A 53,324-nucleotide genomic window follows, 5' to 3' on the forward strand; every position below is an offset into this window, starting at 1 on the left:
CTGCGGTCAGTCCGCCACCCTGCGCGTACCGCATACCACCGGGATACCGCAGGGATCAGCACACGTCACCCGACAACAACCCGAAGAGATCAGTAACTGCGCTGCTTCGCCACCACGGGTGGGCACGCGTTTCACCAGACCTGCTCTGGCCTCGGTCGAGGATTCCCAGCGCAGGGTGAACGGAGTGGCGGCGCCCCAGCCGCCCCGCAGGCAGTCGTCCAGAGCGTCAAGGTTCCAGCCGAAGTATCCGCCGGGCCCGTTGACGGCTTCACCGATCGCGCAGTAGAAGCTGTCGATGTCGACCACATGCCGGCCGTCCACCGTGAACTCCTGACCTGCAGGCGCGTCGGACTTCCCCTGGCGGTGGTACTCCCGGGACCACAGCGCCACCGACAGCCACGCCTTTCGGTCCTCGGGGGTGACGCCGTGCCACAGGCCGGTGCGGTTCAGCCGTCCCGTGCGAAGCAGGTCCCACACTTCGTCCGATCCGGGCAGGGCGTTCTCGCACCACAGCGTCGTCGTGAGGTCGACGCGGCCGGGGCCGTGAGCGGAGGGCTGGACGTCGATGACGACGAGGTCGTTGACGAAGTAGGAGCCCATCGTGGCACCGGCGGTGTCGAGGACGTGGAGCCAGGCGTTCCCTGCCATGGCGCGACGGGTGCCGATGTGGTCGAGGCTCTTCAGCAGGCCACCGCGCGGGAGGCAACCCGCCAGGTGCACTCGGCGTGCTCCCTCCTCCTCGGGCAGCGGCGTGAACAACCCCTCGGCCTCGTGAGCGAAGCCCCAGAAATCCGCGTCGTCCTCGTCGGAGGCCAGAGCGTACTTGTGCCCTTCGCCGCCCGGCCCTGATATGCGCATCGCTCTCCCCATGAGAGCGCTGATCGTACTGGCGCCCCGCGCCGCCGGGCCCTCCGCCGACCATTCGGCCATCCGCGACGGCCGGCAGTCCCCTAAGCGTCGCGTGAGCAGGACGAGCACGGCCGCCCACGACGCGACGGCGCAATGATGGCCGCATGTTCTACGAAGATCTCAGCCCTTATGCCTACGGGGACGAAGGTGATGCATTCAGCGATCTCACCGACGGAATGCGCTTCGTCAGCTTCCAGCCGGACTACGAACGACTCAACATCGGCTGGCTGGAAAGCGGCCGCCCCTGGACGAGCGGCCCCGCTCCCGAGGGTTTCATCGGCAGGCTCCTGGCCATCGTCGACGCCCAGCAGGTGAACGCCACACTGGGCCTGCACGAGTGCGACCTGTGCCCTGCACCCCTGCCGGACTCACACCCCTGGTACGTCCCCCGGGCCGGGAACCTGCGTACGAGCGCCGGGAGCGGCGAAATACGCGTCCCCGGCCCCCACGGCACCGCCTTCGCGGCGCCGCACCTCATCGGCCACTACGTCGCTGACCACGGCTACCTACCTCCCCAGCCCTTCATCGACGCGGTCTTCGCCTTCGATCCGCACGGCCTCTGGCCGGCGAAGTTCCCGGGAGTGAGATTCCCCTGGATTCCCGGCGACGCCGCTCTCCGGCACATCGACGAGGAGTGACTCTCCCTGTCGGCTCCATGGCTCGACGTCGTCACCGGACGCGGGTCGTCAGTGTTGCGGCCGGGTCATGCGGGTCACGGGAGCGGGAGGGCGACCTTCACGGCGTACACCGCCACCAGGCCGTACCCCACGCGGAACGTCCAGACCCGCGCCCGCTCGCCGATGCGCGAACCCGCGAGTCCGCTCACGGCGACGAGCGCCTGCTGCCATACGAGCGACGCGACGAACACCCCCGCCACGAAGACCACCCCCGCCGCACCCCCGCTGAGGGCGGCACCTTGGGCGGTGGTGAGGGCCGCGAAGTACAGCGCGGTGGTGGGGTTCACGAGGGTCAGCGCCGCGAACCGGGTGAAGGTCCGCACGGCCCCGCCGCCGGGCTCGGGCGACGTCCCCACCACCGTGGTCGCGCCGGTGTCGACCGGCCGGGTCGAAGCCCACAGCCCCCGAAGCGCGATCACCATCAGCACGGCCGCCGCGACCAGCCGCACCCAGGCCTCCACGCCCGACAGCACGGACGCGACCAGCGGACCGAACGCCGTCGCCACCGCCGCGTAGGCCAGGTCGACGACCGCGACCGCGGCGGCTGCGGCGACGGCGCGACGACGCTCGCGCATCGCCTCCTGGACCAGCAGGACCCCCATCGCACCCAGCGGCATCGCCACACCCAGGCCGGCAACCGCACCGGCGACCGCAATCGTCCACATCTCGTTCATGGCGCATACGATCGGGTCCTTCCCGCGACTCGTGCGGCCGGATTCCGGTCCGCACTGCGACAATCGCAGCATGGACGACCTCGACAGTGAAATCCTCGGCGTGCTGCAGGAGGATGCGCGGATCTCGTACCGCGATCTCGGTGTGCGAGTCGGGCTGAGCGCCAACGCGGCGGCCGACCGGGTGCGGCGGATGCGCCGCGAGGGCGTCATCCGCGGCTTCACGACCTTGATCGACCCGGCGGCGGCAGGAGCCCGTCAGGGCCTCGTCGTCTTCATCGACATCACGTTGCGCCTGGACACGACGAACGAGGAGTTCGAAGACGCGGTGCGCCGCTTCCCCGGCATCACCGAGGTCGTCCACGTCACCGGCGCCCACGACTACCTCGTCCGCGCCCACGCCGCCGACCCCGCCGCACTGGACACCCTTCTCCGCCGCCTCAAACGCGAGGCGGGCGTGGCCCAGTCCAGCACCCGCATCGCGCTCCGCACGGCCCGCTAGGGAGCCGTGGAAAAGCCGACGAGCCGACGGCCCCGAGCACTCCTCGCCCCGCCCCGGCCCGGCACGACGCGCAATCCGCCGAGCGCTGCTGACGCCCGGCGGGCCGCCGCCCTGGTGCCGGACCGAGGCAGGACCTGACGAGGACCGGGTCAGGCGGGAGTTCTCGTCACCCTCAGGTCGTAGGCGAACGCGTCCCCGCAGATCAGTGGCACCGTCTCACCGAGCAGTGTGACGCTGACCTCCGAGTCGAGTCGCTGGTTCACCCCGGTCGCGATGACGTTCCAGCCCGGTTCCCGGTACAGCTCATGGACGCGGGTCGGCTCGCCCACGGGGGCGTAACTGCCGACGATCACGGCCGTGCCGGCGGCGCCGCCCTCTCCGTCGAGCCGCTCGATCGGCAGCTCAGCGGAGACCGTCCCGTCGTCGAACAGCGCCGGAGGGTTCGTGCCGCCTCCGTACTGCCCGTCCGGTCCCTCGACGGACACCGAGACGACATTGCCGTGAGCGGAATTGGCGTACAGCTCGACGCCGACGAACCGCTCTCCCGCCTGTCCCTGGCAAGCCAGTACGTATCCGGCCTCGACGCTGTTCACCGCGCCGGAATGCTCGGCGGACGCCGCCTGCGCCTGCGGTGCGGAGAGGCCGACGCCCCATACCGCGCAACCCGCGATGGCGACCGCCGTGCGTTTCAGATGTCTCAACGTGTCTCCTCAGCTTCGGTCTGATCATCCGTGATCGACGTGCCTGCTGATTGAACGCGGAAGGGGGAGGCCCTGTGGCAGTAATCGGTACTCAAGTCGGAGTAGGCGTTACTCAAAAGCGGCTGAGCCCACGCGGACCTTGCGTCCAGGACGGAACCGACTGGCTACGTTCCTGTCGCACACCGTGCCTACGGAGGGACGCGAGTTGGGCATCGAGGAAAGTCTTCCCAGTGGTTACGCGCTCACCACAGTCGAACTCATGGCGGGCTGGGCCCGGAAATCGTCGATGTTCCCGGCCGTTTTCGGGCTGGCCTGCTGCGCCATGGAGGTCATGGCGACAGGTGGAGCCACCCACGATCTCGCCCGGTGGGGAATGGAGTACTGGCGAGGTCCACGACAGGCCGATCTCATGATTGTCTCCGGTCGGGTCAGCCAGAAGATGGCGCCGGTACTGCGTCGCGTCCATGACCAGATGCCCGATCCCAAATGGGTCATCTCGATGGGCGTGTGCGCGTCGTCGGGAGGCATGTTCAACAACTACGCCGTCGTCCAGGGTGTCGACCACATCGTCCCCGTCGACATCTACCTCCCGGGCTGCCCACCGCGCCCCGAGATGCTCATCGACGCCGTCGTCAAACTGCACGAGCAGGTGCGGGGGCAACGCCTCGGCGTGCATCGTGCGCGGGCCGCACGCATCGCGGAGGAAGAAGCCCTCCGGGCGCGCCCGCTCTCCGCGCTGGATCCGGAAGGTCCGAGTGAGGGCGTGCAACCATCCAAGTAGTGAGAAAAGAGAGCACGATGCGTCATCGCCTCCGTACCGCCGTTCTCGCCGTCGCGAGTATCGGCGCCATGCCGGCCGTCTCCACCACGTCGATCGCCTCGGCCGAGAACCCGGCCGTCCTCGTCGATGACAGCGCCGCGCTGGTCGCCGCGGAGCACGAGATCATCGATCAGCTCAACGCGATCGGATGGCCGGCCGAGGACGCGGACAACTTCTATCCCGGCGCGGCCGGACATCCCGACAGCGCGACCGGAACGGTCACCTGGGGAACGGCTGGCGACCCCAGGAGCTACCAGGTCGAGGCGAAGTGCGCCGCGTTCCTCACCGCCTCACTCAAGCACGCCTACACCTGGGCGACGGACAGCTGCTTCACCCGCAGTTTCGGCTCGGCCGGCCCCACGGCCGAGACGTACTACGAGACCTTCCTCGCCGACTCCCCGTCTCTCTCGCCCCGCTTCCAGCCCACCGGCCAGGGACGGGTCACCGACCTGCACATCGGCAGCATCATCGCGGTCAAGTACCACAACGGGGTCCAGGGCGGCGCGAGCGGCCACGTCATGGTCGTCAGCGCGCCCCCTCGCCTCGTCGCCGACCGCCGCAACACGGACACCAACTCCTCCGTGTACGCGGTCCGGGTCATGGACAGCACCGGCAACCCGCCCGGCGTGGCCACCACGTCGTCCACTTCTCTTCACTGGCTCCACGAGGACAGCCGCGTGGAGGGCGCCCCCGGTGGGACGTACGTCAAGGAGTGGAGCGGCGCCGGGGAAGGCACGGTCTTCATCCGTGCCGACGACACCACCGGCCGACCCAACGGCTACTGGTGGGGGGCGAACGAGGGCGCCCTCAACACCACCGCCGACCGCCCGATGACCTTCATGGACGTCACCCGCGTCCAGTGAGCCGCCGCCCACCTTCGCCGCTTCGGGTCGCTACGCCTCGCGCCATGGATCGACGGCGTGTTCGCCACTGGCCCGCCCCGCTTCGACTTGCCGCAACACGGCCGGGCCGTCGGCCACGGGGTGCACCTGGAAGGTGCCCGTGTGTCGGCACGGGCGGGGCGGATGATCAGCGGTCCGGGCGAGTCGTCAGTGGCCCGGACGCTGGTAGCGGAACCGGAGTTCGAAGGTGCCTTCGAGCGAGCCCGTCGCCGGATCGAAACGCCGCAGGTTCGCGATCTCGATGCCGCTTCCACGGATGCCCGCGAACTCTCCCGTGCCGCCGAGGATGACGCCCTTGCCGTCCGCCCTCGGCCCTGCCGTGGTCACCGCGTTGAGCGTGCCGGTCCACGGCTCGCCGCTCTCGAGGGCGGGCTTGAAGACCTTGGTGGCGACCTCGGAGGAGTTCTCGATCTGGTCGAGGACGATGGTGCCGCGGCCGGGGAAGAACAGCGTCCACACGGTGTGCGTGAGGAGTTTCCCGCTCTCGAAGTCGGTCTCCGGGAGCACCTCCTCGATCTCGGTCGAGAATCCGACGACCTCGCCGTTCTTGTCACGCAGCTTCCCGCCCAGCGCGAAGGCCTTCTGCAGGCGGGGCTCGGTGAACTTCGCGATCCCCTCGGGGAAGACCGCCAGCGGCAGGTCTCCGCGATGCGTCTCGAAGACGCCGTCCTTGGGGACTTCGGCGAAGAACGACTCCTCCACCCAGCCCCGCCCCTCTTTCCGCTGCCCGGTGTCCCGGTCAGAGGCGCCGGGCCCGTCCGGACCGGCCGCGTGGGTCAGGGCCGGCACCAGCAGTGTCACCAGCCCGGCACCCACGACGCCTGCGATCAGGCGGCGCCCGCGGCGCCCACGCCTGCTGAACCGGCCGCGCATCTCAGTCATGACAACTCTTTTCGCCATTTTCCCGTAGTACTTCCGCAGAATGCGTCGCCAGCGTCTCCGACACGGCAGCCGGCTCACGAGAGCAAGCGCTACTCAACGCCACGAGAGGCGGCACACGGGCGGGCTCGGGGTCGTCACGCGGCCGGGAGTCCGGCGGCGGCCAACTGGCTCCGGTGGCTGACTCCCAGCTTGCGGTAGACGGCGGACAGGTGCACTTCAACCGTTTTCGTCGTCACGAACAGCCGCTGGGCGATCTGCCGGTTGGTCAGTCCCTCGGCCGCCAGCCGGGCGACCCGCGCCTCGCTGGGTGTCAGCGCCTCGGGGCCGGTCTGCCGGGGCGTACGGGGGCGGGCGCCGGCGGTGCGCAGTTCTGTCCGGGCGTGTTCGACAAGGAGCCGGGCACCGCACCGGTGCGCCAGTTCCATCGCCTCGGTGAGCAGCGTTCGGGCCTGTGCGCGCTGGTTGGACCGGCGGACGGCCGCCCCGAGGGCCACCAGCGTCTTGGCGTGCTCCAGGCGCGCGGAGGACGGGCTCAGCACCTGTTCCGCCTGTCGCAGCAGGGCGATTCCGTCGCTGCCCGGGGTGAGGAGACCGACCGTGCGCAGGGCCCGGCCCTCGGCGCCCGGTGCGGCCCATCGGCGTGCCTGGGCGAGCTCCTGCTCCGCGAGGTCGAGGCCCTCCGCGGTACGTCCGAGGCAGTGCAGGCAGGAGGCGGCCAGGGAGCGCCACGGCAGGATCGCCGGATTGTCGCCGCCGCTGTCGCGGAAGTCCGCTCCGGCGGCGAGCGCGGCGGTGAGCGCCGCCTCGTCCTGTCCGGCGGCCCGGAGGACCAACGCCTGGGCGTGGAGCAGGAAGCCGTAGGCCTGCTTCTCGCTGCGGGCGGTGCCCGCCACCGCCTGTTCCAGGACGGACTCGGCCTGAGCGGCGCGCCCCTGTTCGAGCAGGGTCTCGACGAGCCACGCGGTCAGGGCGTCCCGCTGGACCCGAGTGTGTGTCGTGGTGGCCAGGTGCACGGCGTCGCTCAGGTCGTCGGCGGCCTCGGCGAGGTCTCCGCGTTGCAGCCACGCCATGCCCCGGAATCCCCTGAGCGCGCACAACGACAGCAGCGAGCCCGTAACGCGTGCGTCCGCGATGAGCGCCTCGCATACGGCCAGCCCCTCGTCCGGATCGTGCACGATCAACGGGAAGCACGCGTTCATGAACAGGAAGGCGCCTGCGGCCGTCGCCTGCCGTACCCGGGGGTCGGCGACGACACGGCGGGAGCGTTCCAGGCAGCCCGGATCACCGGCATAGCAGTCGCACAGTCCGATCAGGCCGTCGAGCGCCGCGGATCCCATGCTCGTGGTCAGGGGCAGGGCCCGCAGCCGGGGCAGCCGGTCCAGCAGCTTCGTCCAGCCCGGTGCCACCAGGGGCACGGCCAGCAGGATCGCCTCCAGGGTCCTGCGCAGGTCGTCGTCCTCGGCGGGCAGGCGGTCCAGGATCTCGCCGACGCCCGCGACGGTGTGGTCGGGGTCGTGCATGCCGACCAGGTAGACGAGCTCGCGGATGGTGGCCAGCCGCCCGCGCGTTTCGGGATCCTCGGCGAGTTCCGCGGCTTCGTCCAGGTAGCGCTTGGCGGTGGGCAGGTCGGTGAGGAACGCGGCCGTGCCCGCCTCGGTCAGCACGGTGATGCGCTCGTGCGGCGGCGGGGGCTCCGCCAGGGCGCGGCGCAGGTAGGTGAGGGCGGCTTCGGCGGCGCCGGCGCCGAGCGCGTGCTGGGCCGCGCTGCGCAGGGTGGTGACGGTGTCCGCGTCGTGTGCGGGAGGGACGTGCAGCAGGTGCTCGGCGGCCTGTTCGGGCCGGGCCCCGGCCTCGGTGAGCAGGGCGGCCGCCCGCGCGTGGAGGTCGGCGCGGTGTGCGGGCGGTGTCGTGCGGTAGACGGTGGCGCGGACGAGGGGGTGCACGAAGTCCAGGTGCGCGGCGGGCTCGGTGGGCGGCGGCGGGGACAGCAGGTGCGCTGTGTGCAGGTCGGCCAAGTGTCCGCCGAGGAGCGCCGGGTCGAGGCCGGCGAGCCGCGCCGCCTGCGCCGGGTGTGCCCGGGGACCGAGCACGGCCACGGCCTGAGCGAGGCGCACGGCGTCGGGCTGGAGGCGACCGAGTTCCCGGGTCACCCGGCGCTGCAGCGCCCGGGAGCCCAGATGCTCGACGTGCGGCACGGTGCCCGCCACGGGTGGCAGTCCCTCGGCGATCAGCGCGCGGGAGAGTTCGGCGAGCAGCAGCGGGTTGCCGCCGGTGGCCTCGTGGCAGGCGCCAGCAAATGCCCCGTCCGGTTCCTGGCCGAACCAGGCCGTCAAGGCCCGGGCGGTGGCCTGTGCGCTCAGGGGCGTGGGTTGCAGCAGGGTGCACTCCTGGTCGGACAGCAGCAGGTCGATCAGGTGCTGGGCGGTGCCGGCTCCGTCGGGCCGCAGTGCGGTCACGAGCAGGAGTCTCAGGTCGGCCAGGCGTGGCAGCAGATAGGCCAGGAAGCGGAGGGAGGCCTCGTCGCCCCAGTGCAGGTCGTCCACGATCAGGGCGACCGGGCCGTCCTGGCAGAGGTTGGAGGTGAGCCAGAACAGTCCGTGCAGTACGGCGAACTCGCCCAGGGCCGCGGTGTCGTCGTCCCCGGCCGCTCCGAGGAGGGCGCCGGCCGGTGCGGCGGCGTCGGCCAGCCACCGTTGCCGGTCGGGTGGGGCACCGGAGTGCAGCAGCGGCTCGTAGAGCTGTCGTACGAGCCCCAGGGGGTACTCGCGTTCGAGTTCCGCTCCCCTGGCCGACAGCACGCGCAGTCCCGCCTCGCGGGCCAGTGTCCCGGCCTCCTTCAACAGCCGTGTCTTGCCCATCCCCGCCGGTGCCGAGATCGCGAGGAAACTGTGTGCGCCCGCCAGTGCGTCGGTCACGCCCTGCCGCAGCAGTGCCACGTCCTCGTCCCTGTCCAGCAGGACACCCGCCATGCGCCCATTATGGGCCGTGCCGTGGGCGACGGCCGGGACGGCGGCCCGCCCAGCGGGTGCCTGACCCCGACGCCTTCGTGGGCGTCCATGTGGCCCGTGCGCGGGGACGGCCGGACCGCCGTACGTCACCACGGTTGCCTCCTTCGCCGCCGCGCCCGACCCGCGGGCGCTCCGGTCCGCCCGGCCGTCGGGGCAGCCCGGTCCTGCCGGCCCCGCCTCTCGTGCCGGGAAGAGGCCCGCCATGGCACCGTCCCGTGCCCGGACGGAAGCCCGACGGCCGTGCGGTTGAGTAACAGTTGCTGATGGGCCGGTGCTCCCCCGCTCCTACGTTGGAGGCGTCGGTCGGCGGTGCGCGGTCCCGGAGTCTTCCGGGTCACGCGCTCGCCACCGTCGGCAGATCCGCGGTCCCACAGGAGCAACCCGATGGCCACACCCCCCTCGGCATGGCAGAGCATCCCCCTGCCCCAACGGCACGCGTGGAGCCGTCGGCAGATGTGGCTCACCGCCGCCACCGCCGCGCAGCTCCCCTCCCTGGACGGCATGCGGCTCGCGGCATCGGTCCACCTCGACGTCAAGGCCGCGGTCTTCCTGGAGGCCTTCGCCGCGGCCGGGGCACAGGTCGCGGTCGTGCCCGCGAACCCGGCGACCACCGGCGCCGACGTCGCCGAGCACCTCGCGCACCGCATGCTCGTCTTCGGAGCGGACCACGGCGGCGTGCCGGTGGCCGAGGCCTGCCTCGACTGGGCCCCCACCCACACCCTGGAGATGGGCGCCGACATCACCTCGGCGGCGGTGGCGCGCGGCTACGGCGGTCTCGTCGCCGGCATCGAGGTGACCCGCACCGGCATCACCCGCCTGCGCGGGGTGGCGCTGGACCATCCGGTCTTCGACCTGGACCGCGTCCCGCTCAAGAACAACGTCCACAACCGGTACGCCGTGGGCATCAGCACCTGGCACGCCTTCATGAGCCGCACCAACCTCACCCTGCACGGCAGCGTGGTGGTGGTCGTCGGCTACGGCGAGGTCGGGTCCGGCCTCGCACGTGCCGCCACCTCCCTGGGGGCCCGCGTGCTGGTCGCGGAGGAGTCCGTCGACCGGCGCCTGATCGCCGAGTACGAGGGATACGAGACCGGCACGCTCAGCGCGCTGGCGGCCCGGGCGGACATCCTGGTCACCGCCACTGGCCGGGAGCGGGTCGTCTCCGAGAGCGTGCTTCCGCTCCTGACGGGCGGCTGTTTCGTGCTCAACGCGGGCCACTCCCCGGCCGAGATCGCGCTGGACGTGCTCGGCCCGGGCACCGAGGTGCTGCCCCATGTCACCAGCCACCGGCCCTTCGGCGGCGAGATCCTCCTCGTCGCCGGAGGCCATCTCGCCAACCTCACGGCCGGCGACGGCGACAGCCTCAACTCCTTCGACCTGACGGCGGCGTTGATGGTCGCGGCCGTCGGCTGGATGCACGGCGAGGGCGATGCCCACCCGCCCGGAGTCCACGCCCTGCCGCCGGCCGCGTGGGTGCCTTCGATCGAGAACTACTGACCTCGGCGGTCGTCGCGCGGGCCGCGTGCTGTGGCCGTGTGCTTCGGCCCGTGTGCTGCGGCCCGTGTGCTGCGGGTGCGTGCTGTCGGACGTGTGCTGCGGGCGCGTGCTGCGCACCGCCCATCGGATCGGCTCAGCCGGTCGCGGCTGCTCGACGGGCATGGCCGGTCGCGGGCCGGTCATCGGTCCGGGCGTGGTGTGACGTCGGCATTCCGCCCTGGCGCCCGGAGTCATCCGGCCCGGAGCCACGGACGGCGGCCGACGCCCCCCTTTCCGACCGCCCGGCCCGCCCTCGCGGCACCCGCTGCCCCCTCTCACTCCCACCCCTCCGCTCAGCGGAGACCGCCCTACTCCCTGGAGAAACCGTGTCCCCCTCTTCGCCCCTCTCGACCGACGACGGCGCCCTCGCGCCGGAAGGCGGAACTCCCGCCGGCAACGCGAGCGGCAGCGCCACACCGCCAGACGGGCACGGCCCGTTCGGCCTGAAGCTCGCCGTCGTCCTCGCCGCCGCCCTCGCGGTCGTCCAGCTCGTCGTCGTCATCGCCTTCGCCTGGCCCAACGCCCGTACGGCGCCCCATGACGTCCCGGTCGTCCTCGCCGGCCCGAGCCAGACCGTGGCGGCCGTCGAGGAACACCTGGAGAAGGCCAGGCCGGGCGCGTTCGACACGACCACGCTGAAGGACGAGGCCGCGGCGCGCGAGGCCATCCTCGACCGTGACGCCTACGCCGCCATCGTCGCCGACCCCTCGGGCCCCAAGGTGCTCGTCTCCTCGGCGGCGAGCGCGGCGGTGACCGCCGCCTTCACGCAGATGGCCGGTGAGATCGAGAAGCAGAGCGGCAAAGCGGTCACCGTCGACGACGTCCGAGCCGCCCCCGAGCAGGACCCCCGCGGCGCGGCCTTCGCCTCCTCGCTGCTGCCGCTGGTCCTCACCGGCATGCTCGGCGGAATCCTCATCGCGCTGAAGGTCACCGGGCTGCGTGACCGCCTGGTGGCGGCCGCCGCGTTCGCCGTGGCGGCGGGCCTGTGCACCACGGGCGTCGTCCACGGCTGGATCGGTGCGCTGGACGGCGACTACCTCGCCGAGGCGTCCGCGGTCGGCCTGATCGTGTTCACCATCAGCGTCACGATGGCCGGACTGGGCGCGGCACTCAGCCATCAGGGACTCGGGCTCGGTGTTCTCACCATGCTGCTGCTCGGCAACCCGCTGTCCGGCGTGTCGACGGCACCGGAGATGCTGCCCGAACCCTGGGGAGCGCTGGGCCAGTTGCTGCCCCCGGGTTCCGGTGCCTCGCTGCTGCGGTCGACGAGCTTCTTCGACGGCGCGGGATCGACCGGTCCCCTGGCGGTGCTGCTGACGTGGGCCGCCCTCGGAGTCACCCTGCTCTGCGTGGCCGCGGCCAGGGCGGGACGGGCCAAGCGCCCGGCCCACGCCAACTGACCGCCGTCACCGTGCCTTGTGTGCCCGCGTCCCGGACGGACGCGGGCACACCCGCTCGGGGACCCATCGGGTGACCGGCACGGATGCCCCGTCTTGCTTCGCACATCCCCCATCACCCCTGACCGTACGCCCATCACTCGCAGCGGTCCGCCACCACGCACCACGCAAGGAGAAGTCCATGACCGAACGCAAGGCAACCGTCGTCGGGGGCGGTATCGGCGGGCTCGCCACCGCTCTCGCGCTGCTGCGGCGCGGATGGCGCGTCGAGGTCCTGGAACGCGCTCCGCACCTGGGCGACGTCGGAGCCGGACTGTCCCTGTGGCCCAACGCGATGCGCGCCCTGGCGGCACTGGGCCTGGACGACCACGTACGCGCACGGGGACTCGACCCGTCCGGGACCGCGATCCGCGACCGCTCCGGCCGTCGGCTGTCGAGCATGGAACCGTCGGCACGGGACAGCGTCCACGGCACGGGCGTCATGATCCACCGGGCGGACCTGGTGTCCACGCTCGCCGCAGCGCTTCCCGCCGAGGCGCTCCGCACGGGCGTCGAGGTCACCTACGTCACCCCGGAGGGACGGATCACCCACTCCGCGGGGTCGTCCACGGCCGACCTGGTCGTCGGCGCGGACGGTATCCACAGCGTCGTACGCCGCGCCGTGTGGCCGAACGCACCGGCCCCCCGCTACGCCGGATACGCGACCTGCCGCATGATCACGAGCCCGGTCGCCGTCGCCGGCGGCGGCGAGTCCTGGGGGCGCGGAGAGCGGTTCGGGTACGCCTCCCTCCGCGGCGGGCGGGTCTACTGCTTCGCCACCGTCTCCGCCGCCGAGGACAGCCCCCGTCCAGGCCTGGAGGAGCTGCGGCGGCGCTTCGGGCGGTGGCACGACCCGATCCCGGAACTGCTGGACGCGACGTCCGAGGAAGCCGTTCTGTACCACGACATCCACGAGCTTCCGCCCCTGCCGACGTACGTCAGCGGCCGGGTCGCCCTCGTCGGCGACGCGGCACACGCCATGACCCCCAACCTGGGTCAGGGCGCCTGCCAGGCGCTGGAGGACGCCGTGGTGCTGGCGGACTGCGCCGGCACGGCGAACGGGCTGCTGGTCTACGACGCACAGCGCCGGCCACGCACCCAGCGCGTCGCACGGCAGTCCCGGCAGATCGGCAAGGTGGCCCAGCAGTCGTCGCGGGCCGGGGTCGCGGTACGCGACGCGCTGCTGCGCGCGGCCCCGGCCGGCGCGTTCCGGAGGTCCCTGGATCCGGTCCTCTCCTGGTGTCCGCCGCCGAGCCGACTGCGTTGACCCGCTCCCTGCGGTCCCGGTCCCGGTCCCCGTCCCAGTGGCCGGGGCCGGTACCGCGTCCGCCGGACCGGCCCCGGCCTCGGACGACGCATTCCTCGGACGACGCGGACGCGACAGCCCCGCAAGACGGGCGGTCGCGGACGAGCCGGTCGGCTGCCGCCGCACATGCTTCACGGCGCTGCTGACGAGCTCCTCGGCCCCCGACGCCGGCCAGCCCGGCGGTGGTGTCCTCGACCTGCCACAGGCCCAGCAGGCGTTCCACCGCGCGCCAACGACCACCGCTACCGCCACCGCGATCATCAGGCCGCCCCGCAACCCGGCGCCGAACCGCCACCCATCGCACCATCCGCACGGGCCTGACCGGCGTGAAATGGACGCCACCCCGCACGCGGACGACGCCGTGCGGGGTGGTGCCGGGGAGTAGCCGGGTGCGGGCGGACGGGGTCAGGTCTCGGCGACAGCCGGCTCGTCCCTGGAATCCGTGGCCCTCGGGGCGGCGGCCGGCCTGCGAGCCGCGCGTCGACGCCCGGCCAGAGCGCATCCGACACAGTCGCCGTGCCGGGTCATCGTGTCCTTGACGCGCCAGTCCCACTCCGCGCGGGGGCGGGGCCCACTGGGCTTGCCCCAGCCCGTGAGGTGCAGCACCCAGGTGGTGAGCACCGCGAGCACGGCGATGCCCGCTCCCCCCGCCATGGTGACCGCCGAGTCCAGGCACAGACCGACGCCGACGACGGCACTGCCCAGCACCCCGATCGCCGTGCCGGTCCATCCCGCGACGGTGTGACCCATATCGACATCGCCGTGCGCACTCATGTTCCTCAGTTCTCCGGTTGGTTTCGCGTACTCGTCGACGACCGTTCCACGCGGGCTCGGGCGGCACATGAGTAATCGGTGCTCGAGGTGCTCGAAGTGATGGCACCCCCGCCCGAGACCGGGGTGGGGGTGCGGGGACACGCCCGGGGGGTTGCGGGTCCCTCGCCGTACGGCCGTATCCGTGGCCTCGCCGTCGGCCTGGCCAGTCTTCCGGCCGCCAAGGCGCCGACGATGAGTAGTTGCTGCTTCCCTCCTGTCATCGGGAGGGCCGGGCAGCCACGGCGGTGGTGACGCGCCGGGGTCTCGCGGGTCGGTCGCTCGCCTCAGGTCGGCCGTGGGTCCGGCACAGTGGGAGGTGGGAGTCAGGGGCATCACCGAGGCGCCGCTGGACGCTTCCTTCGACAACGGTGGTCAGAGAGAGGAACAGCCCGAATGAACCACCTGAAGGTCCGCGACCTGATGAGTGACGCCGTCGTGCGCGTGCGGGGCGGTACGCCGTTCAAGGAGATCGCCCATCTGCTGCAGGAGTACGACATCACCGCGGTGCCCGTGGTGGACGACGAGGATCGTCCGGTGGGCGTGGTCTCGGAGGCGGACCTGCTGCACAAGATGTGGGGCGGACAGGACGACGACGCGGCGGCACGCAACATTCGCCTGCGGCCGGCCAAAGCCCTGGCCACCGACGCGGCGGGTCTGATGACGTCACCCGCCATCTGCGCACGTGAGAACTGGAGTGTCGTCGACGCCGCGCGGGTGATGGCCCAGCACGGCATCAAGCGGCTGCTGGTGCTCGACGACGAGCAGCGGCTGGTCGGCGTGGTGAGCCGGAGCGATCTGCTGCGGGTCTTCCTGCGCAAGGACCAGGCGATCCGTACGGAGATCGTCGAGGAGGTCCTGGTCAAGGCACTGGGTCAGGCTCCCTCGGCGGTCCAGGTGGACGTGACGCACGGACACGTCGTCCTTAGCGGACGGCTCTCCTCCCGGCTCGCGGTCCCGGTCCTGGAGGAGCTGTGCCGGAACGTCGACGGCGTCGTGGCCGTGGAGTTCAGACCGGTACGCGAGTCCGACGCCGACGAAGCGGCCCACCTGACTCCCTGAAGCGCCGCCCCGTGCCACGGCGCGGGCACGGCACCAGGCACCGGTCAGAACCGCGACCTGCGCACCGCGGCACCGACGGGCCAATCGGTCCGCCTGACCGCCCTGACAGCCACGTGCGACTGTCCGGCCGCCGCATCGGTTCCGTCAGCCTCTGAGCACCGGTTCCGGCTCCGGCTCCGGCCGACCACCGAGCCGCCGCCGGACCTCCCCCGGCTCACCTGGCTCGAACTGATCACCACCCACCCGAACCGGCCCAGCACACACCCACCGATTCACTCCCCCTTATCCCGAGGGGAAACCCGCCTGTGGCCCGGCCTGCCTTTCCCGCACGCTGTCGAAGCCGGAGCGGCGACCACGCGGCGTGTCCGAAGTCGTTCGCCGGGGCACGGGTCGGCATCTCATGACCGGCCGTGCCGCAGCCCTCCGTGACCGGACGCCACCGTCCGGGGTCCGACAGCCCCTCCGGGGCGCCGGACGTACCCCACTCGCGGATCGACGACGATCCCCGCCCAGGAGGTTGACCGTGCGCAGGTCCCTGATTTCCGCCACCGCCGTGGCCGCCCTTGCCCTGACGATGACGGCATGCGCCGACGAAGGGGCCGGTTCGAGCGCCGCCGAGGACACCGGCTCCCGTCCCGACGGCAAGGCCCTCCGAGTCGGCTGGGTCAACCTCGAGGGCAGCACGGTGTCCATACCCGAGTCCCGCCTTGGCGCCGAAGCCGGTGTCGCGTACGTCAACAAGCACCTGAACGGTGTCGGGGGCCGACCCCTGGAGCTGGTCCGCTGCGACGTGGACGGCTCTCCGGAGAAGTCGGTGGACTGCGCCAACAAGATGGCCGAGGAGAAGGTCGCCTTCGTGATCAGCGGCATAGACCCGAGCGGCGACGCGATGCTCCCGGTCCTCGGCTCGGCGGGCATCCCCGTCGTGGGCCACGGCCCGGACGGGCCGGCGATGCAGACGGAGAAGAACGCCATGTTCTTCGGCGCCGCCGCGCCCGCCGGACTCGCCGCCCCCCTCACGTTCTTCGCGAGCCAGGACGTCGGGGCCTTTACCTTCCTGATGCCCGACGTGAAGTGGAGCAAGACGATCACCGAGAAGGTGCTCGAGCCCACGGCGCGGAGCCTGGGCATGCGCCAGAAGACCCTCCACTACGACATCGCCAACCCCGACTGGAGCTCGCTGGCGGCGTCGGCCGCCGCCGGGAAGCCCGATCTGGTGGGCGGCCCGATCTTCACCGACGACCAGTGTGTGGCCCTGCTGGGCGCGCTGCGCGCCGGCAGCTACACCGGAAAGGTCTTCGGAGGCGCGTGCTCCGGCGCGGTCGCCGAGGCCCTCGGCAACGAGAACGCCGCGGGGCTGGTGACCTACACCGACATGTGGCGCGTCGACGCCCGGGACGACGCACCGCCCGCGAAGCAGAAGGAGATCGACACTTACGTCTCCGCGATGAAGGAGGCCGGGCACCAGGACAAGGCCGAAAACGTCTTCGCGCAGGCCGGCTTCACGGACGTCGTCAACCTCGCGCGCATCCTCGGGAAGGACCCCGAGCGCGCGGAGGGCAAGGACGCCCTCGCGGCCATCAAGAGGACCGTCCGCTTCGACTCCTTCATGGGACCGACGCTCGACTGCGACGGCAGCGCCTGGCCCGGCCAGAGCAACTGCGGCAACTCCGTCCTGCTGTACGAGAACCAGCCCGACGGCAGCGTGAAGCTGGTCTCGGACGGATTCGTCGGCGTGGACCCGAGCAGCGCCGGCTCCGCCCGCTAGCCCGGCCCGCGCCAGGGACCTCACCCATGAACGCCTACCTCAGCATGCTCGTCGTCGGCCTCGGCGTCGGCACGGCGTACGCCGCCCTGGCGACCGGACTGGTCGCCGTCCACAAGGGCACCGGCATCCTCAACTTCGCGCAGGGCGCGATGGCCATGTGGGGCGTGTACGTCTACGACGAGATCCGCAAGTCGGGACGGCTCGTGCTGCCCGTCGGCTCGGTGCCCGTCGACGACGGGCTCGCCACCGCCGCCACCGCGGGCCTGCTCACCTCGACGGCTCTCGGTGTCACCGCCCACTTCCTCGTCTTCAGACCGCTGCGCACGGCACCGCAGCTGGCCAAGGTCGTCGCCACGATCGGCATCATGCTGGCGACGCAGGCCCTCGTGGTGCTCCGTTTCACTTCCCAGCCGAGGACCGTGGCCCCGATCCTGCCCAACACGGCGGTGACGTGGGGCGACATCACCTTCTCCCGTGACCGCCTGTTCCTCGCGGCCATCGCCGTGCTGGCCGCCGCCGTCCTGTGGGCGTACTTCCGGTTCACCCGGGCCGGCCTGGCGACCCGCGCCGCGTCCGAGAACGAGACCGCGGCCTCGCTATTCGGCTACTCGCCGGACCTGCTGGCGGCCGTGACCTGGGGCCTGGTCGGCGCGGTCACGGGCGTGGTGACGATTCTCGCGGCACCGGTCACAGGACTGAACCCCGTCAACTACACGCTCTACGTCGTTCCTGCCCTGGCCGTCGCCCTCGTCGCCCGGCTCCGCTCCCTCGGCACCGCCTGCGCGGCCGGTCTGCTGCTCGGCGCGTTCCAGTCCGGGATCACCTTCCTGAGCACGAAGGAGTGGTGGCCGTCGTGGGCGGGTGCGGGCGCCGCGGACGCCGTGCCGTTCGTGGTGATCGTGGTCAGCCTGTTCCTGCTGGGCCGCCGCCTGCCCGGGCGGGGCGGCACCGACGGCGCCGCCCTTCCCCCGGTCCGCGTACCCCGCATGCGCACCGGGTCCGTCCTGGTGTGGACGGTGCTGGGCCTCGCCCTGGTGGCGACGACCAGCGGCAGTTACCGGTTCGGCGTCGTCAGTTCGATGATCATGGCGATCGTCGCCCTGTCGCTGGTGGTGCTCACCGGACTGATCGGTCAGATCTCCCTGGCCCAGGCCGCGTTCGCCGGTGCCGCCGGGTTCGCGCTGGCCAAGTTCTCCACGGCTTGGGGCCTTCCCTTCCCGCTGTCCCTGCTGGCCGCCGGTGCCGTGGCCGCGCTCCTCGGGGTGCTGGTGGGCGTCCCGGCCCTGCGGATCCGCGGGGCGCAACTGGCACTGGTCACGCTGGCGGGCGCGGTCACCATCGAGCGCCTGCTCTTCCGCAATCCGCACCTGTCGGCTCCCGGCGGTGAACTGATCGCGGACGCCTCACTGTTCGGGTTCGATCTCGGGGTCCGTGAGGGCACCGAGCTGGTGCGTCTGCCGTTCGCCGTGATGGTGCTGACGACTCTGGTGCTCGCCGCCGTCGCGGTCGGCAACCTGGCCCGCAGCGCCACCGGCCGTGCCTTCCTCGCCGTGCGGTCCAACGAGCGTGCCGCCGCCGCGGCCGGGATCGACGTCGCGTCCGCCAAGCTGCTGGCGTTCGCGCTGGCGTCGTTCCTGGCGGGCATGGGCGGCTGTCTGATCGGCTACAGCCGGGGCCAGCTGTCCGCCGACTCCTTCAGCGTGCTGGCCGGGCTGTCCTTCCTCGCCTTCGCCTATCTGGGCGGCATCACCAGCGTCGCGGGCGCGCTGGTGGCCGGCCTGCTGGCCCCCTCGGGCCTCGCGTACGTCTTCTTCGACCGCAGCGTCGACTTGGGCGAGTACTACGTGCTGGTTTCCGGCGTCGGCCTCGTCCTGACCGCCGTGCTGAACCCCGACGGGATCGCCGCCAAGGTCGCCGCGGACACGGCGGCCGTCGCGCGCCGGCTCGACCGGCGCTTCAGGAACGGCCCGTCCGCGGACCGCCCCGCGTCCACCCCCGTACGGCACCAGGCCGTGCCATCCGCTCAGGAGGAAACCCGTGCCCGGTGAGGACGTCGTGCTCGCCACCGAGAACCTGACCGTCCGCTACGGCGGTGTCCTGGCGGTCGACGACGTGAGCCTGCGGGTTCCGCGCGGCCGTGTCGTCGGTCTGATCGGCCCCAACGGAGCCGGAAAGACCAGCTTCGTCGACGCCGTCACCGGTTTCACGCCGAGCGACGGGCGTCTGCTGCTGGCCGGCGCACGGGCCGACGGCTGGCCGGCGCACCGCCGGGCCCGCGCGGGCCTGGCGCGCACGTGGCAGTCGATGGAGCTGTTCGCCGACCTGACGGCCCGTGAGAACGTGCAGGTCGCCGCCGCACGGCTCACCGTCGCCTCGGTGCTGTTGGACATGGTGCGCCCCGGCCGCGCCGCGCTCGACGGCAGGGTGAGCGTCGCCCTCGAACGCGCCGGGATCCGTGACGCCGCCGACGCCTACCCGCACGAACTGTCTCTGGGTCAGCGCAAGTTGCTGGGAGTCGCCCGAGCGCTCGCCCCGGATCCGACGGTGCTCCTCATGGACGAACCGGCCGCCGGGCTCGACACCGACGAGAGCAGGGCGCTCGGGCTCCGCATCCGTGACATCGCCGCCGACGGGACCGGCGTGCTGCTGATCGACCACGACATGGGGCTGGTGCTGGACGTGTGCGACGAGATCTACGTGCTGGAGTTCGGGAAGGTCATCGCCCACGGCACACCGGAGGAGATGCGCAGGGACGACAGAGTGGTGGCCGCCTATCTGGGCGCGACCGCCGGGACGGAGGACCGGACATGACGGACCCGAACGTGACCGGCCGGGGATGCTCCGCGGCCGGCCCCGGCGTGATCGAGACGTCCGGACTGGCCGCGGGGCACGCCGGGCTGCCGGTGGTCCGCAACCTGGACCTGCGGGTGCGGCGCGGGGAGATCGTGGCGCTGCTCGGCCCCAACGGGGCGGGCAAGACGACCACCCTCATGACCCTCGCGGGACTCCTCCCTCCGATCCGGGGCCAGGTGCGCGTCCTGGGCTGCGCGCCCGGACGCCACCCCCACCGGCTGGCGCGCCGGGGTGTGGCCCTGGTGCCGGAGGACCGGGGGCTGTTTCCCGGACTGACGGTGGCCGAGCATCTCCGGCTCGCCCGCGGCCGAGAGGCGGCCAACCGTGCGGGTGGCCGCCGGCGCGTGGTCGCCGTGGTCGACGAGCACTTCCCCGAGCTGCGCCGGCTGATGAACCAACCCTGCGGGCTGCTGTCCGGAGGCGAGCAGCAGATGCTCGCCGTGTGCCGCGCCCTCGCCACGGATCCGGTGCTGCTCATGGTGGACGAGATGAGCCTGGGCCTGGCGCCCAAGGTCGCGCACCGGCTGCTGTCGGTGTTGAGGCGGGTCGCCGTGGAGCGGGAGATGGCGGTGCTGCTCGTGGAGCAGCATGTGCACCTGGCGCTGGAGGTGGCGGACCGCGGATACGTCCTCAGTCACGGGGAGGTGGTGATGCAGGGGCAGGCGAGTTACCTGAGGGACAACCGTGGCCTGCTGGCGAGCGCCTACCTGGGAGGCACCGCGCTGACCTGAGCGGGGCCGTCCGGCACGAAGAGGACTGGCGGAGCAGCCGAGCTGCTCCGCCAGTCCTCTTGTCGTCCTCTTGTCGTCCGGGCCCGGACCGCCTACAGGCCGAGGGACTTGGAGACGATCATCTTCATGACCTCGCTGGTGCCCCCGTAGATGCGCGACACCCGTATGTCCGTGTAGTAGTCGGCGATCGGGTATTCCCTCATGAAGCCGTAACCGCCGTGCAGCTGCAGGCACTTGTCGATGATCCGGCTCGCGGTCTCGGTGCAGAAGAGCTTCACCTTGGCGGCGTCGGCGGCGCCGAGTTCGCGGGCGTCGTGCAGGTCCACCGCGCGATCCACCATGACCTGCATGGCCTCCAGTTCCGTGGCGCACTCGGCGAGCACGAACTTGGTGTTCTGGTAGGACGCCACGGGCCGGCCGAACACGGTGCGGCCCTGGACGTAGTCCACGGCCTGGCGCAGGGCGCCGGCGGCCAGGGCGTAGGAGTCGATGGCGATGGTCAGCCGCTCCTGCGGCAGGTTGTGCGTCAGGTACGCGAAGGCCCTGCCCTCCTCGCCGAGCCGGTTCTCGACGGGAACCCTGACGTCGGTGAAGGACAGTTCCGCGGTGTCGGAGGTCCTCAGCCCCATCTTCTCCAGCGTGCGTCCGACGGCGTAGCCCTCGCTGCTCGCCTCGACGCACAGGATGGTCAGGCCGCCGCGGCGGTCGTCGTCCCCCGCGGCCGACGTGCGGCACACGACCAGCACCAGGTCGGCCAGGACCCCGCCGGTGATGAACGTCTTGGCGCCGTTGAGGACGTAGTGGGTGCCGTCCTCGGAGAGCCGGGCCGTGGTCGTGATGCCCGCCAGGTCCGAGCCAGTGCCCGGTTCGGTCATGGCGATGGCCGTCATCATCTCGCCGGTGGCGAAGGCGGGCAGCCAGCGCTTCTTCTGCTCGTCGGTGCAGTAGGCCAGCAGGTAGGGCAGGATGAGGTTGGTGTGCAGGGGTGCGTTGCCGAAGCTGACGGCCGCTCTGGTCAGTTCCTCGCTGATGACCATCGAGTACTTCAGGCTCGTCTCGCCGGCTCCGCCGTACTCCTGGGGGACCTGGATGCCGAGCACGCCCAGTTCGCCGAGACGCCGGTAGAAGTCCCTGGGCGGGTGGCCCTGCTTGGTCCACTCGGGGAACACGGGCGCCACCTCCTGCTGCATGAAGTCGCGCATGACGGACCGGAACGCTTCGTGATCGTCGGTGAACACCGAACGGCGCACGGGAATCTCCTCTTCTCTCACGGGTTTTCTCACGGGGTCGACCGACGTCCGGCGGCCGGGCCGGTGACACGGCGCCGCGAGGCACCGGGCCGTCAGCGCTCGCGGGTGCCCTCGTACATCGCGTCGATGACATCGGCGAAGGAGGCCTCGATCTCCTTGCGCCGTACCTTCAGGCTGGGGGTGACCTCGCCGCGCTCCAGGGAGAAGTCGCGGGGCAGCACGGCGAACTTCTTGATCGTCTGCCAGCGCTGGAGCCCGGCGTTGACCTGCTCCACGTATCCGCCGATGAGCCGCTCGGTGGCGGCGGCGGTGCACACCTCGGCGTAGGACAGGCCGGCCAGCCCGTGGTGCTCGGCCCATCCCATGACCGCCTGCGGGTCGAGGGTGATGAGGGCGGAGCAGAAGTTGCGGTTGTCGCCGACCACCACGATGTTGCTGACGTACGGGCAGGCGCCCTTGAAGCGGCTCTCGATCTCGACGGGGGCCACGTACTTGCCGCCCGAGGTCTTGATGAGTTCCTTGATGCGGCCGGTGATGCGCAGATAGCCGTCGTCGGTCAGCTCGCCGAGATCGCCGGTGTGGAACCAGCCGTCCGGTTCGAGGACCTCGGCGGTCCGCTCGGGCAGGTTGTGGTAGCCGCGCATGATGTGCGGGCCCCTCAGGAGCACCTCGCCGCTGTCGAGGATGCGTACCTCGGTGCCGGGGAGAGGGACGCCGACGGTGCCGATGCGGTACTCCAGCGCGGCGAACGACGTTCCCGCGGCGCTCTCCGTGAGCCCGTAGCCTTCGAGGATCGGCACCCCCGCGCCGCTGAAGAACTGGCTGATGTCGGGGGCGAGCGGCGCGCCTCCGGACGTGCAGGCGCGCAGGCGTCCGCCGAAGGCTTGCCGGACCCGGGCGAGGACGAGCCGGTCGGCGATCGCGTGCCGGGCGCGCAAGCGCAGCGGAACCAGGGCCCGGCCGGTCTCCATCCCGGCGCCGCACGCGGCGCCGAGCGCCTGGGCCGTCGTCGCGTAGTCGCGGGCGACCGAGGCGGCCCACCGAAAGGCCCGCGCGCTGAGCCGGCCGCGGGACCGGGCGTCGGCCACCAGGGCGCTGTAGATCTTCTCGAACACCCTCGGCACCGCGGCCATCACTGTGGGCCGCAGGACGCGGAGGTTGTCGGTGATGCGGTCGAGCCGCCCGTCCACGGCCAGCGGGTGGCCCACGGCGAGCTGGGCGCACAGCAGGCTCTTGCCGAAGGCGTGCGCCAGCGGGAGCCAGACGTAGTCGAGGTCGTCCGTCGTGAGCAGGCCCGAGTCGGCGGAGACGGCGGCCTGGAAGGCCCAGCAGTCGTGGACGAGCCGTACGCCCTTGGGGCGGCCGGTCGTGCCGGAGGTGTAGATGAGGGTGGCCAGGTGTTCGCGGTCGATGGCCGCCACCGCCCGCTCCACGCAGTCCAGGGCGCCGAGCAGGTGCTTCTCGCCGCGTTCCTCCAGTTCGGCCAGGGTCAGCACCTCCCGGCCGAGGGCGCCGGCGTGGTCGCGGTCCGCGGGCGGGTCGTCGAGGACGACGACGGCGACGAGGTCGTGCAGGCGGTCGCGCTGCTCGGCCAGCTTGGCGAGCTGCCCGGCGTCCTCGGCGAAGACGACGCGGCTGCCGGAGTCGGCGACGATGTACGCCATCTCGTCCGCGTCCGTCGTGGGATAGACGGTGGTGGTCGCGGCGCCGGCGCACATGATGCCGATGTCGGCGAGGAACCACTCCACCCGGGTGCCCGAGACGATCGCGACGCGGTCCTCGGCGCGCACCCCCAGCGACATCAGACCGGCGGAAATCCGCCGCGTCCGGGCACCGGCCTGTGCCCAGGTCAGCGAGGACCAGCGCGGCGGCCCGGCGTCCGGCAGGGGGAACAGGTACGCGGTGCCGTCGGGCGTCTCCCGCACCCTGGACAGGAACAGCTGCGCGAGGGTTGGCGGGCGGGTGTCCGGGGTGTGCTCCTCGGTCACGGTGAACCTCCGGTCTGTCGGAACGGGCAGGGGCGCCGCGGCGGCGGCGTCGGAACGCGCCCGTGCCGCGGCGGGGTGCGCCGCGGCACGAGGGATGGCTGGAGAGGGGAAGCGGAAGGCCGGGGCACCGGCCGGGCGCCGCGCGCCCCGGGGCCGGAACGTCACGGGGCGCGCGGCCGACGCGGCGGCCCGACGGCCGGGCTCAGGCCTGCGGGCCGCCCGACACGTAGACGACCTGACCCGACACATAACCGGCCTGCTCGCTCACGAGGAAGGACACGACGTGCGCGATGTCCTCGGGCACGCCCACTCTGCGGACCGGTATCCGCTCGGCCATCTCCTGCTCGAGGGTCTCGAAGGGGACGCCCATCCGCTGGGCCGTCGCCCGGGTCATCTCGGTGACGACGAAGCCGGGGCCGACGGCGTTGGCCGTCACCCCGAACTTGCCGAGTTCGACGGCGAGGGTCTTGGTGAAGCCCTGCAGACCGGCTTTGGCGGCCGAGTAGTTGACCTGGCCGCGGTTGCCGAGCGCGGAGATCGAGGACAGGTTCACGATGCGCCCCCAGTGCTCCTGCGTCATATACGCCTGGACCGCCCGGGTCATCAGGAAGGCGCCCCGCAGGTGCACGTCCATGACGGTGTCCCAGTCGTCGTCGGACATCTTGAACAGCAGGTTGTCGCGGAGCACTCCGGCGTTGTTCACCAGCACGGTGGGCGGGCCGAGTTCGGCGGCGACCCGGGCGACCGCCGAGGCGACCCGGTCGGCGTCGGAGACGTCGCAGGCGACGGCGAGCGCCCTGCCCCCGGCCGCCTCGACGGCCTCGACCACCGGCAGGCAGGCCTTGTCGTCGAGGTCCAGGACGGCCACGGCCATGCCGTCGGACGCGAGTCGGACGGCGGTCGCCGCGCCGATTCCGCGGGCTGCGCCCGTGACCACGGCGACGCGACCGGCAGATGGGGACATGGGAAACCTCCTGGAACGGCGGCCGGACGGGGGGCGCTGCCGCGCCGGCCCTCCGGACTCATTGCGTAAGGTGAATTAAGATTCACGTCTGTGCCGGTGGTACCGCCGTCACCCGGGCGGCACCGCCGACGCTTGGGTCATCCAACGGCGCGGTCCGGTCCGGCCGCATCCGTAGGAGTACTGGTCCACCGCCCGCCCGGGCGCGCTTCCCGGCGCGCCACGGGGCGACCGTCGCACGGCCGAGAGGACACGACGTGGCTGAGGAGAGCACCGGCGGCACGCCGGGGACCGGCGCGGGAACGCCCTCCGACAGGTCGCGTGGCGGCGGACGGCCGCCGATCGAGACCCTGCTCGCCCAGGGCCGCAAGCACGGGGTCCGCAAGCAGGTGATCCTGCGGCAGGCCGCCCGGCTGTTCAGGGAACGCGGGTACGCCAGAACCGCGATCAACGACATCGGGGAGGCGGCGGGCATCACGGGCCCGGCCGTCTACCGGCACTTCTCCGGCAAGCAGGCGATCCTCTCCGCGCTGGTCGGCCTGTCCCTCGAACAGCTCCAGCGCGAGTTCGAGCAGGTCGTGGAGGGCTCGTTCGCCTCCCCCACGCAGGCGCTGGAGGCCGCCGTCGACTGCTACCTGGACTTCGCGCTGGGCAACCGGGACCTCGCCGTGGTGGTCGACAGGGAGCTGACAAAGGTGCCCGCCGAGGGCCGGCGCAGGTTCACCCGGATCAACCGGCTGCTGCGCGAGGACTGGGTGCACCTGCTCACCGAGGTGCGGCCGGACCTGTCCGACGCAGCCGCCCGTGTCGCGGTGACCTCCGTCATGGGCATGGTGCTGGCCGTCGTCCCGCAGTGCGTCGGCCTCGCCGACGAGCCGCTGCGCGCGCAGCTCCGGGCCCAGGCGCTGGCCGTCCTGCTGGCTCCGGCTCCGCCCGCCGATCCGGGCGTGTGACCGCCGACACGCAGAGCCGGCGCTGGACACAAACGCTAATCGGCGATAACACTTTGCGCAGCGGCGCCCCATGACCGGGCGGTCACCCACCGCGGAGTCCTCACCGTCGTTGCCCCAGCGCGCGACCGTGCCGACGGCTCCAGGTCGCGACACGGTCGCGGGTGGGACAGGACCCCCGCGTTTCCTCACAGCCGTTTCTCACACGTAACTCCCACGCCGTCGGTCTTCCGTGCCCGGACACCGGGGCGAGCGCCGCCGCGCTGTCATCCCGTGCGTGCCGGCGCCCGACACGGCGGCGTGCGGACAAGGAGGCGAAGAAGCATGGGCCCGTTGTCAGGTCTGAAGGTGGTCGAGATCGGCGCGCAGGGGCCGGGGCCGTTCTGTGCCACGGTCCTGGCCGACCTGGGCGCCCGGGTCGTCCGCGTCGACCGGCCCTCGGACGTGGGGCAGCCCTTCCACGACGTCGCACTGCGCCGCAGCCGGCGGTCGGTGGCCGTCGACCTGAAGTCCCCCGAGGGCGCGTCCGTGGTGCTGCGCCTCGTCGAGGACGCGGACGTCCTGATCGAGGGTTTCCGGCCCGGCGTCATGGAGCGGCTGGGGCTCGGGCCCGAGGAGTGTCACGCCCGCAACCCGCGGCTGGTCTATGGCCGCATGACCGGCTGGGGGCAAGACGGCCCGTGGGCGCAGGTCGCCGGCCACGACATCAACTACACGGCGCTGTCCGGGGCGCTGGCCGCGATCGGCCGCCCCGGTGGCGGCCCGGTCGTGCCGCTCAACCTCGTCGCGGACTTCGGCGGCGGAGGCATGCTGCTCGCCGTGGGCGTCCTCGCGGCGCTCCTCGCGCGGGGCACCACCGGACGCGGCCAGGTCGTGGACGCGGCGATGATCGACGGTGCCGCCCAGCTGATGGGCATCTTCTACGGCATGCGGCAGCAGGGCCTGTGGTCGGTGGGCCCCGGGACCAACTGGCTCGACGGCGGAGCGGACTTCTACGACACCTACGAGACCGCCGACGGACGGTACATCGCGCTGGGCGCCATCGAGCACCCGTTCCGGCACGCCCTGTACGCGACGCTGGGCCTGGACGCCGACGCCCTGATGCAGGACGTCCGTGTCGACACCTGGCCCGAGCGCAAGAAGCTCGTCGCCGACGCCGTCCGGCGCCGTACCCGCGACGAGTGGTGCGAGCTGTTCGAGGGCGTCGACGCCTGTTTCGCCCCCGTGCTGACGGTGGACGAGGCGCCGCACCACCCGCAGTACGCGCAGCGCGGCAGTTTCGTCGAATCCGACGGCGTCCTGCAGCCCGCGCCCGCGCCCCGCTTCCAGGACACCCCCTGCGCTCCGCCGACCCGGGCCGCCCGGCCCGGCGAGGACTCCCAGGCCGTGCTGACGGAGGCCGGCTACTCGGCCGACGACGTCGAAGCCCTGCTGACCGCCGGGGTCGTGGCCACGGCCGTACCTGCTCCGGCCGGGCGGGACTGACAGCCCCTCAGTAACACCCTGCGGGCCGGCCCTCCCCGGCCCTGGTTCGCCCTGCCCACCCACCACTTCCCAGCGAAGGACACACCCGTGACCACCGAGGCATTCATCTACGACGCGATCCGCACGCCACGCGGACGCGGCAAGCACACCGGAGCACTGCACGGCACGAAGCCCATCACCCTGCTCACCGAACTGCTGGACGAACTGCGCCGACGCCACCCGGACCTCGAACCCGCCGCCATCGACGACATCGTCCTCGGCTCCGTGATGCCGCTCGGCGACCAGGGCGGCAACCTCGGCAAGACGGCGGCGCTCGCCGCCGGGCTGCCCGACACCGTCTGCGGCATGCAGCTCAACCGCTACTGCTCGTCGGGGCTGGAAGCGGTCAACACCGCCGCCGCGCGCCTGCGTTCGGGCTGGGACCACCTGATCGTGGCCGGCGGCGTCGAGTCCATGTCCCGGGTGCCCATGGGGTCCGACGGCGGTCCCATCGCCTTCGACCCCGAGACCACCACAGCCTTGCGGACGGTGCCGCAGGGCATCGGTGCCGACCTCATCGCCACGGTCGAGGGGTTCACCCGCGACGACGTGGACGCCTACGCGCTGATGTCCCAGGAACGTGCCGCCGCGGCCTGGGCGGGAGGGTACTTCGCCAAATCCGTGGTCCCCGTTGTCGACCATGGCGTCCCGGTGCTCGACCACGACGAGCTCGTCCGCCCCACCACCATGGAGAGCCTCGCCAAGCTGCCGCCGTCGTTCGCCTCGATGGGCACGCTCTTCGACGGGATCGCCCTGCAGAAGTACCACTGGGTGGAGCGGATCGAGCACGTGCACACCGCGGGCAACTCCTCCGGCATCGTCGACGGCGCCGCCCTGGTGCTCCTGGGCAGCGAGGAGATCGGCGCCCGCTACGGCCTCACCCCGCGGGCGCGCGTGGTCGCCGCCGCCCTGACCGGCGCCGAGCCGGTGATCATGCTCACCGGGCCGGCGCCGGCCGCCCGCAAGGTGCTGGACATGGCGGGGCTGACCACCGACGACATCGACATCTTCGAGCTCAACGAGGCGTTCGCCTCGGTGGTGCTGAAGTTCATCAAGGAACTCGACCTGCCGATGGAGAAGGTCAACGTCAACGGCGGGGCGATCGCCATGGGACACCCCATGGGCGCGACCGGCGCCATGCTCGTCGGCACCGTCCTGGACGAACTCGAACGCCGCCAGGCCCGGCGCGCCCTGGTCACGTTGTGCATCGGCGGCGGCATGGGCATCGCCACCGTCATCGAGCGGCTGTGACCGGCGCGCCGCCCGCTTCCTTCCCAGTGCCCCGCAACCGAACAGGACTGACCGCATGACAGAGAACATGATCCGCTGGGAGCAGGACGACGACCGCGTCGTCGTCCTGACCATGGACGACCCCGCCGGTTCCGCGAACATCATGAACGACACGTTCCGGGACTCGCTGGCCGCGACCGTCGACCGACTGGAGGCCGAACGCGACCGCATCGCGGGCGTCGTCCTCACGTCCGCGAAGCGCAGCTTCTTCGCCGGTGGCGACCTCACCCAGCTGCGCCGGACGGCCCCCGAGCGCGCCGCCGAGATGGCCGAGAGCACCGACCGGCTCAAAGGACTGCTGCGGCGCCTGGAGCGGCTCGGCCGTCCGGTCGTCGCCGCGATCAACGGCTCGGCGCTGGGCGGCGGTTACGAGGTGGCCCTGGCCTGCCACCACCGCATCGCCCTGGACGCGCCCGGCACGCGGATCGGTCTGCCCGAGGTCACGCTGGGCCTGTTGCCGGGCGCCGGCGGAGTCACCCGGACCGTCCGCATGATGGGCCTGCGCAAGGCCCTGACCGACGTACTGCTGACGGGCCGCCGGTTCACGCCCGGTGACGCCCTGGCGCACGGGCTGGTCGACGCGCTGGCCGACTCGCCGCAGACCCTGATGGCGCGGGCCAGGACGTACATCGCCGAGCACCCGCACGCGGTCCAGCCGTGGGACGCCGAGGGGTACCGCGTCCCGGGCGGCACCGCGACGTCCCACACCTTCAGCGCCACGGTCGTCGCGCCCCTCACGGCGACCGTGCGCACCAAGGGCCGCGGCACGCCGATGATCGCCCCGCACCGGATCGTGGCGGCCGCGACCGAGGGCACGCAGGTCGACATCGACACGGCGTTCAGGATCGAGAGCCGGTACTTCGCCGAACTGGCATGCGGCCAGATCTCCTCGAACATGATCAAGGCGTTTCACTTCGACGCCCAGCACATCGCCCGGGGCGGCAGCCGTCCCGACGGTCACCCGCAGCACAAGGCGAAGAAGGCGGTTGTCCTCGGGGCCGGGATGATGGGCGCCGGCATCGCCTACGTGTGCGCCGAGGCCGGCATCGACGTCGTCCTCAAGGACGTCGGCGTGGCGTCGGCCGAGCGGGGCAAGGACTACTCGCGCAGGCTGCTGGACGCCGCCGTGTCCCGGGGCAGGCTCACTCCGGAGCAGCGGGACGAGGTGCTCTCCCGCATCGTCGCCACGGACCGCGCCGAGGACGCCGCCGGAGCCGACCTCGTCATCGAGGCGGTGTTCGAGGACACCGAGCTGAAGAAGCAGGTGTTCGCCGAGATCGAGCCGATCGTCGCGCCCGACGCGGTCCTCGGGTCGAACACCTCCACGCTGCCCATCACCGGCCTGGCCGACGGAGTGGACCGCCCCGAGGACTTCATCGGCCTGCACTTCTTCTCCCCGGTGGACAAGATGGCGCTGCTGGAGATCATCGTCGGTGAGAAGACCAGCGACGCGACCCTGGCCAAGGCGTTCGACTTCGCCCTGCAGATCGGCAAGACGCCCGTCGTCGTCGGGGACGCCCGTGGCTTCTTCACCAGCCGGGTGATCGGCACCTTCCTCAACGAGGCCGTCAACATGGTCGCCGAGGGGGTGTCCCCCGTCTCCGTCGAGCAGGCCGGCCTCCAGGCGGGCTACCCCACCGCACCGCTCGCGCTGACCGACGAGCTGAACATGAAGCTGGCGCAGAAGGCGCGCGGGGAGACGCGCGCGGCCTTCGAGGCGGAGGGCCGTCCCTGGGTGCAGTACCCGGCATTCGACGTCGTGGACCGCATGGTCGACGAGTTCGGCCGCCCGGGCCGCCTGGAGGGGGCGGGCTTCTACGACTACGCCGACGGCCGGCGCGAGCGGCTGTGGCCCGGTCTCATCGAGGCGTTCGGCTCCGGTTCCGCCGACGTCCCCTTCGTCGACATGGTGGAGCGGATGCTGTTCGTGGAGGCCCTGGAGTCGGTCCGCTGCCTCGACGAGGGTGTGCTGCGGTCGGTCCCGGACGCCAACGTGGGCTCCCTCATCGGCATCGGCTTCCCGGCGTGGACCGGTGGTGTGCTGCAGTACATCAACCAGTACGAGGGCGGGCCCAGCGGCTTCGTGGCCCGCGCGCGCGAACTCGCGGCCCGTTACGGCGAGCGGTTCCAGCCGCCCGCGGCACCACCGGTGCCGGCGCCACGCGTGGGCCCCGTCCGTCCGCCGGGTGAGTGTTCTCTACTCCACCTCGCCCGTGCGGGCCCCGCGGGGCAGCCGGACGCGGCCCCGCCCAGGTCCGGCCGCTCTACGCTGCGTAGCATCGCCGCCGGTGACCGAGCGGCCCGAGCGGCCGGCCCCCTGACCGGTGGCCGTCGTCGACGGAGGCGAACACCATCCACGCACAGCCCCACCCACACGGCCGCGCCGCCGAGCTGGCCACGATCGACCGGATGCTGACGCAGGCCGCCGCCTCGCGCAGCGGCCGGCTCCTGCTCCACGGTGAGCCGGGCGCCGGCCGCAGCACGCTGCTCGCGCACGCGCGGGACCGCGCCGCCGCCCTGGGCATGGCCGTCGTCCATGCCCGCGGCGCGCCGTCGGAGTCGGCGTACGCCTTCGCGGGCCTGCACCAGCTGCTGCATCCGTTGCGCGACCGCCTGGGCGCGCTCCCCGACGGCCAGGCCGCCGCACTCACCGAGGTGCTGCGTCCGGGTGCGGGACACGGGGGTGCGGACTTCCTCGTCTCCGTGGCCGCTCAGTCCCTGCTGACGGAGGCCGCGGCCGAGCGCGGGCTGCTGTGTGTGGTGGACGACGCCCACTGGCTGGACCGGCCCACACTCGACGCCCTGTCGTTCGTGGCCCGCCGGCTGTGCGGCGAGGGCATCGCCCTGCTGATGGCGCAGCGCGATCCGGTGCCGGATCAGCCGGCCGATCCCGCCCTGCCCCGGCTGCGGCTCGACGGCCTGGACGAGGAGGCCGCGTCCGGCCTTCTCACCGACCGATCCGGTATCGCGCCCGACCCGGCCGTGGTGGCGGAACTGGTGCGCCGTACGGCTGGCAATCCGCTGACGCTGGGCGACCTGGGCACCAACCTGTCGCCGGAGCAACTGGGCGGCCAGGAGCCGCTGCCCAGCCCCCTGCCCCTCGGGGAGGCGGTGGAGCGCGCCTTCCTCGACCGCGTCCGCACACTGCCCGCCGCGACCCGGCTCGGCCTCCTGGTCGCCTCCGCCGAGGACTTGGGGGACCTGCCGGCCGTCCTCACGGCGGCGACGCGGCTCGGTCTGCCCGCGACCTGCCTGGACCCGGCCGAAGAGGCGCGAATCGTCGCCCTGGACGGCCGGCGCGTGACGTTCCACCACCCCGTGGTGCGGGCCGCCGTCCACAGCCGCTCCCCGGCCACCGCGCGCCGCCGCGCGCACGCGGCACTCGCGGACGTGCTGCGGCCCCAGGCCCGCGACGGCCGGCGAGCCTGGCATCTGGCGGCGGCCGCCGTGGGACCCGACGAGAGCGTGGCCGCCGAACTCGCGGACGCCGCCCAGCACGCCCGGGCCCGGGGAGGCCACGCCGAGGCCTTCGCCCTGCTGGAGCGGGCGGCACGGCTGACCCCGGACGTCGACGTACGGGCCCGGCGGCTGTACGAGACGGCGCGGGCGGCCTGGGAGGCCGGCCGGGTACGGCAGACGCAGGAGCTGATCTCCGAGGCAGAACTGATCGTCCGTGAGCCCGACGTGCTGGGCCGCCTGCTGCGGCTGCGCGGCACGCTGCACCTGCGGGCCGGAGTGATCACGGACGCGTACCGCACGCTCTCCCGGGCGGCGGACTGCCTGGCCGCGTCGGACCCGGAGGCGGCCGCGCGCTGTCTGGTGCAGGCGGCGGAGGCCGCCTCGCACGCCGGCGACCTCGACCGTTTCCACGAGCTGGGGGCCGCGGCCGCCCGCCTCTCCCCCGGCACGCCCGCCGTGCGTTGCACCCATCTGCTGCTGACCGGGATGGGATCCGTGGTCGAAGGCGACGTCGCGGGCGCCCGGGCACTGCTGACCCGGGGCATGGAGGAGGCGGTGGCCCTGGACGACCCCAGGCTGCTGGCGTGGGCGGGAACCGGCGCACTGTACCTGGGGGAGATCGCTCAGGCGCTGGCCCTGTACGGGAAGGTCAGCGACCGGGCGAGGGCCTCGGACCACGTGGGGGCGCAGCCCGCCCACCTGGACCTCGTCGTCGTGCTGGAGGTGATCGGCGGACGCACGACTCAGGCCGCCGACCTGGCCGAGCAGGGGCTGCGGCTGGCACGGGAGACGGGACAGGAGAACCTCGCGGCCGTGCACCGCGCCCGGCTGGCCCTGCTGCACGCCCTGCGCGGGAACGGGACCGCGTGCCGGGAGGCGGCCGAGGCGGCCCTGAGCACCGCGCTCAGCCGCCGGATCGGTCTGGCCGTGGCGACGGCTCGCCACGCGCTGGCCGTCCTCGCCCTGACCCGCGGCGCGTACGAGGAGGCGCTGCACGTCCTCAACCTGCTCGCGACCCCTCAGGCGGGCACCGGGCATCCCATGGTGACCATGCTGTCGCTGCCCGACCGCATCGAAGCCGCGGTGCGGGCGGGCGACTTCGACTCCGCGCGGGACGCGATGCGCTCGCTGGAGGCCTGGCAGGACGGCACCGCGACCGGGGAGGTGCGCGCCCTCCTGGCGCGTTCGCGGGCCCTCCTCGCCCAGGACGACGAGGAGGCGATCGCCCGTTACGAGGAGGCTCTGGCGCTGCACAGCGGCAGCGTCCCGCTGGAGAAGGCAAGGACCGAGCTCTACTTCGGCGAAAGGCTGCGCAGGGCCCGCAAAAGGGTCTACGCCCGCCGCTGGCTGCGCAGCGCGGCCGACACGCTGGAGCGGCTGCAGATGGCTCCCTGGGCGGAGCGGGCGCGGCGCGAGCTCAGGGCCACCGGCGAGACGACACGCCGTCAGGGCACGTCCGCCGCCTTGACGCCGCAGGAAGTGCGCATCGCGCGTCTGGTCGCCCAGGGCCACTCGAACCGGGAGATCGCGGACCAGTTGTTCCTCAGCCGGCGGACCGTCGAGTACCACCTGTACAAGCTGTTCCCGAAACTCGGTGTCGCCTCGAGGGCCGACCTCACCCAGCTGTACTACGCGGACCCCGCGCTCTTCGAGTGAGCCGGGCGTGTGAAGGAGGCACGAGCATGACGACCAGCGCGCCCCGGCCGCGACCGGTGGGCCGTGACCCGGAACTCGGTGCCCTGACCGACGCGTTGTCGGAGGCGGCACAGGGCGGCGGCGGGGCGGTTCTGCTCCAGGGACCGGCGGGCATCGGCAAGTCGTGCCTGCTCCATCACGTCCTGGACACCGTCCCGTCCGCCTGGCACGTCACGCGGCTGTGCGGCACTCCGCTGGAGAGCCGAAGTCCGGCCCCCTTCGGCACCCTGGGGTCGTTGCGCGTCACCTCACCGGGCGGGACCGCCGCCCCCACGGCCGCACTCGCCGCCTGCCTGACCGGTGCCGCGCGGGAGGGCGACCGCCGTGGCGTCACCGTCGTGTCCGCCCGCCTGTTCCGGCAGTTGTGCGACGCGGCACCCACCGTGCTCGCCCTGGACGACCTCGCGCACACCGACCCGGACACCCTCGCTCTGGTCGCCCGTGTGGCCCGGACGAGGGCCCGGCATCCGCTCGTCATCACCGGAGCGTGGCGGGGACCCGGCGCGTCCCCGGCCGGCCCGCTCGACGCCTTCCTCGACCAGTTCGACCGTGCGCCGGCTCTGCGCGTCATCGACCTGGCTCCCCTGGACACCGAAGGTGTCCGGACCCTCGTGGCCGGCGCTCTGGGCCGGCCACCGTCCGCGACCCTCACCGCGTACGCGCACGACCGGGCTGGCGGCAACCCGTACCTGGTCCTGCAGACGCTGGAGGACCTGCGGGAGAACGGGCGGCTGCGGCGGACCGGTGAGCACCTGGAGGTGACGGGGGCGGCCACGGTCATGCGCGCGGAGCGTTGCCGGCAGGTGGTCGGACGCTCGGTGGGGTCCGACCCCGGCGCGGTCCGGGTGGCCCGGGCGGCCGCGGCGCTGCGGACGGTTCCCCTCGACCACGTCGACCTGCTGGCCCGTGTCTGCGGGCTGTCCCGCGACGAGACGGAAGCCGCCCTCGACGTCCTGATCGCCTGCGGGGTGCTGACCGCCGACGGCACCGCGCGCCACGCCTTCGCGCAGCCCGTGGTGCGCGACGCCCTGTACCAGCAGCTGGGACCGGCCGCCCGCCGCCGTGCCCACGGGCTCGCGGCCGACTGGCTGCATGGCCGGCCGGGTCCGCCCGACGCCTCCTGCGACATCGCCGTCCATATCGCCGGGTCGGCGACGTACGGGGATCCGCGGGCCATCGAGATCCTGGCCGCGGAGGCGAGGCGGGCGTTCTCGCGCTCACCCGGTGCCGCCGTCGCCTGGTACCGCAAGGCCCTCACGCTCACGCCGCCCGATCACGTGCGCTACGGCGACCTCGTCACCCGTCTGACACTGTCCCAGCTGGTCGACGGGCGCCTCACCGACGCGGTGCGCACGGCCGGCCGGACGGCGGAACGGGCCGCCTCCGGCAGCACGGGCGGCGCCCGCCTGAGCAGTCTCGTCATCGGCGCCCTCATCGAGCACGCGGCCTTCGACGAGGCCGCCGCCCTGGCCGACACGGCACGCGAGACCTGCGACAGCCTCGTGCTGCACGCGCAGGCGGCCCACCTCCGCCTGATGACGGGCAGACCGCGGGAGGCCGCGACGACCGCCGAGGAGGCGGAGGCGAGGCTGGAGTCGGCCGACGTCACCGACCGGATCACGGCGATGGCATTCCTGGCGCCGGTGCGTTTCCTGACCGGGCCGTACCGCCGCCTCGGGCCCTTCACACGCCGGTTGCGTGACGCGGCGTCACAGGCCCCGCCGGCCGCCCGGCTCGACGCCCTCAGCAGCCTGAGTCTGCTGCACTCCGTCCAGGGCGACACCCATGCCTGCGCGGCGGCGCTGGCCGAGGCCGACCCTCTGCTGGCGACGTCCGGCTGGCACATCTTCCGCGGCAGGCTCGTCGCTGCCCGTGTGCACCACGCCGCGCTGACCGGCGCCTGGGACGACGCCTTCGACCGGATCACGCGGGCGGCCCGCGGGATGAAGGAGTCCGGGGCGCTGGTGCACCTGGGGATGCTCCGCATGATCGAGGCCACGCTGCTGGCCCACCGGGGCGACTGGAACGCCGCGCGCCGGGCGGCGAACGCCATCCACCGCGCCCACGGTCCGCTGGGCACCGCGTCCGTGGTGGCCCACGCGGAGATCGATCTGCTGCAGGGAGACCAGGACAGCAGCCGGCGCCGGCTGTCTCGATGGCTCGCCGAGCCCGCCGTCCCGGGCCATCTGCGGGCCCGGCTGCTGGTGCGCCTGGCGGACGTCGAAGCGGAGTCCGGCCGCGCCGCCAGCGTGGCCGCCCTGCTCGCCGAGTCTCACGACAGCGGCATGGACGCGCACGACCACATCGGCTTCACCGAGGCCCGTCTCGCACACGGCCGCGCCACCGGGGACCACGACGCCCTGCTCGCCGCGCTGGCCGAGGCCGAGCGCCACGACCTGGCCCTGCTCCGCGGCAGGGTGCTGCTGGCCCTCGGCGCCGCGGGGGCGGACGCCGAGCACCATCTCCACGCGGCGCTCGACGTGTTCCACACGCTCGGGGCCCTGCCGTGGTGCCGGAAGGTCGGCACCGAGTTGCGCCGCCGCAGCCTGAAGGTGCCCCGCCGCCGGGCTGCCCCGTCGCACCGGCTGACGGCCGCGGAGACCGAGATCGCCCGCCATGTGCAGCTCGGACGGTCCAACCGGGAGATCGCCCAGGCCGTCTCACTGAGCGTGAAGACCGTCGAGCGGCACCTCAGCCGGGTGTACGCCAAGACCGGTTGCGCGGGGCGCGTGCAACTCGTGCGCGCGCTCGACGGCGGCCTCCTCGACGGCCCCGGCAACGGTCCGGCGTGACGAGTCGCCGGTGCCTGACGGCGTAGCCGCCAGCCCGCCGACGCCGCACGGATCGTCCGGCGCGACCCGTGCGCAACGGAATGCGGCCCCGACCGGGAGGAGTCGGGGCCGCGCGTCGTGCCGTACCGGCTAAGCCGTCGGCCAGCCGGCCGCGGGCGGCAGGTCGACCAGGCCCGCGAGTCCGACGCGGTGGCGGTCGGCGGTGCCCAGGGCGAGCGCGGTGCTCTTGGCCCGCTTCAGGTAGAGGTGCATGGGGTGCTCCCAGGTGAAGCCGATGCCGCCGTGCAACTGCAGCGCTTCCTCGGCCACTTGCACGACCGCCTCCGAGAGGAACGCCTGGGCCAGTGCCGCCTCGGTGGGCGCGGTGGCGGAACCCGCCGCCAGGGCCACGGCCGCGTTGCGGGCCACCGCGCGGGCCTGGGTCACCAGGACCCACATGTCGGCCAGGCGGTGCTTGACGGCCTGGAACGAACCGATGGGACGCGCGAACTGGTGTCGTTCCTTCACATAGGCCACGGTCGTGGACAGACACCAGTCGGCCACGCCGAGCTGTTCCGACGCGAGCAGCGCGGCTCCGGCGACGAGGGCCTGCCGGACCGCACGCTCCGCCGCGGGTCCCACCGCCACCGTCGCGCACGGTGCGTCCCACAGGTGGATGTCGGCCAGCGGGCGGGTGAGGTCCAGGGAGGTGACGGGGTTGCGGCGCAGGGACCGACCGGCCGCGGCGACGTCGACGGCCTGGAGGCGGCGGACCCCGTCCGGGCCGGCGGCCGGCACCAGCAACACGTCGGCCGCTAGGGCGTCGGCGACGCCCCTCACCATGCCCCGTACGGTGCCGTCCCCGGCCCGTACGGAGCCGGGGAGTTCACCGTCCGGCGCGGTCACGAACGGCACGGCGAGGGCGGCGACGCGGTGTCCGGCGGCCACGTCCTTGACGATCCGGGTGTCGCCCGCCGCGAGCAGGGCGGCCGTGGCGAGGACGCTGCTGCCGAGGTACGGCACGGGCGCGACGGCCCGGCCCAGTTCCTCCAGGACGAGGGCGGTCTCGCGCCAGGTGGCGCCCGCGCCGCCCAGTTCCTCGGGGACGCTCAGACCCGCGATGCCGAGTTCCTGTGTCAGGGCCTGCCACAGCGCGGTGTCGTGGACCTCGTCGGTCTCCACCCGGGCGAGGAGTCCGTCGGCGCCGCAGCGGTCGCGGAGCAGCCCGCGCAGCTGGGTGCGCAGCTCTTCCTCGACGTCGCTGTGGAGCAGGTCCAGGTCGTCGGGGCGCGGGTGCGTCGTCGTGTCGGTCGTGCGGTCCGTGCTCACCGGGGGAGCTCCTTCCACGGCCTGTCCTTGTCCGTTCTCGTGTCCCGGGGGAGGCCGAGGACGCGCTCCGCGACGACGTCGCGCAGCACCTCCGTGGTGCCGCCCTCGATGGAGTTGCCCTTGCAGCGCAGGTAGAGGTAGCCGAAGGAGCGCAGCAGCGGGTCCTCGTCCGGGTCCGGCCTGCGGAAGGTCCAGTCGTCGTAGCGCAGTCCCTCCTCCCCGAGGAGTTCGAGGGCCAGTCCGGACAGCTCCTGGTTCAGGCGGGCGAAGACGATCTTCGCAGCGGAGCCCTCGGGGCCGGGCCGTCCGGCGGCGAGATCCCGGCGCAGTCGCAGGACGGTCAGCCGGAGCGCCTCGGCGTCCACCCAGTGCCGCAGCAGGGCCTGGTGGAGCCCGGGGGTGCGCAGCTCGGGCCGCTCCCGCCAGATGCCGGTCAGTGCGCCGATCATGCCGCCCTCGCGCGGGAGGGCTTCGGCGCCGATGGCGACCCGTTCGTTCATCAGCGTGGCGCCCGCGACCTTCCAGCCGTCGCCGACACCGCCGACGCGGTGGGCATCGGGGACCCGCACCCCGGTGAGGAAGACCTCGTTGAACTCGGCCTCGCCGGTGGCCTGCCGCAGCGGGCGCACCTCTACCCCGGGGGAGGTCATGTCGACCACGAAGTAGGTGAGTCCCTGGTGTTTGGGAAGTTCCGGGTCGGTCCGGGCGAGCAGCAGGCCCCACCGTGCCTCGTGGGCGTGGGACGTCCACACCTTCTGTCCGTCGACGATCCAGTCACCTGTGCCGGGATCGGTCACGGCCCGGGTGCTGAGGGCCGCCAGGTCCGATCCGGCGCCGGGTTCGCTGAAGAGCTGGCACCAGATCTCCTGACGGGCGAACAGCGGCCGCAGGAAGCGCCGCTTCTGCTCGGCGCTGCCCCAGGCGACCAGCACCGGGGCCGCCATGCCGAGGCCGATGACCGCCACGCCAGGGGCGCCGGTGGCGGCTCCGGCCGCCTCCAGTTCGGCGTCCACGACGGACTGCAGCGAGCGTGAGGCCCCGAGCCCGCCCCAGCCGGGCGGGAAGTGCACCCAGGCCAGGCCCGCGTCGTAGCGGGCCAGTAGGAAGTCCGTGGGGTCCATGGTGGTCGGGTCGTGCCCGGCCAGGAAGTCCCGGGTCACGGACCGGACCAGGTCGGGTGTCCAGGCGGGCGTACCGCCCGGGTCGTTCGGGGGTTTCTTCAGCGCCATGCGGGTGCCTCTCGTAGGTGGGGATCCGGTGCGGGACGCGGCGCCGGCAGGCGGCCGAAGTGCTCCGTCCGGGCGGCGGCTCGGGGCGGCTCGGCTCAGGGCGGCTCGGCTCGGGGTGGATGCCCGGATCGCAGGCGGAGCCCGGTTCACGGGCGGAGCGGGGAGCATGTGGTGTGCCGCTCGGGCGGTACCGCTGGTCGGCGCGAGCCGGACGGGCGGTTCCCGCATCCGGCGGACTCAGCCATTGCAGCGCATCTGGCCGGACGCCCTCATGAGTGATCCGTACTCTCGCGCGACGGCATGCTCGCCGCGCTGGGCCACCGCGTGCCCGCGGGCACCGCCGATCCGCCGGTGACCGTCCGTCAAGGCGTCACAGCCCGGGGTCGAAGGCGGTGATCCTGCCGCGGGCGACCGCCAGTTGCTCCGACGGCAGCGCGACCGCCCGCCGGGCCACGGTGTCGATGTGCACCCCGGTCACCACGGTGAGCGCGCAGACCTCCCCGGTGACGGCGTTCTCCAGCACATGGCAGAACCGCAGGGACGTCGTCCCGGTGGCTAGGACACCGGAGCGGACGACGACCACGTCTCCCGCGTGCGCCTCGCGCCGGTAGGAGATCCGCTGGTCCACGGCGACCATGCCGCGTCGCCGCTCCCGCAGATAGGAAGGGGTCAGGCCGATCGCGGCGAACAGGTTCCAGGTCGCCTCGTCGAACTTGCCGACGTACCACATGACGTTCATGTGACCCATGTGGTCGCAGTGCCATGGGTAGACGGTTCCCCGGTAGGTGATCTCCAGGTCGGACACGGTCGTCGGCTCCTTCGTGGGTGGGCGGGTGCGGGCTACAGCGACAGCAGCCGGCGCAGGTGCCTGCGGTCGGAGGCGCCGACCTTCTGGTAGACGCGGTAGAGGGTGTTGCTGACGGTGCGTGGGGAGACCACCAGCCGGTGGGCGATCTCCTTGTCCGTGAGTCCCTGCGCCGCCAGACGCGCCATGGTCCGCTCCCTGGCGGACAGCGCCGCCGCGTCGCCGAGGAAGTGCAGGGGCGGCGTCACCACCTCACCGCACTGCCGCAGCAGGGTGCGGGCCTGAACGGTCGAGGCGGTGGCCGCACGGCTCCGTCCCGCACGGTGGTGCAACCGTGCCAGCTCGGCGTACCCCTCCGCGGCGTACAGCTGTGCGCCCGCCTCCGTCAGGGCGCGGCACGCCTGGCCGAGCAGCTTGGCGTCACCGGCGTCGACGGCCCGCGCGTAGTGCAGACGGCCGCGCAGATAGGGACCCTGCACCGGCAGATCCTCGGCAACGGACCAGTGCGCCGGCAGGCCCAGCCGCGCGCTCTCGTGCAGGAGGACGACGGCGTCCCCGTGGTTCCCCACGTCGAGGGCCGCGTCCACCGCCGTGTGCAGGAGCCGGCGGGCCTGCTCCTGTTCACCCCGGCGGTGCGCCTGCCACGCGCGGGCCACGGCGAGTTCGGCGGCGTACGGTCCCGCGCCGAGGTCGTCGAGCGGCTGCTCCGGCCGGCCGTGCCGCGCCGCCGGGAGGCAGTTGAGCGCGATCACGGTGTGCAGGGCGGCCCTGGCGTGCCAGGGCCGCCAGCCGACCTGGTAGGCGGGGGTGAAGGAGAACAGGGGCAGGGCCTCACGGACCCGGCCGCGCTCGAGCAGGACGATCCCCAGGGCGAGCCCCCGTTGCGCGTCGGCACCGATCCTGCGCCGCTCGATCGTCGTGCGGTACTCGCGCAGCAGGATGCCTTCCGCCTCGTCCAGCCGTCCGGCGCGGAGCTGGGCGAGCGCGTGCGCCTCCTCCAGGGCGTCCGTCTCGGACGAGCGAGTCGGCTCGCCGCTCCGGGCCTGGTTCCGCAGCTCCGTGTAGAGGTCGAGTGCATCGAGCGGTCGTCCCAGCCGGCACAGCGCGTCCATCGCGAGGAGACCGGCTTCCGCCCGGCAGGCCGAGGCGGGGTCGCGCAGGACGCGTCGGGCCTCGTCGAGCGCCTCGGCGAAGTGCCCCCGAAAGAAGGCCGACAGGGCCGCGAACGCAGTGCGCTGTCGGCCGGTCAGGTCGTGCGCGGTCCGGTCCGCCTCCACGGAGCGCCCGTCGAACAGGAAGGCGCGCGCCTGGACGGGCGCCAGGCGGGACACGTAGTCCGAGTGCTCGACCGACACCTTCTCCACGAAGGCGTGCAGGTCCTCGAAGACACCGGCGGCGAACAGCGCCCGGGCGCGCAGCTCGGCCGCGCGCACCGTGGGGTGGCTGTCCCAGGCGGCCGCGGACAGCCGGGTGGCGGCCGGTATGTCGTGGTCGTGCAGCGCGTATTCCACGCCGTCGCACAGGAGGTCGTTCTGGGGGAGGTCGCCGGCGTCCAGGTGCCATTGCGCCAGCCGGACGCGTTCCGCGGGCGCCAGGGCCTCCCGTGGTGCGGCCCCCGTCCAGAGGCGCAGGTAGTGCCGGCGGCGCAGCGGACCGACGTCCTGACGCAGCACATGACCGACGTAGGGGTGCGCGACCTCGGCCGAACGGGGCGTGTCGGGCGTCTGTTCGGCCCGCGGGTCGGACACCCGGACGAGTCCCGCGTCCTCCAGACGCAGCAGGGTGTCGGCCGGGACGATCCGTTCGACGGCGTCGAGACGCGCCGGTTCGGCGAGCGCGATCAGCTCCAGCGCCTGGCGGCTCTCGTCGGACTGGACCGCGAGCCGGCGGGTGACCAGCTCGCGCAGCGCGTCCGACACGGGGATGCCGCCGCCCAGCCGCCACCCCGCGCCGTCCCGCCCGATCAGGTTCTGGGCCAGGGCGGCGCGGGCGAGTTCGCGCAGCAGCAGGGGGTTGCCGTCCGACATTGCGGCCAGGCGCACCACGCCCGGCTGCGACAGCCGGTCCCCGAACAGGGCACTGGCCAGGCGGCGGGTGGACAGCACGTCGAGGGGGGCGAGTTCCACGCGCGCCAGACGCTGGTCCTTCCACAGCGAGTGCAGCCGCGGGTGGCCCTCGGCGGTGTTCATCGCGAGGAGCACCTTGTGTCCGCCCTGATGCGTGAGCTCGCGCAGTGCCTCGGCGGCTTCGGCGGAGAGCAGATGGGCGTCGTCGATCCACAGCGTGCGCGGCCGGGAGGAGCCGGACCGCAGCAGGCGGTGCACGCTCCTGGTCACCGCCGCCGGGAACAGCCGGTCGACGTGCCGTGCCGTGCTGCCGGTGGCGGCCGACCGGTCCGGCGCGCGGCCCTCGCCGGGAGCGGCCGTGGCGGACAGGGCGGCCACGACCTCCTCCCCCAGGCGCGTCTTGCCGACGCCGGGCGCTCCGGCGAGCAGCACGCCGCCGGGTCCGGCGGAGGACCGCAGGACGTTGAGTGCCGTGCGCAGCTCCCGGTCGCGTCCTACAAATGCGGGCCGGTCCGCCGGCATGAGGTCCTCGGGTCCTGTCGGGCCGCGGAAGGCGGCGCCGGAGGTGGCGCGAGAGGCCGTGTACGCGGATGAGGCCATGGTGATTCCCCAAGCGTCGTGTGGTGCTGAGCGTGTGGTGCCGAGCATGTGGTGAAGTCGGTCGGGCGCCTGTCACTGATGGTCGGGCCGCGGTTGCTTCCTTCGCGTTGGGGCAGCACCCCAAGGTTTGCGGAGCGGCACGCGCCGTTCCGCGGGTGACGGCGTCCGCGCGGCGCCGGGGGGTGGGGTCACTGGCCGTGGGGGGTGGGCGGGGGCCGATGTCATGAGCTCTCCTGGCCGTTGCTGGTGACAACGAGCCACCCTGCGCAATCGGACTCGCGTGCGCATCCGTGAGCTCACTGGTTTCGCCGGGTGCCGACATGTGCCGGGCCGTGCCCACCATCGGCCTCGGGGGGCGCCGCGTGAGAGCGAGACCACTTGGACCGCCGTGCCGCCCTGGGTACTGCCCGCGTCAACCACCGAGCGGCGGCTGACGCGCGCGGGCATCCGCCGCCGGTGGACCGGGTTCGCGTCCGTTCACGTCCGGTCCGTGTCAGGCGTCCGCTTCGTCACGCCCGTCGTGGCCCTTCCCGGTGTTCCTACGGATGCAGGCGCCCCCGGATGCTCGTAGACATGAGCCGGTGGTGACACACCCGGGGCGACCTGGGCGAATGTCCGGTCCACCACGAGGGCCCCGGGCTGCGGGACCGCCTGGGACGACGAGAGGAACCGTCCGGTGGCCGAGACCACGGTGATCAACGGCGATGTCGAGCTGTGGTCGGAGGACTTCGGTGATCCCGCCGACACCCCCGTGCTGCTGATCATCGGCGCGTCTCGGCCAGTCCGTCCTCTGGGCCGACGGCTTCTGCCGCCATCTGGCGGACCGTGGACACCACGTCATCCGCTTCGGCCACCGCGACAGCGGCAAGTCAAGCCTCGTGGACTTCGCGACGGACCCGTACGACTGCCGGGACCTGACGTGTGACGCGCCGGCCGTCCTCGACGCGTACGGGATCGGCTCCGCCCACGGCGTGGGAGCGTCGGGAGGCCGGCGCGATGGAGTTCGGACCGCATCCGGTCCTGCTCGCTGAGATGAGCGAGCTGACCGCCGCCCTGAAGGCCACGCCGCCGACCACGCGGGAGGAGATGATCGACGCCTCGTACGGGACGACGAGGCTGCTCACGGGCTCCGCGTGCGACCACGACGAGGTGCGTTCCCTCATGGCCGCGTCCTTCGACCGCGCACGCGCGCCGGGGCGGCCGGACAGCCACCCTCTGGCCGTCGCCCGCATCGAGGACCTGACCCCGCGCCTGGCCGACGTGAAGGTACCCGCCCTCGTGGTGCACGGGAGCGAGGACCGGCTGGTCCGGCCGGAACACGGTGAGGCCCTCGCCGCCGGCATCCCCGTGCCAGGCTCAGCCTCCTCGAGGGGTACGGCCACATCGGCTGCGCCCGGGCCTTATGGGAGGCGCTCGCCACGGAGATCAGCGCCCCCGCACGGCGCGCCTGACGCTGCGGGCCGGGGACCGCGGGGTGGGTCACTCACCGGTCCCCCCCGGCCCCGGGGCCTCATACATGTGCCGTCATCCGTAGGACAGGTCTCGATGATCGACGTGCGCCGGATACGTACGAGGCTCGGGAACGCGTTCCGTCTCCCGGCCTCGGGCGCGCCCGCTCATGCACGCCGGGGCCGGGAGACGGAGGGCGCCGCAGTCGCCGTCCGGGATGCTCTGCGGCGTAGCCGAGACGTCCCCACGCCCCGGCCACTTCCATGGAACGCCGCTTCCGCGTCGTCCGCCTGAGCGATTCGTACTCCTTGAGCCCTGTATGCCTCGCGTGCCGCGCGGCCGAGGCACTTCCGGGCCGATGGCGGCAGGCCTAGCGGTTGGGCGGGGACACCGGTGTGGGCTCCACGCGGAAGACGGGCAGGTGGTCTCCTGCGACGTGGAAGGGATCGAAGCGGACCCGCGCGCCGACGGGCACGTCCCCGGGCCGAACGCCCACGATCTGGGCCCGCAGACGGAAACCCTCGGCCAGCTCCACCACGACGGCGACACTCGGCGTGTGGCCGCGGCGGGGCGTCTTCAGCCAACTGTGGACCCGTCCGACTCCGGTGCTGCTCTCCCACCCCAGATCGGCGCCGCCGCAGGACGGGCACAGCAGACGTGGGCGCATGACGGTGTCGGTGCACCAGCAGCAGCGCTGGAAGCGCAGCGTGCCGCCGGACGGCTGGACGGTGGACGAGGGGGTGGGCTTGTGGCCCGCGAAGGCGTACATGGTCGTTCCAATGGGGTCGTGCGGGGTCGGATCGAGGTGCTGGTTTCCCGACCGGACTCTTCGCCGGGTCGGAGGACGGCCGGCCTGTGGCGTCAGATGGCGAGGTGCACCCACACCTGGTGGGCTCCGGCGCGCTGTTCGTTGCCCCATCTCTCGGCCAGGGCGTTGATCAAGGGCAGTCCCCGGCCGCTGCAGGAGTCGCCGTCGGGGAGACAGCAACGGATGGCGGTCGGAGACATACCCGGCCCGTGGTCGGTCACCTCCAGACGCAGCACCCTTCGTCCGCCGTCCATGACGACGGCGAGCCTCAGGGCGACGGGTCCGCCCACGCGGACCGCGTTGGTCACGAGTTCCGAGGTGATCAGGATGGCCGTGTCGACGACCGCGCCGAGCCCCCAAGCCTTGAGCCGGCTCACCACGGTGTCCCTGGCCATCTTCACCGCGAGCGCGGACGGGGGGAGCTTGCGGACCGGGGTGGTGCGGACCAGAACCTGGAAGAGCGGGGAGCATGTGCTGTGCATCACGAGTCCTCATGTCGGTCATTGAGGACAGGCCGGGGAAGGGCGGATTGCCGGATCCCCGTCCTGTCCCTTCCAGTCGTACGCAACCGCCCAGGTCGCCTGCATTGGGGTGGCACCCCTAGAACTTCCCCTAACGCGTGCCGGGACGCCGGTGTCGGAGGTGTGTCTACCGGGGCAACCGGTACCAGAAACGCAGTTCGAAGGTCGCCTCCATGGTCAGCGCTACGGGGTCGAAGCGCCGCACCCGCGCCATTCCGACGCCGGCCCCCCGGATGCCCTCGAACTCCTCGGTGCCGCCTGTGAGGACTCCTCGCCCGTCCTTGCCGGGGCCGACGGTGGCGACGACGGTCCTGTCGCCGACCCACGGCTGTCCCGACTCCAGGGCAGGCCGGAAGATCGTGGCGGCGACGTCCGTCTTGTCCTCGATCTCGTCGTAGAAGATCGTCCCGCGTCCCGGGAGGTGGAGCAGCCACGCGCTGCTCGAGCGTGTGCGTGCCGATAACCCATGTCACCCGCTGAGCTGCAGTTATCGTCACAATGTGATCACATCGGCGGCCTCCACGGCCGCCTCGGTGCACGCTCGGATCCTGTGGCGATACGTCTGCTCTACCGGTTCTGCTGTCTGCTCCTGGGCTGGCTGCGGCTGTTGGCCCGCTCCTCCGCGGCGAAAGACGTTGAAATCCTGGTGCTGCGTCATCAGCTGAGCGTCCTGGAACACGGCAGGCCGAAGCCCACCTTCACCCTCGACGATCGGGCGGTGACCGCAGCCCTGGTCCGGCTGCTGAGCAAACGCCAGCGCATCAGCCTGAAACTTCTGGTCACCCCGCGCACGGTCCTGCGCTGGCACGCCAGACTGGTGAAGCGGAAATGGACCTATCCACATCGAGGGCCGGGACGACCGCGAAAGTCCGCTGCCGTGCGGACTCTGGTCCTGCGCCTGGCGCGGGAGAACGACGGGTGGGGCTATCGGCGGATCCACGGTGAACTGCTCAACCTGGGCTGGAAGACCGCCGCTTCGACGGTGTGGAAAATCTTGCAGCAGGCAGGGATCGATCCAGCGCCTCAGCGCGCCGGCCGCTCCTGGGCGAAGTTCCTCAAGGCCCAGGCCACGGGCATCGTTGCGGTCGACGTCTTCCATGTCGACACGGTTTTCCTGCGGCGCCTGTTCGTCCTGTTCTTCATCGAGCACGACTCCCGCCGCGTCCACGTCGCCGGCGTCACCCGACACGTCACCGCCTCGTGGGTCACCCAGTGCGCCCGGAGCCTCCTCATGAGCTGGGACGACGCTCACGTCGAAGGCACCAGATTTCTCATCCGGGACAACGCAGGCTACTTCACCGAGGCCTTCGACGCGGTCTTCACCGCCATCGGCGCCCGCGTGGTGCCCATCCTGCCGGGCGTGCCCCGGATGAACGCGGTCGCCGAGCGCTGGGTCGGATCCTGCAGGCGTGAGGCCACCGACCGCATCCTAATCACAGGCGAACGACATCTACGCCTGGTCGTCGACGAGTTCACCGAACACTACAACGCCCATCGACCCCACCGATCACTCGGACAACGATCTCCGGACCGTCTCCACGCGCCCGCACGACCCGCCACAGACGAACAGACCCACGTCTTCCGGCGTGACCGACTCGGAGGGCTCATCCACGAATACACGCAGGTCGCGTAGGGATGACAAGGGTTGTCGGCACCCACACGCTCGCGTACGAGTCCGGCCTCCTTCAAGCGAGCGAGCGCCAAGTCGAGGAGACGGTCGGCACGGTCGCCCTGGACGAGGCGCTCACGGAAGTCGGCCAGCACACTGTGGTGAAAGCCGGGATCCCCTAACTCCATGGCCAGCGCGTATTTGAAATCGATGCGGCAGCGGACCGCTTCCGCCGCCTGACGGTCCGACAGACCGAGCAGGAACTGCAGCACGCAGACGGTGGCCAGCTGGGCGGGCGAGAGACCGGGACGGCCGTCACGCGGGTACCAGCCGACGAAGTCTTCGTCGTGCCACAGTCCCTCCAACCGGTCCCGCACCCACATCGCCGTCGTTCCCCTCGGATTGCTCGCCCGTGCAACCTGCACGGTCAGAGGGGGAACTTGCTCACCGGAACGGGGACGAACGGACAACGCGCACCTCGTCAACTGGGTCGGCCTGCACCACAGCCACGAGCCTGCCTGCTGATCATGCTGCTCCACCGGGGATCCTCAAGATCCCCGACAGAGTCAAGCTAGACGCCCTCACGGCGCGGGCCGGCCCGGACCTTCGCCGTGCCCGCAGGCACTCGTCCGCAGAATCCCGCCGCCTTGTTGTTGACGGCGCTTACATTGCGCTCCTATGGTCATGTGTGCACCGCTTACATGAGAGTGAGGAACCCACGCCATGGCTTCGGCACAGAAGGACACCGTCAAGGTCGACCTGGGAGGCCGCGCGGTCACCGTCCCCAAGGGCGGCCTGTACGACCGCTACCGCATGGACCCCGACCTCGACGCGATCGCCCGTGTCCCCCGCGTCAGCGGCGTGGACTTCTTCCGGCAGCTGCCCAAGATCAAGGTCGACTCCCCCATCGGCCCCACGCTCACCCCGAACTTCTACTACACCATCTCGACCGCACGGCTCACGATGCTCGCGCCCTCCCGCGCGATCCGCACCAGGCTGCCCGAGGAACTTGCGCCGCTCGAGATCGTGCCTGGCCTCGGCCTGGTCTCGGTCATGTTCTTCCGCTACGACGTGTGCGACATCGACTTCTACACCGAAGCCGCCGTCGGTATCGCCGTCAAGCCCGCACGGCACGGCAAGCTCGGCTTCTTCGACCTCGTCACCGGCCTGAAGAACGAGCACCTCGACTCCTACGTCCTGTCGCTGCCGGTGAGCACGGAGATCGCCCAGGTACGCGGCCACGACGGCTACGGCTTCCCCAAGTGGGTCACCGACCTCGACGTCGACATCAACGACCACCGGACGACCGCGCGCGTGGCCAACGACACCGGCGGAGTCGACCTGTCGCTCCTGGCGAACACCCCCGCCCAGAGGGCCTACGTGAGCGGGGAGCGCGTCGGCTCGCTCACCTCGTACACGACGATCGACGGCGCGTGGCACTCCACTCTGAACCAGACCAACGTCCTGAGTGCCGGCACGACGCGCAGCACCAGCGGCATCACCCTCCAACTCGGTGAGGGCCGTATGTCCGACGACCTGCGCTCGCTCAAGCCGAAGCGGACCCTCCAGTTCGACGTCATGACCGAGGGCCAGGCCGCCCTGCACGTGCCGGTCCCCACCTCGGTCCGGAGCCGGAACAAGTAACAGAGGAGCCCCGCCATGGCCATCGCACCCGCCGGCCCGACGACCGCCCGCGGTCCGGGTCTTCCCGCATCAATCACTCCGTCCTTCCTCCAGCGACTGACCACTCTGGTCTCGGCCGCGCCGAACGCCGCACGGGTCACCACCACCGCCCCCTACACCGGCGTTCCCCTGGCCGACTTCCCGGTCTCCACCCCCGAGGACGTCGAAGCCGCGTTCGCCCGCGCCCGGACTGCGCAGAAGACCTGGGCCGCCACGCCGGTCGCGGAGCGCAAGAGGATCCTGCTGCGCTACCACGACCTGGTCCTGGCCCGCCAGGACCAGGTGCTGGACCTGATGCAGGCCGAGAACGGCAAGACCCGCCGCGACGCGTTCCTCGAAGTGGTCGACATCGGCATCGTGTCCCGCTACTACGCCCGCAACGCCGCCAAGTACCTCAGCCCCAAGCGGCGCCGCGGTGCGATCCCGCTACTCACCCACACCACCGAGCTGCGCCACCCCAAGGGCGTGGTCACCGTCATCTCGCCGTGGAACTACCCGCTGAGCATGGCCGCCAGCGACACCATCGCCGCCCTCATGGCAGGCAACGCCGTCGTCCAGAAGCCCGACACCCAGACCGCGCTCACCGCGCTGTGGTCGATGGATCTGATGTACGAGGCGGGACTGCCGGCCGGTGTGTGGCAGATGGTCATCGGCAGGGGCAGCTCCATCGGCGGCGCGCTGATGGACAACGCCGACTACATGATGTTCACCGGGTCCACCGCCACCGGACGGCAGATCGCGAGTGACGCCGGCCGCCGCCTCGTCGGCGCCTCTCTCGAACTCGGCGGCAAGAACGCCATGATCGTCCTCGACGATGCTGACATCGAGAAGGCCGCCGACGGCGCTGTCGCCGCCTGCTTCCCCTCCGCCGGACAGCTGTGCGTCTCCGTCGAGCGCCTGTACGTGGCCGAGTCCATCCGCGACAAGTTCGTCGCCGTGTTCGTCGCACGCACCAGGAAGCTCAAGATCGGCGGCGCGTACGACTACAGCATGGACGTCGGCAGCCTCACGACCCCCTCCCAGCTCACGACCGTCACCGAACACGTCGACGACGCCGTCGCCAAGGGCGCCACCGTCCTCGCGGGCGGCAGGGCGCGGCCGGACCTCGGGCCGCTGTTCTATGAGCCGACCATCCTCACCGACGTGACCCCCGACATGACGCTGTACGACCACGAGACCTTCGGCCCCGTCGTCTCCATCTACTCCTACCGTGATGTCGACGAGGCGGTCGCTCTGGCCAATTCCACGCCCTACGGCCTCAACGGCAGCGTCTGGTCGCGCAACGGTGCGCGGGCCCGCGCCGTGGCCGCCCGGGTGCACGCGGGCACCGTCAACGTCAACGAGGCCTTCGCCGCCGCATGGGGAAGCATCGACGCACCGATGGGCGGCATGGGCGACTCCGGTCTCGGCCGCCGTCACGGCGCCGACGGCATCCTCAAGTACACCGAGCCCCAGACCGTCGCCCATCAGCGCATCCAGGGCTTCTACCCACCGTCGGGCATCAGCCCCGAAACCTGGGCCACCCTCCTGACCGGAGCGCTCAAGGTCCTCAAGGCAGCCGGCATGCGCTGAGCACCGATTGACGATACGACCGTGGCCCCGATCGGGCCGCGCCGCGAGAAGAGGGCGGCCCGTCCATGCGACGAGCTCGCCCTCTTCGCCTTGCACGCCGTGCTACCGCTCAGGCAGCGTGGCGCGAGAAGGCCGAGGCCGCGGGCGAAGGCGGCCGTGCCGGAAGCGCCGTGGCCGGGCAGGCGCAACTCTCGCCCTGAAGTGTTAGGGCCTCGAAGACGATCAATTGCGCCACGCTGCGGTCGCGCCGTCCTCGATGACGCTGCTCGGTCTTGTCCAACCCTTGGCCAAGGTGGAACGCAACTGATTCCAGCGTGTATTCGCAGGTCTGGGTGTGTCGCCGGTCTTCGGGGAGAGCAACCTGGACGGCTTCACACTTCGGCCGGAACGAGAAATCGACGAGGCAACGGCTGCCTGGCAAGCGGAGGTCGCTCGAGGCCGTGAGCTGATCGCTGACGCATCGCTGGACGGCTCCGGACGCCCGTCTGAACAAGAAGCGGGCCATGTCGGCGATCAGAGGGTCTCCCTGCGCTGGATCATGGTGCACAGGATCGAGGAATACGCACCTCACAACGGTCGTGCCGACCTCATTCGCGAACAGCTCGACGGAGTCACCGGGGCATGAGACGTGCTTGCGCGGCGTCCGGGCGATGCCGCTGCAACCGACGATGCGCATCGTCGTCCCGACCTCAGAGAACGAGCGCGCCCGTCGGTGATCACGTGACCCAGGGCAGTATGCGGATGTGCCCGGTGTGCCCCAACTGATCTGGGCACACCGGGCACATGCGAGGGCATCACCGAAAGCGCGGGGTCAACGACGCGCGGTGCTCTGCGCCTTGGACAGCCAGGTGCGGTAGCCGCGCAGGGCCTTTCGCTGCTTTCGCTGCTCGGAGATCAGGGCAATCGCCGGGTGGGTGCCGGGCTTGGACTTGCGGCCACGGGCGAGGCGGCGCATCTGATGGCGGACCTTTGCCATGCTGGCAGCGGAGGCAAGGGCCTTGTCCGACCAGGTCACCGGCTCCATCTGGCGGTCCGCCTCCCGATACTGCTTCCAGCGGTCGGGGAGGTCGGGGGTGACTGCTAGGGCGGTGCCCATGCCGACGACCGCCACTCCACTGTCGAGAACCCTCTCTGCAGTGACGCGCTGGGTGATGCCGCCGGTGAGCATCAGCGGGAGGGGGCTGGTCTTGACCAAGTCCTTCGCGAGGTCCAGGAAGTAGGCTTCCCGGGCCCGGGTGCGGTCATCGGCGGGGCGGCCGGTCATCGCAGGGCTCTCGTAGCTGCCGCCGGACAGTTCGACCAGGTCGACGCCGAGCGGTTCGAGCATCGCGATCACTTGGCGCGCGTCGTCGGCGTCGAAGCCGCCACGCTGGAAGTCGGCCGAGTTGAGCTTCACCGCGACCGCGAAGGACGGCGAGACGGCGGCGCGGACCGCCTGCACGACGTCCAGGAGCATCCGGGCGCGGTTCTCCAGTGATCCGCCCCACTGGTCGGTGCGCTTGTTGACCAACGGGGAGAGAAATTGCGACAGAAGGTAGCCGTGCGCGGCGTGGATCTCGACGCCGTCGAAGCCGGCCTGCTCCGCGCGGTGGGCCGTGACGGCGAACCGGGTCACGGTGTCCTCGATCTGCTGCGCGGTCATGGCCGTCGGGCGGCCGAAGCGGCTGCTGTGCTTGCCCAGGGAGACGCCGATGTCGGTAGGGCCCCACACGACGCCGGGCATGTCGGAGGCAACCTGACGGCCGGGGTGATTGATCTGCATCCAGATCGACCCGCCGCCGGACTTGCCGGCCTTCGCCCACTCGGTGAACGGCGTCAGGGGCGCGTGCTCGTCGAGCACGACTCCGGCAGGACCGGTCAGCGCCTCGGCATGCACCATCACGTTCCCGGTGACCAGCAGTCCGGTGCCGCCGTCGGCCCAGCGCCGGTACAGCGTGAAGAGCTGCTCGTCGGGAAGCTGGCCGTCGCCGGCCATGTTCTCCTCCATGGCGGCCTTCGCAATCCGGTTGCTGAGCACCTGCCCGGAGCTCAGGAGCAGTGGCGAGAACAGCTCGGTGGTCATCCCGGTTTCCTCTTCCATGTCGATCACTTACGATGTATGCACCACTCACATTAGAGCCTGATGTGAGCACTGTGAACATTGGGAAGTGTGACCTATGTCGCAAAACGGTACGTACCACCACGGCGACCTACGCGCCGCGTGCCTTCGGGCCGCGCGGGAGCTGCTGGAGGAGGACGGCAGCGCGGGCCTCTCGCTGCGCGCGGTCGCCCGCCGGGCCGGCGTGTCGCCGACCGCTCCCTACCGTCACTACGCGGACCGCGACTCACTCGTCTCCGCGGTCGCCGCCCAGGGGTACCGCGAGCTCGCCGAGCACCTGGCAGCGGTCAACCCCGCGCCTTCGACACCCGATGATCTGGCCGCGGTCGCGGTCGTCTACGTGCAGTTCGCGCTCGATCACCCGGCCCTGTTCCGGGCGATGTTCGCCGAGCCCTGCGACCCGACCAGCGCGGAACGCGTTGCCGCGACCGCCGTGATCACCGAGTACGTAAAGGGCATCGTCCGCGACGCCTTCCCGGGTGTGGACAGCTCGGGCGCCCTGGCGACCACCGTGTGGGCCCTCGTCCACGGTCTGGCGTTCCTGCACCTCGATGGCAAGCTGGACAGCTCCACACCCGAGGTGGTCGCAGACCAGGTCCGCGCCTCCGTGTCCGCGCTTTTCAGCGCGGCCCCCGCTCTGTCCCGGGCGGCAGCGCCGGTGAGCAGGTGACCGTCTGGTTCACCGGTAGGTGAGCATGTGGCGGCGATCGCCGGCGAAGTGAGCGTGCTCGTTGAAAGTCAGGAGCGTGGTTCCGGACGCACCCACCACGAGGGTGGTGACGGAGGCGTTGGCAGTCACGCGGTTGAGGGCCACGACTGGCGTTGTCACGTTGTTGAGAGTGTGAGGTGTCTGAGGTCGCGTCAGCGTGGGTCGGGCCGGGTGGCAGTCTTGGGGTCAGGCCCTGGTGGGCTGGCCGACGACGCCGGTGATCTGGCCCCAGAGGGTGAAACGGATGGTCATCTCGAGGCGGTGTCCGGTGGCGGTCATCAGGCGGCGGGAGGGTCGGAAGGGGGGTGAGATGCCGCTGAAGGCGGACAGGCACCGTTGGGCTGCGCCGGCGCTGCAAAATCCCTTCCTCGCGCGTTCGCGCTG

The 53,324-nt window shown here is 72.0% G+C and carries 41 protein-coding genes and 3 pseudogenes; 24 read left to right on the forward strand and 20 right to left on the reverse strand.

Going from position 1 to position 53,324, the window contains the following annotated elements; all coding sequences use genetic code 11:
* Positions 1-6 precede the first annotated feature (6 nt).
* Complete coding sequence (locus tag ACFV7R_RS39615) at positions 7-858, reverse strand: barstar family protein (RefSeq protein WP_385273270.1); 852 nt, start codon at positions 856-858, stop codon at positions 7-9.
* A 155-nt stretch (positions 859-1,013) separates the two neighbouring features.
* Here ACFV7R_RS39615 and ACFV7R_RS39620 point away from each other — a divergent pair, with 155 nt between their 5' ends.
* Positions 1,014-1,547 (forward strand): hypothetical protein, encoded by a 534-nt coding sequence (locus ACFV7R_RS39620; protein ID WP_385273273.1) that lies wholly within the window; start codon positions 1,014-1,016, stop codon positions 1,545-1,547.
* Positions 1,548-1,621: 74 nt separating this feature from the next.
* Here ACFV7R_RS39620 and ACFV7R_RS39625 read toward each other — a convergent pair whose 3' ends face one another.
* On the reverse strand, positions 1,622-2,260 hold the full coding sequence (locus ACFV7R_RS39625; RefSeq protein ID WP_385273276.1) for a LysE family transporter: 639 nt from the start codon (positions 2,258-2,260) through the stop codon (positions 1,622-1,624).
* Positions 2,261-2,330: 70 nt separating this feature from the next.
* Here ACFV7R_RS39625 and ACFV7R_RS39630 point away from each other — a divergent pair, with 70 nt between their 5' ends.
* Positions 2,331-2,759, forward strand: a complete 429-nt coding sequence (locus tag ACFV7R_RS39630) for an Lrp/AsnC family transcriptional regulator (RefSeq protein ID WP_385273279.1) — start codon at positions 2,331-2,333, stop codon at positions 2,757-2,759.
* Positions 2,760-2,908: 149 nt separating this feature from the next.
* Here the strand turns inward: ACFV7R_RS39630 and ACFV7R_RS39635 are convergent, their stop codons facing one another.
* Positions 2,909-3,460: a hypothetical protein gene (locus ACFV7R_RS39635; RefSeq protein ID WP_385273282.1), complete on the reverse strand. Its 552-nt coding sequence runs from the start codon at positions 3,458-3,460 to the stop codon at positions 2,909-2,911.
* A 205-nt stretch (positions 3,461-3,665) separates the two neighbouring features.
* Here ACFV7R_RS39635 and ACFV7R_RS39640 point away from each other — a divergent pair, with 205 nt between their 5' ends.
* Both ACFV7R_RS39640 and ACFV7R_RS39645 read left to right on the forward strand, forming a co-directional pair.
* Positions 3,666-4,241: an NADH-quinone oxidoreductase subunit B gene (locus ACFV7R_RS39640; RefSeq protein ID WP_385273285.1), complete on the forward strand. Its 576-nt coding sequence runs from the start codon at positions 3,666-3,668 to the stop codon at positions 4,239-4,241.
* Between the two features lie 17 nt (positions 4,242-4,258).
* Entirely contained in the window at positions 4,259-5,143 is an 885-nt protein-coding gene (locus ACFV7R_RS39645) for a hypothetical protein (RefSeq protein WP_385273288.1), read from the forward strand.
* A 186-nt stretch (positions 5,144-5,329) separates the two neighbouring features.
* Here the strand turns inward: ACFV7R_RS39645 and ACFV7R_RS39650 are convergent, their stop codons facing one another.
* Both ACFV7R_RS39650 and ACFV7R_RS39655 read right to left on the reverse strand, forming a co-directional pair.
* Positions 5,330-6,064 carry a hypothetical protein gene (locus tag ACFV7R_RS39650; protein ID WP_385273290.1) on the reverse strand — a complete coding sequence of 245 codons (735 nt, stop codon included), beginning with the start codon at positions 6,062-6,064 and terminating at the stop codon, positions 5,330-5,332.
* Positions 6,065-6,198: 134 nt separating this feature from the next.
* Positions 6,199-9,033: an ATP-binding protein gene (locus tag ACFV7R_RS39655; RefSeq protein ID WP_385273293.1), complete on the reverse strand. Its 2,835-nt coding sequence runs from the start codon at positions 9,031-9,033 to the stop codon at positions 6,199-6,201.
* A 423-nt stretch (positions 9,034-9,456) separates the two neighbouring features.
* Between ACFV7R_RS39655 and ACFV7R_RS39660 the strand changes: the two genes are divergently transcribed.
* The 3 genes from ACFV7R_RS39660 (at position 9,457) to ACFV7R_RS39670 (ending at position 13,311) form a co-directional block, all read left to right on the forward strand.
* Positions 9,457-10,569, forward strand: a complete 1,113-nt coding sequence (locus ACFV7R_RS39660) for an NAD(P)-dependent oxidoreductase (protein WP_385273296.1) — start codon at positions 9,457-9,459, stop codon at positions 10,567-10,569.
* A gap of 365 nt (positions 10,570-10,934) precedes the next feature.
* On the forward strand, positions 10,935-12,008 hold the full coding sequence (locus tag ACFV7R_RS39665; RefSeq protein ID WP_385273299.1) for an ABC transporter permease: 1,074 nt from the start codon (positions 10,935-10,937) through the stop codon (positions 12,006-12,008).
* A 178-nt stretch (positions 12,009-12,186) separates the two neighbouring features.
* Positions 12,187-13,311, forward strand: a complete 1,125-nt coding sequence (locus ACFV7R_RS39670; protein ID WP_385273301.1) for an FAD-dependent oxidoreductase — start codon at positions 12,187-12,189, stop codon at positions 13,309-13,311.
* Positions 13,312-13,755: 444 nt separating this feature from the next.
* On the opposite strand, the gene ACFV7R_RS39675 is transcribed toward ACFV7R_RS39670, so the two are convergent.
* Positions 13,756-14,124 (reverse strand): HGxxPAAW family protein, encoded by a 369-nt coding sequence (locus tag ACFV7R_RS39675; protein WP_385273304.1) that lies wholly within the window; start codon positions 14,122-14,124, stop codon positions 13,756-13,758.
* Between the two features lie 432 nt (positions 14,125-14,556).
* On the opposite strand from ACFV7R_RS39675, the gene ACFV7R_RS39680 reads away from it, so the two are divergent.
* The 5 genes from ACFV7R_RS39680 to ACFV7R_RS39700 all read left to right on the forward strand — a co-directional run bounded on the left by ACFV7R_RS39680 (position 14,557) and on the right by ACFV7R_RS39700 (position 20,574).
* Positions 14,557-15,222: a CBS domain-containing protein gene (locus ACFV7R_RS39680; protein ID WP_385273307.1), complete on the forward strand. Its 666-nt coding sequence runs from the start codon at positions 14,557-14,559 to the stop codon at positions 15,220-15,222.
* Positions 15,223-15,745: 523 nt separating this feature from the next.
* Positions 15,746-16,990: an ABC transporter substrate-binding protein gene (locus ACFV7R_RS39685; RefSeq protein ID WP_385273310.1), complete on the forward strand. Its 1,245-nt coding sequence runs from the start codon at positions 15,746-15,748 to the stop codon at positions 16,988-16,990.
* 26 nt (positions 16,991-17,016) lie between these two features.
* Complete coding sequence (locus ACFV7R_RS39690; RefSeq protein ID WP_385273313.1) at positions 17,017-19,038, forward strand: ABC transporter permease; 2,022 nt, start codon at positions 17,017-17,019, stop codon at positions 19,036-19,038.
* Positions 19,028-19,801 carry an ABC transporter ATP-binding protein gene (locus tag ACFV7R_RS39695; protein ID WP_385273316.1) on the forward strand — a complete coding sequence of 258 codons (774 nt, stop codon included), beginning with the start codon at positions 19,028-19,030 and terminating at the stop codon, positions 19,799-19,801. Before ACFV7R_RS39690 ends, ACFV7R_RS39695 begins: the two co-directional genes overlap by 11 nt.
* Positions 19,798-20,574 carry an ABC transporter ATP-binding protein gene (locus ACFV7R_RS39700; RefSeq protein WP_385273319.1) on the forward strand — a complete coding sequence of 259 codons (777 nt, stop codon included), beginning with the start codon at positions 19,798-19,800 and terminating at the stop codon, positions 20,572-20,574. The genes ACFV7R_RS39695 and ACFV7R_RS39700 overlap by 4 nt, the downstream gene beginning before the upstream one ends.
* Positions 20,575-20,666: 92 nt before the next feature.
* Here the strand turns inward: ACFV7R_RS39700 and ACFV7R_RS39705 are convergent, their stop codons facing one another.
* The 3 genes from ACFV7R_RS39705 to fabG all read right to left on the reverse strand — a co-directional run bounded on the left by ACFV7R_RS39705 (position 20,667) and on the right by fabG (position 24,776).
* Positions 20,667-21,824 (reverse strand): acyl-CoA dehydrogenase family protein, encoded by a 1,158-nt coding sequence (locus tag ACFV7R_RS39705; protein WP_385273322.1) that lies wholly within the window; start codon positions 21,822-21,824, stop codon positions 20,667-20,669.
* 92 nt (positions 21,825-21,916) lie between these two features.
* The gene (locus ACFV7R_RS39710) at positions 21,917-23,812 is read right to left on the reverse strand and encodes an AMP-dependent synthetase/ligase (RefSeq protein ID WP_385273325.1); all 1,896 of its coding nucleotides are present in this window, start codon (positions 23,810-23,812) and stop codon (positions 21,917-21,919) included.
* A 202-nt stretch (positions 23,813-24,014) separates the two neighbouring features.
* Positions 24,015-24,776, reverse strand: coding sequence for a 3-oxoacyl-ACP reductase FabG (gene fabG, locus ACFV7R_RS39715; RefSeq protein WP_385273328.1), 762 nt, complete (start codon positions 24,774-24,776; stop codon positions 24,015-24,017).
* Positions 24,777-25,030: 254 nt separating this feature from the next.
* On the opposite strand from fabG, the gene ACFV7R_RS39720 reads away from it, so the two are divergent.
* The 6 genes from ACFV7R_RS39720 (at position 25,031) to ACFV7R_RS39745 (ending at position 36,483) form a co-directional block, all read left to right on the forward strand.
* Positions 25,031-25,726 carry a TetR/AcrR family transcriptional regulator gene (locus tag ACFV7R_RS39720; RefSeq protein ID WP_385273331.1) on the forward strand — a complete coding sequence of 232 codons (696 nt, stop codon included), beginning with the start codon at positions 25,031-25,033 and terminating at the stop codon, positions 25,724-25,726.
* Between the two features lie 321 nt (positions 25,727-26,047).
* On the forward strand, positions 26,048-27,208 hold the full coding sequence (locus tag ACFV7R_RS39725) for a CaiB/BaiF CoA transferase family protein (protein WP_385273334.1): 1,161 nt from the start codon (positions 26,048-26,050) through the stop codon (positions 27,206-27,208).
* An 87-nt stretch (positions 27,209-27,295) separates the two neighbouring features.
* Positions 27,296-28,498, forward strand: a complete 1,203-nt coding sequence (locus ACFV7R_RS39730; RefSeq protein WP_385273337.1) for an acetyl-CoA C-acetyltransferase — start codon at positions 27,296-27,298, stop codon at positions 28,496-28,498.
* Positions 28,499-28,553: 55 nt separating this feature from the next.
* Positions 28,554-30,953, forward strand: a complete 2,400-nt coding sequence (locus ACFV7R_RS39735) for a 3-hydroxyacyl-CoA dehydrogenase NAD-binding domain-containing protein (protein ID WP_385273340.1) — start codon at positions 28,554-28,556, stop codon at positions 30,951-30,953.
* Positions 30,947-33,652: a LuxR C-terminal-related transcriptional regulator gene (locus ACFV7R_RS39740; RefSeq protein ID WP_385273343.1), complete on the forward strand. Its 2,706-nt coding sequence runs from the start codon at positions 30,947-30,949 to the stop codon at positions 33,650-33,652. The genes ACFV7R_RS39735 and ACFV7R_RS39740 overlap by 7 nt, the downstream gene beginning before the upstream one ends.
* A 26-nt stretch (positions 33,653-33,678) precedes the next feature.
* A complete protein-coding gene (locus tag ACFV7R_RS39745) occupies positions 33,679-36,483 on the forward strand; it encodes an AAA family ATPase (RefSeq protein WP_385273346.1) in 2,805 nt (934 codons plus the stop codon).
* A gap of 129 nt (positions 36,484-36,612) precedes the next feature.
* On the opposite strand, the gene ACFV7R_RS39750 is transcribed toward ACFV7R_RS39745, so the two are convergent.
* The 7 genes from ACFV7R_RS39750 to ACFV7R_RS39780 all read right to left on the reverse strand — a co-directional run bounded on the left by ACFV7R_RS39750 (position 36,613) and on the right by ACFV7R_RS39780 (position 45,230).
* A complete protein-coding gene (locus ACFV7R_RS39750) occupies positions 36,613-37,791 on the reverse strand; it encodes an acyl-CoA dehydrogenase family protein (protein WP_385273349.1) in 1,179 nt (392 codons plus the stop codon).
* On the reverse strand, positions 37,788-39,020 hold the full coding sequence (locus tag ACFV7R_RS39755; RefSeq protein ID WP_385273352.1) for an acyl-CoA dehydrogenase family protein: 1,233 nt from the start codon (positions 39,018-39,020) through the stop codon (positions 37,788-37,790). Before ACFV7R_RS39755 ends, ACFV7R_RS39750 begins: the two co-directional genes overlap by 4 nt.
* Before the next feature lie 370 nt (positions 39,021-39,390).
* Positions 39,391-39,825 (reverse strand): acyl-CoA thioesterase, encoded by a 435-nt coding sequence (locus ACFV7R_RS39760; RefSeq protein ID WP_385273355.1) that lies wholly within the window; start codon positions 39,823-39,825, stop codon positions 39,391-39,393.
* 35 nt (positions 39,826-39,860) lie between these two features.
* Positions 39,861-42,491, reverse strand: coding sequence for a LuxR C-terminal-related transcriptional regulator (locus ACFV7R_RS39765; protein WP_385273358.1), 2,631 nt, complete (start codon positions 42,489-42,491; stop codon positions 39,861-39,863).
* 869 nt (positions 42,492-43,360) lie between these two features.
* Entirely contained in the window at positions 43,361-43,654 is a 294-nt protein-coding gene (locus ACFV7R_RS39770; protein ID WP_385273361.1) for a hypothetical protein, read from the reverse strand.
* A gap of 656 nt (positions 43,655-44,310) precedes the next feature.
* Entirely contained in the window at positions 44,311-44,709 is a 399-nt protein-coding gene (locus ACFV7R_RS39775) for a Zn-ribbon domain-containing OB-fold protein (RefSeq protein ID WP_385273364.1), read from the reverse strand.
* A gap of 92 nt (positions 44,710-44,801) precedes the next feature.
* Positions 44,802-45,230, reverse strand: coding sequence for an ATP-binding protein (locus ACFV7R_RS39780; RefSeq protein ID WP_385273367.1), 429 nt, complete (start codon positions 45,228-45,230; stop codon positions 44,802-44,804).
* 505 nt (positions 45,231-45,735) lie between these two features.
* On the opposite strand from ACFV7R_RS39780, the gene ACFV7R_RS39785 reads away from it, so the two are divergent.
* On the forward strand, positions 45,736-46,902 hold the full coding sequence (locus tag ACFV7R_RS39785) for an integrase core domain-containing protein (RefSeq protein ID WP_385273370.1): 1,167 nt from the start codon (positions 45,736-45,738) through the stop codon (positions 46,900-46,902).
* A 2-nt stretch (positions 46,903-46,904) separates the two neighbouring features.
* A complete protein-coding gene (locus ACFV7R_RS39790) occupies positions 46,905-47,060 on the forward strand; it encodes a hypothetical protein (RefSeq protein WP_385273388.1) in 156 nt (51 codons plus the stop codon).
* Here the strand turns inward: ACFV7R_RS39790 and ACFV7R_RS39795 are convergent.
* Positions 47,037-47,261 (reverse strand): annotated as a pseudogene (locus ACFV7R_RS39795) (transposase); the annotation flags it as partial. The gene ACFV7R_RS39790 and the pseudogene ACFV7R_RS39795 sit on opposite strands and share 24 nt — an antisense overlap.
* A 340-nt stretch (positions 47,262-47,601) precedes the next feature.
* Here ACFV7R_RS39795 and ACFV7R_RS39800 point away from each other — a divergent pair.
* The 3 genes and pseudogenes from ACFV7R_RS39800 to ACFV7R_RS39810 all read left to right on the forward strand — a co-directional run.
* Entirely contained in the window at positions 47,602-48,522 is a 921-nt protein-coding gene (locus ACFV7R_RS39800; protein WP_385273373.1) for an acetoacetate decarboxylase family protein, read from the forward strand.
* Positions 48,523-48,537: 15 nt separating this feature from the next.
* The gene (locus ACFV7R_RS39805; RefSeq protein ID WP_385273376.1) at positions 48,538-50,133 is read left to right on the forward strand and encodes a succinic semialdehyde dehydrogenase; all 1,596 of its coding nucleotides are present in this window, start codon (positions 48,538-48,540) and stop codon (positions 50,131-50,133) included.
* 184 nt (positions 50,134-50,317) lie between these two features.
* A pseudogene (locus ACFV7R_RS39810) lies at positions 50,318-50,758 on the forward strand (DinB family protein); the annotation flags it as partial.
* A 186-nt stretch (positions 50,759-50,944) separates the two neighbouring features.
* Here the strand turns inward: ACFV7R_RS39810 and ACFV7R_RS39815 are convergent.
* Positions 50,945-52,195 (reverse strand): NADH:flavin oxidoreductase/NADH oxidase family protein, encoded by a 1,251-nt coding sequence (locus ACFV7R_RS39815; protein ID WP_385273379.1) that lies wholly within the window; start codon positions 52,193-52,195, stop codon positions 50,945-50,947.
* Positions 52,196-52,289: 94 nt separating this feature from the next.
* On the opposite strand from ACFV7R_RS39815, the gene ACFV7R_RS39820 reads away from it, so the two are divergent.
* Complete coding sequence (locus ACFV7R_RS39820) at positions 52,290-52,901, forward strand: TetR/AcrR family transcriptional regulator (protein ID WP_385273382.1); 612 nt, start codon at positions 52,290-52,292, stop codon at positions 52,899-52,901.
* A gap of 9 nt (positions 52,902-52,910) precedes the next feature.
* On the opposite strand, the gene ACFV7R_RS39825 is transcribed toward ACFV7R_RS39820, so the two are convergent.
* Together ACFV7R_RS39825 and ACFV7R_RS39830 are read right to left on the reverse strand one after the other, a co-directional pair.
* The gene (locus tag ACFV7R_RS39825; RefSeq protein WP_385273385.1) at positions 52,911-53,060 is read right to left on the reverse strand and encodes a hypothetical protein; all 150 of its coding nucleotides are present in this window, start codon (positions 53,058-53,060) and stop codon (positions 52,911-52,913) included.
* Positions 53,061-53,126: 66 nt separating this feature from the next.
* A pseudogene (locus tag ACFV7R_RS39830) lies at positions 53,127-53,324 on the reverse strand (IS6 family transposase); the annotation flags it as partial.

The organism is Streptomyces sp. NPDC059866, from assembly GCF_042731325.1.
Lineage (GTDB): Bacteria > Actinomycetota > Actinomycetes > Streptomycetales > Streptomycetaceae > Streptomyces > Streptomyces flavusporus.

Coding starts and splice junctions, on each gene's coding strand:
- ACFV7R_RS39765 (WP_385273358.1), bottom strand. CDS start 42,491: ATGGCCTCATCCGCGTACACGGCCTCTCGCGCCACCTCCGGCGCCGCC.
- fabG (WP_385273328.1), bottom strand. CDS start 24,776: ATGTCCCCATCTGCCGGTCGCGTCGCCGTGGTCACGGGCGCAGCCCGC.
- ACFV7R_RS39630 (WP_385273279.1), top strand. CDS start 2,331: ATGGACGACCTCGACAGTGAAATCCTCGGCGTGCTGCAGGAGGATGCG.
- ACFV7R_RS39820 (WP_385273382.1), top strand. CDS start 52,290: ATGTCGCAAAACGGTACGTACCACCACGGCGACCTACGCGCCGCGTGC.
- ACFV7R_RS39645 (WP_385273288.1), top strand. CDS start 4,259: ATGCGTCATCGCCTCCGTACCGCCGTTCTCGCCGTCGCGAGTATCGGC.
- ACFV7R_RS39650 (WP_385273290.1), bottom strand. CDS start 6,064: ATGACTGAGATGCGCGGCCGGTTCAGCAGGCGTGGGCGCCGCGGGCGC.
- ACFV7R_RS39755 (WP_385273352.1), bottom strand. CDS start 39,020: ATGGCGCTGAAGAAACCCCCGAACGACCCGGGCGGTACGCCCGCCTGG.
- ACFV7R_RS39700 (WP_385273319.1), top strand. CDS start 19,798: ATGACGGACCCGAACGTGACCGGCCGGGGATGCTCCGCGGCCGGCCCC.
- ACFV7R_RS39625 (WP_385273276.1), bottom strand. CDS start 2,260: ATGAACGAGATGTGGACGATTGCGGTCGCCGGTGCGGTTGCCGGCCTG.
- ACFV7R_RS39805 (WP_385273376.1), top strand. CDS start 48,538: ATGGCCATCGCACCCGCCGGCCCGACGACCGCCCGCGGTCCGGGTCTT.
- ACFV7R_RS39745 (WP_385273346.1), top strand. CDS start 33,679: ATGACGACCAGCGCGCCCCGGCCGCGACCGGTGGGCCGTGACCCGGAA.
- ACFV7R_RS39620 (WP_385273273.1), top strand. CDS start 1,014: ATGTTCTACGAAGATCTCAGCCCTTATGCCTACGGGGACGAAGGTGAT.
- ACFV7R_RS39770 (WP_385273361.1), bottom strand. CDS start 43,654: ATGAGGGAACGCACCTCGTCGTGGTCGCACGCGGAGCCCGTGAGCAGC.
- ACFV7R_RS39655 (WP_385273293.1), bottom strand. CDS start 9,033: ATGGCGGGTGTCCTGCTGGACAGGGACGAGGACGTGGCACTGCTGCGG.
- ACFV7R_RS39780 (WP_385273367.1), bottom strand. CDS start 45,230: ATGCACAGCACATGCTCCCCGCTCTTCCAGGTTCTGGTCCGCACCACC.
- ACFV7R_RS39680 (WP_385273307.1), top strand. CDS start 14,557: ATGAACCACCTGAAGGTCCGCGACCTGATGAGTGACGCCGTCGTGCGC.
- ACFV7R_RS39675 (WP_385273304.1), bottom strand. CDS start 14,124: ATGAGTGCGCACGGCGATGTCGATATGGGTCACACCGTCGCGGGATGG.
- ACFV7R_RS39775 (WP_385273364.1), bottom strand. CDS start 44,709: ATGTACGCCTTCGCGGGCCACAAGCCCACCCCCTCGTCCACCGTCCAG.
- ACFV7R_RS39790 (WP_385273388.1), top strand. CDS start 46,905: ATGACAAGGGTTGTCGGCACCCACACGCTCGCGTACGAGTCCGGCCTC.
- ACFV7R_RS39735 (WP_385273340.1), top strand. CDS start 28,554: ATGACAGAGAACATGATCCGCTGGGAGCAGGACGACGACCGCGTCGTC.
- ACFV7R_RS39785 (WP_385273370.1), top strand. CDS start 45,736: ATGTCACCCGCTGAGCTGCAGTTATCGTCACAATGTGATCACATCGGC.
- ACFV7R_RS39660 (WP_385273296.1), top strand. CDS start 9,457: ATGGCCACACCCCCCTCGGCATGGCAGAGCATCCCCCTGCCCCAACGG.
- ACFV7R_RS39815 (WP_385273379.1), bottom strand. CDS start 52,195: ATGACCACCGAGCTGTTCTCGCCACTGCTCCTGAGCTCCGGGCAGGTG.
- ACFV7R_RS39800 (WP_385273373.1), top strand. CDS start 47,602: ATGGCTTCGGCACAGAAGGACACCGTCAAGGTCGACCTGGGAGGCCGC.
- ACFV7R_RS39690 (WP_385273313.1), top strand. CDS start 17,017: ATGAACGCCTACCTCAGCATGCTCGTCGTCGGCCTCGGCGTCGGCACG.
- ACFV7R_RS39725 (WP_385273334.1), top strand. CDS start 26,048: ATGGGCCCGTTGTCAGGTCTGAAGGTGGTCGAGATCGGCGCGCAGGGG.
- ACFV7R_RS39615 (WP_385273270.1), bottom strand. CDS start 858: ATGCGCATATCAGGGCCGGGCGGCGAAGGGCACAAGTACGCTCTGGCC.
- ACFV7R_RS39740 (WP_385273343.1), top strand. CDS start 30,947: ATGCTGACGCAGGCCGCCGCCTCGCGCAGCGGCCGGCTCCTGCTCCAC.
- ACFV7R_RS39670 (WP_385273301.1), top strand. CDS start 12,187: ATGACCGAACGCAAGGCAACCGTCGTCGGGGGCGGTATCGGCGGGCTC.